The sequence below is a fragment of the Achromobacter sp. ACM02 genome (assembly GCF_014851605.1).
Classification (GTDB): Bacteria; Pseudomonadota; Gammaproteobacteria; order Burkholderiales; family Burkholderiaceae_B; genus Achromobacter; species Achromobacter aegrifaciens.
Genome location: NZ_JACUZY010000012.1, coordinates 1 through 57,671 on the forward strand (window position 1 = coordinate 1; position 57,671 = coordinate 57,671).

50 protein-coding genes and 1 tRNA gene (1 of these 51 running past the window's edge) are annotated in these 57,671 nt (G+C 65.6%); 15 read left to right on the forward strand and 36 right to left on the reverse strand.

Translation table 11 applies throughout. The features are described from left to right. Positions 1–132: 132 nt before the first annotated feature. Positions 133–417, forward strand: a complete 285-nt coding sequence (locus tag IB258_RS30625) for a DUF4224 domain-containing protein (RefSeq protein ID WP_149064051.1) — start codon at positions 133–135, stop codon at positions 415–417. Next, complete coding sequence (locus IB258_RS28165; protein ID WP_192353525.1) at positions 305–1,453, forward strand: hypothetical protein; 1,149 nt, start codon at positions 305–307, stop codon at positions 1,451–1,453. The genes IB258_RS30625 and IB258_RS28165 overlap by 113 nt, the downstream gene beginning before the upstream one ends. Before the next feature lie 86 nt (positions 1,454–1,539). On the opposite strand, the gene IB258_RS28170 is transcribed toward IB258_RS28165, so the two are convergent. From IB258_RS28170 to IB258_RS28200, 7 genes are all read right to left on the reverse strand, one after another. After that, a tRNA-Arg gene (locus tag IB258_RS28170) sits at positions 1,540–1,616 on the reverse strand. A 95-nt stretch (positions 1,617–1,711) separates the two neighbouring features. Then, positions 1,712–2,296 (reverse strand): helix-turn-helix domain-containing protein, encoded by a 585-nt coding sequence (locus IB258_RS28175; RefSeq protein ID WP_054451277.1) that lies wholly within the window; start codon positions 2,294–2,296, stop codon positions 1,712–1,714. A 12-nt stretch (positions 2,297–2,308) separates the two neighbouring features. Beyond that, a complete protein-coding gene (locus IB258_RS28180) occupies positions 2,309–3,601 on the reverse strand; it encodes an FAD-binding oxidoreductase (protein ID WP_192353497.1) in 1,293 nt (430 codons plus the stop codon). Between the two features lie 11 nt (positions 3,602–3,612). Then, positions 3,613–4,302, reverse strand: a complete 690-nt coding sequence (locus IB258_RS28185) for an amino acid ABC transporter permease (protein WP_059371832.1) — start codon at positions 4,300–4,302, stop codon at positions 3,613–3,615. Between the two features lie 2 nt (positions 4,303–4,304). Further along, the gene (locus IB258_RS28190; protein WP_054451275.1) at positions 4,305–4,997 is read right to left on the reverse strand and encodes an amino acid ABC transporter permease; all 693 of its coding nucleotides are present in this window, start codon (positions 4,995–4,997) and stop codon (positions 4,305–4,307) included. A gap of 4 nt (positions 4,998–5,001) precedes the next feature. Beyond that, positions 5,002–5,793, reverse strand: coding sequence for an ABC transporter substrate-binding protein (locus IB258_RS28195; RefSeq protein WP_054451274.1), 792 nt, complete (start codon positions 5,791–5,793; stop codon positions 5,002–5,004). Positions 5,794–5,935: 142 nt separating this feature from the next. Continuing rightward, a complete protein-coding gene (locus IB258_RS28200; protein ID WP_054451273.1) occupies positions 5,936–6,685 on the reverse strand; it encodes an amino acid ABC transporter ATP-binding protein in 750 nt (249 codons plus the stop codon). A 149-nt stretch (positions 6,686–6,834) separates the two neighbouring features. On the opposite strand from IB258_RS28200, the gene IB258_RS28205 reads away from it, so the two are divergent. Both IB258_RS28205 and IB258_RS28210 read left to right on the forward strand, forming a co-directional pair. Further along, positions 6,835–8,337 (forward strand): aldehyde dehydrogenase family protein, encoded by a 1,503-nt coding sequence (locus IB258_RS28205; RefSeq protein WP_054451272.1) that lies wholly within the window; start codon positions 6,835–6,837, stop codon positions 8,335–8,337. A gap of 137 nt (positions 8,338–8,474) precedes the next feature. Next, a complete protein-coding gene (locus IB258_RS28210; RefSeq protein ID WP_119449546.1) occupies positions 8,475–9,767 on the forward strand; it encodes a phospholipase A in 1,293 nt (430 codons plus the stop codon). Positions 9,768–9,795: 28 nt separating this feature from the next. Here IB258_RS28210 and pdxK read toward each other — a convergent pair whose 3' ends face one another. The 12 genes from pdxK to IB258_RS28270 all read right to left on the reverse strand — a co-directional run bounded on the left by pdxK (position 9,796) and on the right by IB258_RS28270 (position 19,691). Further along, the gene (gene pdxK, locus IB258_RS28215; protein WP_054451270.1) at positions 9,796–10,629 is read right to left on the reverse strand and encodes a pyridoxine/pyridoxal/pyridoxamine kinase; all 834 of its coding nucleotides are present in this window, start codon (positions 10,627–10,629) and stop codon (positions 9,796–9,798) included. A 36-nt stretch (positions 10,630–10,665) separates the two neighbouring features. Continuing rightward, a complete protein-coding gene (locus IB258_RS28220; protein ID WP_054451269.1) occupies positions 10,666–11,028 on the reverse strand; it encodes a cupin domain-containing protein in 363 nt (120 codons plus the stop codon). A gap of 42 nt (positions 11,029–11,070) precedes the next feature. Next, complete coding sequence (locus IB258_RS28225) at positions 11,071–11,625, reverse strand: helix-turn-helix domain-containing protein (RefSeq protein ID WP_054451268.1); 555 nt, start codon at positions 11,623–11,625, stop codon at positions 11,071–11,073. 93 nt (positions 11,626–11,718) lie between these two features. Further along, positions 11,719–12,501, reverse strand: coding sequence for an aldolase (locus IB258_RS28230; protein WP_054451267.1), 783 nt, complete (start codon positions 12,499–12,501; stop codon positions 11,719–11,721). A 28-nt stretch (positions 12,502–12,529) separates the two neighbouring features. Continuing rightward, positions 12,530–13,171 (reverse strand): glutathione S-transferase family protein, encoded by a 642-nt coding sequence (locus tag IB258_RS28235; RefSeq protein WP_054451266.1) that lies wholly within the window; start codon positions 13,169–13,171, stop codon positions 12,530–12,532. 2 nt (positions 13,172–13,173) lie between these two features. Then, a complete protein-coding gene (locus IB258_RS28240; RefSeq protein ID WP_054451265.1) occupies positions 13,174–14,139 on the reverse strand; it encodes a tripartite tricarboxylate transporter substrate binding protein in 966 nt (321 codons plus the stop codon). Between the two features lie 250 nt (positions 14,140–14,389). Continuing rightward, positions 14,390–14,776, reverse strand: a complete 387-nt coding sequence (locus IB258_RS28245; protein WP_119449544.1) for a VOC family protein — start codon at positions 14,774–14,776, stop codon at positions 14,390–14,392. A gap of 153 nt (positions 14,777–14,929) precedes the next feature. Continuing rightward, the gene (locus IB258_RS28250; RefSeq protein WP_119449543.1) at positions 14,930–16,039 is read right to left on the reverse strand and encodes an SDR family oxidoreductase; all 1,110 of its coding nucleotides are present in this window, start codon (positions 16,037–16,039) and stop codon (positions 14,930–14,932) included. 7 nt (positions 16,040–16,046) lie between these two features. Continuing rightward, positions 16,047–17,018: a tripartite tricarboxylate transporter substrate binding protein gene (locus tag IB258_RS28255; protein WP_119449600.1), complete on the reverse strand. Its 972-nt coding sequence runs from the start codon at positions 17,016–17,018 to the stop codon at positions 16,047–16,049. Between the two features lie 56 nt (positions 17,019–17,074). Beyond that, positions 17,075–17,992, reverse strand: a complete 918-nt coding sequence (locus IB258_RS28260) for an SMP-30/gluconolactonase/LRE family protein (RefSeq protein WP_192353498.1) — start codon at positions 17,990–17,992, stop codon at positions 17,075–17,077. Between the two features lie 11 nt (positions 17,993–18,003). Next, the gene (locus tag IB258_RS28265) at positions 18,004–18,330 is read right to left on the reverse strand and encodes a hypothetical protein (protein WP_054451251.1); all 327 of its coding nucleotides are present in this window, start codon (positions 18,328–18,330) and stop codon (positions 18,004–18,006) included. 2 nt (positions 18,331–18,332) lie between these two features. Next, a complete protein-coding gene (locus tag IB258_RS28270; RefSeq protein ID WP_192353499.1) occupies positions 18,333–19,691 on the reverse strand; it encodes an acyclic terpene utilization AtuA family protein in 1,359 nt (452 codons plus the stop codon). A gap of 110 nt (positions 19,692–19,801) precedes the next feature. Between IB258_RS28270 and IB258_RS28275 the strand changes: the two genes are divergently transcribed. Then, positions 19,802–20,695, forward strand: coding sequence for a LysR family transcriptional regulator (locus IB258_RS28275; RefSeq protein WP_192353500.1), 894 nt, complete (start codon positions 19,802–19,804; stop codon positions 20,693–20,695). Here IB258_RS28275 and IB258_RS28280 read toward each other — a convergent pair. Then, a complete protein-coding gene (locus tag IB258_RS28280; RefSeq protein ID WP_119449540.1) occupies positions 20,692–21,387 on the reverse strand; it encodes a FadR/GntR family transcriptional regulator in 696 nt (231 codons plus the stop codon). The two genes, IB258_RS28275 and IB258_RS28280, sit on opposite strands and share 4 nt — an antisense overlap. Positions 21,388–21,655: 268 nt before the next feature. Here IB258_RS28280 and IB258_RS28285 point away from each other — a divergent pair, with 268 nt between their 5' ends. Genes IB258_RS28285 through IB258_RS28330 form a run of 10 tightly spaced genes read left to right on the forward strand, consistent with a single transcriptional unit; the run spans position 21,656 to position 31,163 of the window. Continuing rightward, complete coding sequence (locus tag IB258_RS28285) at positions 21,656–22,783, forward strand: cupin domain-containing protein (RefSeq protein ID WP_054451247.1); 1,128 nt, start codon at positions 21,656–21,658, stop codon at positions 22,781–22,783. An 11-nt stretch (positions 22,784–22,794) separates the two neighbouring features. Continuing rightward, positions 22,795–23,931: an LVIVD repeat-containing protein gene (locus tag IB258_RS28290; protein ID WP_054451246.1), complete on the forward strand. Its 1,137-nt coding sequence runs from the start codon at positions 22,795–22,797 to the stop codon at positions 23,929–23,931. Between the two features lies 1 nt (position 23,932). Continuing rightward, a complete protein-coding gene (locus IB258_RS28295) occupies positions 23,933–24,310 on the forward strand; it encodes a RidA family protein (RefSeq protein WP_054451245.1) in 378 nt (125 codons plus the stop codon). Between the two features lie 39 nt (positions 24,311–24,349). Continuing rightward, the gene (locus IB258_RS28300; RefSeq protein ID WP_175161876.1) at positions 24,350–24,952 is read left to right on the forward strand and encodes a glutathione S-transferase family protein; all 603 of its coding nucleotides are present in this window, start codon (positions 24,350–24,352) and stop codon (positions 24,950–24,952) included. 20 nt (positions 24,953–24,972) lie between these two features. Next, on the forward strand, positions 24,973–25,776 hold the full coding sequence (locus IB258_RS28305; RefSeq protein ID WP_225590541.1) for an ABC transporter ATP-binding protein: 804 nt from the start codon (positions 24,973–24,975) through the stop codon (positions 25,774–25,776). 14 nt (positions 25,777–25,790) lie between these two features. Then, positions 25,791–26,597: an ABC transporter permease gene (locus IB258_RS28310; RefSeq protein ID WP_119449599.1), complete on the forward strand. Its 807-nt coding sequence runs from the start codon at positions 25,791–25,793 to the stop codon at positions 26,595–26,597. A 23-nt stretch (positions 26,598–26,620) separates the two neighbouring features. Next, positions 26,621–27,634: an ABC transporter substrate-binding protein gene (locus tag IB258_RS28315; protein ID WP_192353501.1), complete on the forward strand. Its 1,014-nt coding sequence runs from the start codon at positions 26,621–26,623 to the stop codon at positions 27,632–27,634. Between the two features lie 9 nt (positions 27,635–27,643). Beyond that, positions 27,644–29,140 (forward strand): aldehyde dehydrogenase family protein, encoded by a 1,497-nt coding sequence (locus tag IB258_RS28320; protein ID WP_192353502.1) that lies wholly within the window; start codon positions 27,644–27,646, stop codon positions 29,138–29,140. Continuing rightward, positions 29,137–30,750 carry a GMC family oxidoreductase gene (locus tag IB258_RS28325; RefSeq protein ID WP_192353503.1) on the forward strand — a complete coding sequence of 538 codons (1,614 nt, stop codon included), beginning with the start codon at positions 29,137–29,139 and terminating at the stop codon, positions 30,748–30,750. Before IB258_RS28320 ends, IB258_RS28325 begins: the two co-directional genes overlap by 4 nt. Next, entirely contained in the window at positions 30,750–31,163 is a 414-nt protein-coding gene (locus IB258_RS28330) for a hypothetical protein (RefSeq protein ID WP_175182070.1), read from the forward strand. The genes IB258_RS28325 and IB258_RS28330 overlap by 1 nt, the downstream gene beginning before the upstream one ends. 64 nt (positions 31,164–31,227) lie before the next feature. On the opposite strand, the gene IB258_RS28335 is transcribed toward IB258_RS28330, so the two are convergent. The 16 genes from IB258_RS28335 to IB258_RS28410 all read right to left on the reverse strand — a co-directional run. Continuing rightward, positions 31,228–34,020 carry an autotransporter outer membrane beta-barrel domain-containing protein gene (locus tag IB258_RS28335; protein ID WP_192353504.1) on the reverse strand — a complete coding sequence of 931 codons (2,793 nt, stop codon included), beginning with the start codon at positions 34,018–34,020 and terminating at the stop codon, positions 31,228–31,230. Positions 34,021–34,135: 115 nt separating this feature from the next. After that, entirely contained in the window at positions 34,136–41,668 is a 7,533-nt protein-coding gene (locus tag IB258_RS28340) for an autotransporter-associated beta strand repeat-containing protein (RefSeq protein WP_192353505.1), read from the reverse strand. A 221-nt stretch (positions 41,669–41,889) separates the two neighbouring features. Then, on the reverse strand, positions 41,890–42,810 hold the full coding sequence (locus IB258_RS28345; protein ID WP_192353506.1) for a bestrophin family protein: 921 nt from the start codon (positions 42,808–42,810) through the stop codon (positions 41,890–41,892). A gap of 6 nt (positions 42,811–42,816) precedes the next feature. Beyond that, positions 42,817–45,105, reverse strand: coding sequence for an FdhF/YdeP family oxidoreductase (locus IB258_RS28350; RefSeq protein WP_192353507.1), 2,289 nt, complete (start codon positions 45,103–45,105; stop codon positions 42,817–42,819). 96 nt (positions 45,106–45,201) lie between these two features. Then, positions 45,202–46,116: a LysR family transcriptional regulator gene (locus IB258_RS28355; RefSeq protein ID WP_175161863.1), complete on the reverse strand. Its 915-nt coding sequence runs from the start codon at positions 46,114–46,116 to the stop codon at positions 45,202–45,204. An 81-nt stretch (positions 46,117–46,197) separates the two neighbouring features. Beyond that, positions 46,198–47,694, reverse strand: coding sequence for a PepSY domain-containing protein (locus tag IB258_RS28360; RefSeq protein ID WP_192353508.1), 1,497 nt, complete (start codon positions 47,692–47,694; stop codon positions 46,198–46,200). Next, positions 47,691–47,966, reverse strand: coding sequence for an iron transporter (locus tag IB258_RS28365; RefSeq protein WP_192353509.1), 276 nt, complete (start codon positions 47,964–47,966; stop codon positions 47,691–47,693). The genes IB258_RS28360 and IB258_RS28365 overlap by 4 nt, the downstream gene beginning before the upstream one ends. After that, positions 47,960–50,452, reverse strand: coding sequence for a TonB-dependent siderophore receptor (locus IB258_RS28370; RefSeq protein WP_192353510.1), 2,493 nt, complete (start codon positions 50,450–50,452; stop codon positions 47,960–47,962). The genes IB258_RS28365 and IB258_RS28370 overlap by 7 nt, the downstream gene beginning before the upstream one ends. A gap of 86 nt (positions 50,453–50,538) precedes the next feature. Then, entirely contained in the window at positions 50,539–51,495 is a 957-nt protein-coding gene (locus IB258_RS28375; RefSeq protein ID WP_192353511.1) for a FecR domain-containing protein, read from the reverse strand. Then, a complete protein-coding gene (locus IB258_RS28380; RefSeq protein ID WP_192353512.1) occupies positions 51,492–52,007 on the reverse strand; it encodes a sigma-70 family RNA polymerase sigma factor in 516 nt (171 codons plus the stop codon). The genes IB258_RS28375 and IB258_RS28380 overlap by 4 nt, the downstream gene beginning before the upstream one ends. A gap of 361 nt (positions 52,008–52,368) precedes the next feature. Beyond that, a complete protein-coding gene (locus IB258_RS28385) occupies positions 52,369–54,030 on the reverse strand; it encodes a long-chain fatty acid--CoA ligase (RefSeq protein ID WP_175161821.1) in 1,662 nt (553 codons plus the stop codon). A gap of 40 nt (positions 54,031–54,070) precedes the next feature. Continuing rightward, complete coding sequence (locus IB258_RS28390; RefSeq protein WP_119451001.1) at positions 54,071–55,225, reverse strand: acyl-CoA dehydrogenase family protein; 1,155 nt, start codon at positions 55,223–55,225, stop codon at positions 54,071–54,073. A 15-nt stretch (positions 55,226–55,240) separates the two neighbouring features. Next, positions 55,241–56,065 (reverse strand): SDR family NAD(P)-dependent oxidoreductase, encoded by an 825-nt coding sequence (locus IB258_RS28395; protein ID WP_054451226.1) that lies wholly within the window; start codon positions 56,063–56,065, stop codon positions 55,241–55,243. Between the two features lie 19 nt (positions 56,066–56,084). Further along, positions 56,085–56,504, reverse strand: coding sequence for a MaoC family dehydratase (locus tag IB258_RS28400; RefSeq protein WP_054451225.1), 420 nt, complete (start codon positions 56,502–56,504; stop codon positions 56,085–56,087). Positions 56,505–56,513: 9 nt separating this feature from the next. Further along, positions 56,514–56,957: a MaoC family dehydratase N-terminal domain-containing protein gene (locus IB258_RS28405; protein WP_175161815.1), complete on the reverse strand. Its 444-nt coding sequence runs from the start codon at positions 56,955–56,957 to the stop codon at positions 56,514–56,516. Between the two features lie 10 nt (positions 56,958–56,967). Continuing rightward, a protein-coding gene (locus IB258_RS28410; protein ID WP_054451223.1) for a lipid-transfer protein crosses the window boundary here: on the reverse strand, positions 56,968–57,671 show its 3' portion. The gene runs 481 nt beyond the window's last position; 704 of the gene's 1,185 nt are visible here — the last part of the coding sequence; its start codon lies off the right edge, out of view; its stop codon occupies positions 56,968–56,970.

Sequence of the window (57,671 nt, forward strand, 5' to 3'; positions counted from 1 at the left end):
GAGAAGAGCCACGTCGATCACTCCTGTCTCCTGCACGGGTACCGAGCAGGATAGTGTTCACGAGGTGGGTCAGAATTAGATGCAAATCAAACGTAAAAGTGGGTCAACTCTGCCTGCAAATCAACAGTCCAGATGAACGAATATCTGTCGGCGTCTGACCTGGCCGAACTGGTCGGGTGCAAGCCAAACCAGAGGGCAATGATGGCGCGCTGGCTCAATCGCCACGGCTGGCGCTATGTCGTCGACAAAAATGGCGTCCCGCGTGTTCTGCGGGCGTATCGAGATAAGAAACTGGGAGCAGTAGATGGCCAGCAAAAAACCGGTCTCACGTCAGGCCCGAACCGCCAAGCCTTCACCCGCGTGGGAGAAGACCGGCGTGGCGAGGCTGTACAAGCGCGTCGGCAAGCAGCGCATTAGCTGGATATACAAGCACGTGGACAGACGCAGCCAGACCCTGGCTTCGTGTGAACTGGGAGACCGTGGTGCGCGCTATGACGCCGAGCGCCTCGCGACGAAGCTGGCAGTGGAAATCCAACAGGGCGTGGTAGTGGCCGGCGCGGTGTCCGAGATGATCGAACGGTTCGAACTGAAGGAAGACCCGACGTACTATCAAGACCAGTCCAAGGACGGCAAGAAGATCCGCAAGGGCATGTACACCAACCTGACGAAGTTCTTCGGCAGGATGGCGCCGTCAGAACTGACCGCTCAGCATGGCTACCAATACCTCGAAGACCGGGCAGCCGCGGGCGCCCCGATCAAGGCGAACAAGGAACTGAGCCAGTTCTCCGTGATCTGCCACTTTGGCGTGCGGTGGGGCCTGATGCCCGCGAATCCGTTCATCAACATGATGAAGAATCGCTCGGCGACCGTGGCAAAGATCATTGATCGTCAGCAGGTCTTGCGCTTCTACCTCTGGTCCGTGAAGCAGCGCGAGAACTATAGGACGATGGGCTGCGCGGCGATGTTTACCTATCTGACCGGCTTTCGCTCGTCGGAGGCCCGTCCGTTCCTCAAAACGGGCCTGAGGCATGAAGGTGTGACGGTACTGTCCACGAAGCGCAAGAAGGGTCAGATCGAAGTCGTTAAGGTGCGAGAGTGGTCGAAACGACTGCGCGTAGTCGTGGCCCGTGCGCTTGATCGCAAGAACACCAGCAGCCCTTTCCTGTTCGCGCCGACCAAACGCTCGGATTCGTACACCCGGCATGGCTGGGCCTCCAGCTGGAAGGACGCGCAACTGGCCTGGATCCTGTCTTTCGATGATTCCGTGACAGAGAAGAGCCTGACCGAGCACCCGCTGTACTTCAACCTGCAAGATGTGCGCCCTGCGGCGATCACAACCAAGATCCAAAACCGTGACCATGATGCATATGATTTTGCCGCCCATGCGAACCCGGCGACGACGCACAAACACTACGACAGACGGGTGGTGAAGAAGGCCTCGGCGACGGAGTAAAGTTCTAACGCAGGCATTTTTATTCTAATGATTGCCTAGTTAACGAACCTAAACACCACGCAATAGCTTGATTTTCTTGGCTATTCTGGCGCGGCAGGAGGGGCTCGAACCCCCGACCTCAGGCTTAGAAGGCCCGTGCTCTATCCAGCTGAGCTACTGCCGCGCGGTGTGGTGATGGCCCGGAAAAGATCCGGGCGCCGCATTTTACCTTGTTGCGGGCGGCTTGGGCGGCCGGCCCGCAATACCGGGGTTTGAACCCTACTCTTCGCCTATATCCGCATGGGTCGACACCCACAGCACCAGGGCGTCTTCGGGGCTCAGGCTGATCACCCGGTGGCCCATGCGGCTGTCTATATAGAAGCTTTCCCCGGTCTTCAGCCGGGCGGGTTCGTAGAACTCGGTGTAAAGCTCGACCTCGCCTTCCAGGACGTAGACGAATTCCTCGCCGCGGTGGCGGCTCCAGTCGTGGAATTCGTCGAAGGAGCGCGCCTTGACGCGGGTGTGGAAGGGCATCATGCGCTTGTGCGACAGCGCGGTGCAGAGCAGGCGGTGGTCGTAGTACGGGGTTTCGTACTGGCGCCCTTCCCCCTGGCGGCTGAGGCTGCGGCGGCCGGTGCCCATGTGGGCGTCGGACGCGGTGAAGAGTTCGGCCACGTCCAGCTCCAGGCCTGCCGCGATCTTGATCAGGTTGTCATAGGTGGGCGACAGCAGGCTGTTTTCGATCTTGGACAACGTGGACGCGGACACGCCGGTGGCCGCGGCCGCCTGCTTCAAGGTCCACGCCCGCGCCTGGCGCAAGGCTCGCAGCCGCTGTGCCAACACGCTTTGTTTGTTGCCTTCCATCTATGCACCCTGTCATGCCCGCGACCGCCGCTCCCGCCACCAGTCGCGCGCCTGGTAAGACCAATAAGTAAGTTGCACCGCTGCCGTGCCCAGACCGCCGCCGTTCCAGGCCAGCCCGAACGGCGCGTACAGCTTGTAGCGCTGGGTGTCGCCCGCGATCCCTTCGGCGACGACCCGGCCGCCGATCGACGCGGTGTTCATGCCGTGTCCGCCGAACGCCGTGCAGTACCAGACGTCCGGCGTCAGCTGGCCGATCTGCGGCATCAGATGCCGCGCGTAGGCCATGCGTCCCGACCACGCCGTCTCCACGCGCAACCCCTGCAATTGGGGGTAGACGGAAAGGAGCTCGCGGCGCAGCGACTCCGCCAGATCGGGCGGGTCGTCGACACGGGTGGTGATTCTACTGCCCCAGCCGATGCGCCCGCCATCAAGCACGCGGTAATAGTTGCCGGCGCGCCGGTCGTCGCCGATGGCGGCGGTGGTGCGTATGGCTTCCAGCACCCGGTCGCCCAGCGGCTCGGTCAGCATGATGTAGGTGGCGATGGGCAGTATCGCGCGGCGCAGCGCGGGCACCACGTCCTCGGTGTAGCCGCCGGTGGCCAGCACCACGGTGCGGGCATCGATCTCGCCTCGCTCTGTTTTCAGGCGCTTTACGGCTCCGTCCAGCGACGCCTGCACGACAGGCGAGTCCTCGTGGATGCGTACGCCCAGGCGCGCGCATTCCCGGGCCAGCGCGCGGGCGTAGTTCAGCGGGTGGAAGTGGAAGGACGTGGGGTCCTCGACGCCCTGGAAGTAGACGTCGGACAGCAGCCGTTCGCGGACCTGGCTGCGGCTCAAAAGGCGCACGTCGCGGCCGAAGTCGCGTTGCTGGCTGTCGCACCACTGCCGCAGGGCGTCGGTCGCCTCGTAGCGCACCACGCGCAGCCGGCCGTCAACCTTGCCGGCGTCGGTGATGTCCAGGTCGCGGATGTTGTTGCGGATGATCTCCACGCCTTCCATCGACAGGCGGTAGAGCTTGCGGTAGTGGTCTTCGTCGACGTGCTTTCTGATGGCGTCGGCGCCGGCCGAGTATGCCGGCGAGACGGAACCGCCGTTACGCCCGGATGCGCCCCAGGCGATGCGCCGCCCTTCCAGCAAAGTGACGTCGCGGCCGCGCCGGGCCAGTTCCAGCGCGGCGGACAAGCCCGCCATCCCTGCCCCGACCACGCAGACGTCGGTGCTGGCCGCGCCGGACAGCGGCGCATAACGGGTGTCGCCGTCGGCCAGCGTGCGCTTGTAATAGGTGTCGATGTACTCGGAAGCCATGGTGGTCGGCATCAGTTCAGGCCCGCGCCCTGCAAGCCGCCCGTCAGGCGCTTTTCCAGCCAGTTGGCCAGTCGCAGCAGCGGGTAGCAGTAAATGAAGTAGATGGCGGCGATCATGCCGTAGATGAACAGCGACTTGGCCGGGAAGGTGATGATGAAGACCTCGCCCTGCCGCGTCAGCTCGGTGATGCCCACCACCGACAGAATGGCCGTGCTTTTGATCAGCATGACGTAGACGCCGCTCATGGGCTGCACGATCAGGCGCATGGCCTGCGGCAGGATGACCAGGCGCAGGATCTGGAACGGCCGCAGGCCCAACGTCATCGCGCCTTCGGTCTGGCCGCGCGGCACGGCCTGGATCGCGCCCATGACGATTTCCGCGACATAGCAGGACGTGTAGACCGACAACGATACGAAGGCGGCCGTGCCGGAATCCCAATGCAGCATCTCGATGCCCGAGCTGGGCAGCACGAAATAGAAGATGTAGAGCTGCACCAGGAACGGCGTGCCGCGCAGGATGTGGATGTACAGGCCCAGCAGCTGGTGCACGCCGCGGATGCGGTAGCTGCGGATCACGCCGATCACGAAGCCCAGCAGGGATCCCGCGATGATGGCCACGAAGGAGATCTTCAGGGTCTCCCAGAAGCCCTTCAGCAGGAACGGCAGCACCACGCCGGCAGTGGAAATATAGGAATCCAGCATGCTTACCTCGCGTTCCAGGCGGGCCCCGCCAGCCAGATGCTCACGCCGCGCGACAGCAGCAGCATGCAGGCATAGATCAGCAGATAGCCGGCCGCGATGGTCAGGAAGCTTTCGTTGGGCACGATGCGGTCGCTGTTCATCTGCACGCCGGCCGCGACCAGTTCGAACACCGTGATCAGCGACAGCAGCGAGGTGTCCTTGATCAGCACGGCGGTCTGGCCCAGGAGCGGCGGCAGCGTATTGGCGAAAGCCTGCGGCAGCACCACGTAGCGCAGGCGCTGGTGGTAATTCATGCCGCAGGCCTTGGCGCCTTCGATCTGGCCGCGCGGCACGGATTCGATGCCCACGCGGATGATTTCGCTCATGTAGGCCGCATGATGCAGCGTCATGGCGAGGATGCCCAGCAGCATCTCGCTCCAGCCCTTGGCGCCCGGCACCAGCATGGGCACCGCGTAATAGACCAGGTAGATCTGCACCAGCAAGGGGGTTGAACGGATGAATTGCACATACGCCGCCACCGGCCGCCAGATGGCGGCGCGGGGCGACATATGGGCAAGCGCCAGCGGGATGCCGGCCAGCACCGACAGCACCAGGCTTGCGCCCGCCGCGATCAGGGTGTTGGCCAGGCCGGTGGCGAACTGGCCCGTGTACTGGCTGACGATGCGCCAGTTATAGAAGTCGAGCAGCCAGTCCATGGGCTCAGTGGTCTTTCTTCCAGTCCGTGGAGTACCAGTACTTCACCTGTTCTGGCAGCGTGTTGTCGGCCGTCTTCAGCGTCTGCCAGTTGTCCAGCCAGAACTTCAGGCGGAAGGCGTTGGGACCGACGGCGAAGGCCAGCGGCTCGCGCACCATGATGCCGTCCAGCACGCGCAGGTTGCCGAAGTCGACCAGGAACTGGTTGGCGGTGGACAACGACATGATGCCGGCGTCCAGGCGGCCGCTGGACAGGGCTTGCCCCACGGGTGCGCTACCGCCCGAAAACTCCTTCATGGTGGCCTTGGGCAGCATCTTCTTGCCCACTTCCGCATAGGTGCTGGCGCCCAGCACGCCCACGGTCACGCCGTCCTTGTTGAGTTCCTCGTACGATTTGTAGGGCGAATCCTTGGGCACCACGGCCACGGTATCGGCGTAGAACATCGGCGTGGAGAACAGTACCTGGGCCGCGCGCTGCGGGGTCGGCGTCATGTCGGCGGCCACCATGTCGGCCTTGCCGGACAAGAGCGCGGGAATCAGGCCCTTCCACTCGTAGTCCTGCAGCACCAGCTTCACGCCCAGGTCGTCGGCCATGCGCTTGGCCACTTCCACGGCCAGGCCGGTGCGCTTGCCGCTCTTGTCCATGAAGCTCATCAGCGGCCCGGAGGTCTGCACCGCGACGCGCAACTCGCCGCGCTTGAGGATGTCGGCCAGTTCGTCCGCTTGCGCGGGCAAGGCGACAGTGGCGGCCGCCAGGGCGATGCCGGCCATGCCCAGCCATTGTTTGATTTTCAGCATTTCCTACCCCTTGTGGTGAATGGACTCACATCATTCCGGGCAAAGCACAGAGCGCCGGCAGCGCCCGGATCAGCCGGACCGGCCCTGGTTACCGCCGGGCGCCGCGCATGCGGACGACCCGTTGCTTCCTTGCTGCTAGGAACTACAGAATCTTTTCCAGGAAAGCGCGGGTGCGCGCTTCCCTGGGGTGGCCGAACACCTCGTCCGGCGTGCCCATTTCCACGATGCGGCCCGCGTCCATGAAGAGCGCGCGGTCGCCCACGTCGCGGGCGAAGCCCATCTCATGGGTCACCACGGCCATGGTCATGCCGTCGCGCGCCAGCGCGCGCATCAGTTCAAGAATGCCGCCCACGGTTTCGGGGTCGAGCGCCGACGTGGCCTCGTCGAACAACATCAGCTTGGGGTCCATGGCCAGCGCCCGCGCGATCGCCACGCGCTGCTGCTGGCCGCCGGAGAGCTGGCTGGGATAGCGCGCACCGTAGTCGCCCATGCCCACGCGGCCCAGCAGTTCGCGCGCGTAGCGCTCGGCGTCGGCGCGGGCGCGCCCGCGCACCACGCGTTGGGGTAGCGCGACGTTGTCCAGCGCAGTACGGTGTTGGAACAGGTTGAAGTGCTGGAACACCATGCCGACTTCGGTGCGCCAGCGGTTGACGTCGGTGGCCGGGTCGGTGAGCGACACGCCGTCCACGCGGATGGCGCCGCTGTCGATGCTCTCCAGTCCGTTGAGCGTGCGCAGCAAGGTGCTCTTGCCGGATCCGGAGGGGCCGACCACCACCATGACCTCGCCGCGGCCGAGCTGGCAGTCGATGCCGTCCAACGCCAGATGCGGGGCCTGCCCGTCGCGTTGATAGGTCTTGCTGACTGCCTGGACTACCAGCAGAGGTTCCGCCACGGATCCACCTTCGTATGAGTGCTGCCCTGGTTAAAAAGGTTTCGCAATTCACGCTGGAGTTTCGTATAGTAAATTTTTTTCCAGAATCGCCACTTAGGCATAACCCTTAAGCGAAGACAGGCTCTTCGCAGGCAACCCAAGGAACCGGCATGGACACTCCCCAAGACATCCTGCGCGCGCTCGGGCTGAACCCGGAATCGCTCACTGGCGGCACGCTGCGCGCGCGCAGCCCGATAGACGGCGTCGAGCTGGCTCAGGTGCATGAGCACACGGTGGCCCAGGCCCATTCCGCCATCACCCGCGCGCGCCAGGCCAGCCTGGCGTGGCGCGACGTGCCGGCGCCGCGCCGCGGCGAGCTGCTGCGCCTGTTCGGCGAAACGCTGCGTCAGCACAAGCGCGAGCTGGGCCGCCTGGTGAGCCTGGAAGCCGGCAAGATCGTGGCCGAAGGCGAAGGCGAAGTGCAGGAGATGATCGACATCTGCGACTTCGCCGTGGGCCTGTCACGCCAGCTGTACGGTCTGACCATCGCTTCTGAACGCCCCGGCCACCGCATGATGGAAACCTGGCATCCGCTGGGCGTGGTCGGCGTGATCAGCGCGTTCAACTTCCCCGTCGCCGTGTGGTCCTGGAACGCCGCGCTGGCGCTGGTCTGCGGCAACGCCGTGGTCTGGAAGCCGTCGGAAAAAACCCCGCTGACCGCGCTGGCCTGCCAGGCGCTCTTCGCACAGGCCGCGCAACGCTTCGGCGACGCGCCCCCCGGCCTGTCCGAAGTGCTGATCGGCGGACGCGACATCGGCGAAGCGCTGGTGGATTCGCACGCCGTGGCCCTGGTCTCGGCCACCGGTTCGACCCGCATGGGCCGCCAGGTGGGGCCGCGCGTGGCGCAGCGCTTTGGCCGCGTGCTGCTGGAGCTGGGCGGCAACAACGCCATCATCGTCGGCCCCACGGCCGACCTGGACATGGCCGCGCGCGGCATCGTGTTCGGCGCCATCGGCACGGCCGGCCAGCGCTGCACCACCACGCGCCGTCTGATCGTGCACGAGAGCGTGGCCGAAGATCTGGTGCAACGCCTGCACAAGGCCTATGCCAGCGCCACCATCGGCAACCCGCTGGAAAGCGGCACGCTGGTCGGTCCGCTGATCGACCGCGTGTCCTATGACGCCATGCAGGCGGCGCTGACGGCGGCGCGCGAACAAGGCGGCAAGGTCACGGGAGGCGAGCGCGTGCTGGCCGAGCAATATCCCGACGCCTGGTACGTGCGTCCCGCCATCGCTGAAATGCCGGGCCAGACCGACGTGGTCTGCCACGAGACCTTCGCGCCTATCCTCTACGTGATGCGCTACGCCGACTTCAACCAGGCGCTGGCCTTGCAGAATGGCGTGCCGCAGGGCCTGTCGTCGGCCATCTTCACCAATGACCTGCGCGAAGCCGAGACCTTCCTGTCGGCGGCCGGCTCGGACTGCGGCATCGCCAACGTCAATATCGGCACCTCGGGCGCCGAGATCGGCGGCGCGTTCGGCGGCGAAAAGGAAACCGGCGGCGGCCGCGAATCGGGTTCGGACGCCTGGCGCAACTACATGCGCCGCGCCACCAATACGATCAACTATTCGCGCCAGCTGCCGTTGGCCCAGGGCATCAAGTTCGGCGAATAAGCCCGCGCGCAACGCTGTCCCCACAAGCCCCCGCCATGCGCGGGGGCTTACGCTTTCTACATACGATTAGCCTGCCTTACAAACTGTAGCGGGGGTCGATGCTACATTTCCTGGTCACAAAACTACGTTATGACCAGATGACCATCAGCCGTCCTGCACGATCCGCCCTCTCCCTGCGCACCCTGGCCGCCGCCCTGGCCATGGGCCTGGCGGGCGCAGCCACCGCGGGCGTGTCGTACCGGCTGGATCGCCCCTCGGCCGCCCCCGGAGAGACCGTCACCATCGAGGCGGTGTACTTCAACGAAGGCACTTCCCGCTCCACCTGGGAAGCGCCACCGGAACTGGTGCTGCAATGGCGCGGCCAGGACGGCCAGATCGTGCGCAGCCTGGCCAAGCTGCGCGGCGGCACGGCCAGCTTCAGCGTGCCCGTCAACAACTTCGCGCGCATGGCCTGGACCGCCGTCGTGCCCGCCACGGCCCAGGGCCTGCAGGCCGTATCCATCGAAGGCCAGCCCGCGATGATGGCGCTGGACGCCACCGGCCGCGACAGCGGCACCCTGGCCAGCACGCCCGCGCGCGGCCCGGTGGTGGACGCCAGCAGCGGAGAACCCGTACCCGCCGCGGCCGTGGCCGCGGTCGGCGCATCGCCCGAAGGCGGCCCCTCGCCCGACGCGTCCGCCGTGCCGACGGTACAGCAGCAGACCGCGTTCGACCGCTTCCGCAGTTCCATTTCCGAATACAAGCCGGTGTACTTCGACGTCGGCACCCGCGGGCAGACCACCGCGCGCTTTCAGATCAGCGCCAAGTACCGACTCTTCAGCCCCGCGGGCGACCGTCCCGCGACCTGGGACGAGAATTTCTACCTGGCGTACACGCAGACCTCGCTGTGGGACCTGGAAGGCGATTCCATGCCCTTCATCGACACCACCTTCAATCCCAGCGCCTTCTGGCTGTCCGACAACATCTGGCAGTCCGCCAGCCAGAACTGGCGCTTCGGCATGAATACCGGCGTCGAGCACAACTCCAACGGCAAGGACGGCGAGGATTCGCGCTCGCTCAACGACGGCTATATCGAGCCGCGCTTCCACTACCGCTTCGACGGCGGCAGCACGCTCACCTTTGCGCCGCGAGTCAAGGCCTACTTCGGCGTCGCCAGCGAGAACAGCGACTATGCCGACTACGCCGGCCACGTCGACTGGCAATTGCGCTGGGCCCAGGACAATGGCGCGGTCATCTCCGCCATGTACCGCCAGGGCGACCAGAAGCGCCGAACCACCCAGCTCGATTTCGCCTGGCCGCTGCAGCGCACCTGGCTGAACATGAACGGCTACCTTCATCTGCAGTACTTCAACGGCTACGGCGAAACGCTGCTGGGCTACAACCAGCGCAACGAATCGCAGTTCCGCATCGGCCTGTCGCTGGTGCCGTAAGGCGCGCCGCCAGGCTCGCGTAGGCGTCCTAGCCTTCCACCGCCAGCTCTTCCCAGCCCAGTTCGCGGGTGCGCTCCAGCGCCACCGTGACCTGGGCGGCGGCCGAGCGCACCGCCTCGACCAGCACCTGCCCGTTCAGCAGTTGCGCCGTAACGCCGGCCATGAACACGTCGCCAGTGCCGTGCACCGAAGGCGGTATCGCAATCTCCGGATGCGTCACGACCGTGGCCTGATCCCGCGTCACCACCGCCAGCTGCAAGGTGCCGGCCGCGGCGGCCATGGGCGCGGCGCTGGTCACGACTATCCAGTCCGGACCGCGCGCGATCAGTTCGCGCGCCGCCGCCACGACCTCGTCGATCGACGACAGGGCGCGCCCCACCAGCAACTCCAGCTCGAAGTGGTTCGGCGTCATGCCGTCGGCCAGCGGCACCAGCAGGTCCCGGTATTGTTCGACCAGGCCTTCGTTCACGTACAGCCCGTCGTTACGGTCGCCCATGACGGGGTCGATGTGCACCTTCAGATCAGGCCGGGATGCGCGCAGCGCAGGCAGCCAGCCGGCCAGAAGCCCGGCCTGCCCGGGTTGGCCCAGGTATCCGCAGACCACCGCGCGCGCAGTCCGGGTGACGCCGCGCTCGTCCAGGCCCTGCAACAGGCCCTCGAACCAGTCCAACGGCACCGCGCCGCCATGCAGGGTCGGATAGTGCGGCGTGTTGCTCAGGATCACGGTAGGCACCGCGATCGCGTGCAGGCTGGCCTTGCGGAAGACGGGCATGGCGGCGTTGTTGCCGACGCAGCCGTACACGACCTGGGATTGGACGGAAACGATATCCACCTGCGCGGTAACGGCGGGGATTGCGCTCATGGGGCTGGCTCCTGGGCTGCCGCGGTCTACGCGGCGCTACATGCGGGTGATGAAATAGATCTTCTTGACGAACTGGTCCACTTCCCAGCGGCCGGTATAGCCTTCGGGCATGACGAAAGCCTCGCCCACGGTCAGTTCATGCACGGTGCCGTCCGGATCGACCAGGCGCGCCGCGCCTTCGACGATGTAGCCGAACTCGATATAGCCCGTGGTGTTGGACTGGAACACGCCCGCGGTGCTTTCCCAGACGCCGGCTTCAGCCTTGCCGCCGTTGCCTTCGAAGGCAGTCACGGTGCGGAACGCCGCGTCGCCCGAGATCGGGCGGCGGGGCTTTCCAGGCACCGGATTCTTCATGGGGCCGGCATCGATGCGGACGAGCCGCGATTGATCGTTCTTCATGGCACTCCTGTATGCGGATAGATGATGAGTCCGAAGGCCTGCTCAGTGCGAGGCCACCACCAGCACCTCGGCCATGGCCCGGCTGACGGTGCGCATGCGGTGCGGCAGTTCGGAGTCGAAATAGACGGAATCCCCGGTCTCCAGGCGGAACTGGCGTTCGCCCACATGGACCTCGATGGCGCCCTTGAGCACCAGCAGGAATTCCTCGCCGGGGTGCGGAAACACCGCGGTCGCATCGGGAAAATCGCGGGGCGGATGCACCACAAAAGGCTCCATCGCCTTGACCTTGCGGCGGCCGGCCAGCGACTCGTAGTGATACTCGCTGCCCAGCCCCCGGCGCTGCAAGGCTTCGCGGTCCGCCACCCGCACCACGCTGACCACTTCTTCCTGCGCAGCATCGTCCGTGCCCACCAGCTCCGAGACACCCAGGCCATAGGCTTCCGCCAGCCGCAACACGGTGGAAATGGAGGGTTCGCTCAGGCCCCGCTCCAGTTTGGAGAGGTAGCTCTTGGTCAATCCGGTGCGCTGCGCCAGCTGTTCCAGGGACAGGGTTTGCTGGCGACGCAGGGCGCGCAGGCGGTGCGGCAGGTCTATCATGGACGGGGTTGCAAAAATACGGTCGCGGAATACGACCGGTAAGCATGCCCTAATCCGGCCCTGCCGTCGAGCCGGCCCCGCCCGCCGCCGCCATCAGGCCAGCACGTCGGGATGCGCCCGCAGCGCGCGCCGCGCATAGTACGAAAAGCCGACCTGCGAACGCTTGGGCGTCAGGATCCAGTCATGGGCCTCGCGGCCCAGCGCCGGCGGAATGGGCTGGATCTTGCCGGCGGCCATGGCCAGCAACTGCATGCGGGCGGCGCGCTCGAACTGCAGCGCCAGCACGCAGGCCTCTTCCACCGAACCCGCCGCAATCAGCATGCCGTGGTGCGACAGCAGGATGGCGCGTTTCGAACCCAGCGCGGCCGAGATGATCTCGCCTTCCTCGTTGCCCACCGGCACGCCGGGCCAATCCTTCAGGAAGGCCACGTCGTCGTACAGCGGGCAGTTGTCCATATGCGAGATTTCCAGCGGCACCTCCAGCATCGACAACGAAGCCGCGTGCAGCGGATGCGTGTGGATGATGCAGTTCACGTCCGGACGCGCGCGGTAGATCCAGGAGTGAAAACGGTTGGCCGGATTGGGCATGCCGCCGCCTTCCTGCACGCGCAGGTCTTCGTCCACCAGCAGCAGATTGCTGGCGGTGATCTCGTCAAAGCCCAGGCCCAGGCGTTGCGTGAAATAGCGGTTCGGCTCCGGCGCGCGCGCCGTGATCTGTCCGGCCAGGCCGGAGTCATGCCCGCCGTCGAACAGGATGCGGCAGGTCAGCGCCAGGCGCTCGCGCAGGCTCCAGTCGGGCGTCTCGAACTGGCGCTGCATTTCGGCTTTCGCCCGCGCGATCAGTTCGTCCTTGCCCAGGTGCATCGTATCGGCCATCGTCGTCACTCCTAAGATAGTGTCTCTGTCATGCCGCTTCGATCAGCGGCGTAAACCCTGGCAAGGCGCGCATGCGCGCCAGCCAGGCATCGATATGGGTAAAGCCGGACAGGTCGTAACCGCCCTCGGCCGCCATGCTCGTATAGGGATACAGCGCAACATCGGCAATGGTCGGCGCGGTACCCACCAGATAATCGCGGCCGGCCAGATGCGCGTCCATCAACGCGGCCGCCTTCATGCCGATCTCGCGCCACGCCCGCATCGCCGGGTCATCCACCTGCGCGGTGTTGCGCAGATGGATCAGCAGGCGCGGCTGCGCAAAGGCGTGCATGTGCTGGGTCTGCTCGAAACTGAGCCAGCTGCTGACCTGCGACTGCTCCAGGCGGCCGGCGGGCAGCCAGGGCGTGCCCATCGCCAGATACCAGAGTATCGCCTGCGACTCGGCCAGCCACTCGCCCTCCGGCGTCAGCAAGGCCGGCACCTGGCGCCACGGATTGATGCGCGCGAACGCCTCCGTTTCCAGGTCGCCCTGCACGATGTCGAAGGTGCGCCGCTTGATCGGCAGCCCCATGTAGCCGCAGGCCAGCCGGATCTTCCAGGCATTGCCCGAACGCAGCGTATCGGCCAGTTCCAGCGGCTTGCCCGCCAAGGGATGCGGTATCTGGTTCATCGTCAGTCCATCTTGATGTTGGCGCGCTTCACGATCTCGGTCCACTTGGCCTTCTCGCCGGCGATGAAGCGCTGATACTCATCCGGCTTGCCCGTGTACAGCTGCGTCCCCTGCGACGCCAGCCGGTCCTTCAGTTCCGGCGACGCCAGCGTCTTCTGCAGCGCCGCGTTCAGCTTTTCCATCACGTCGGGCGGCGTGCCTGCGGGCGCGAAGAACGCGTTCCACGAGCTGATCTGCAGCGCCGCGTCGCCCACCTCGCTGCTGGCGGGCACGTCCGGCGCGGACGGCAGGCGCTTGTCGGCGGCCACCGCCAGCGCGCGCAGCTTGCCAGACGCTGCATGTGGCATGATCACCGGGCTGGCGTCCATCACCACGTCGACCTGCTCGCCGATGGCGGCATTGACGGCTTCGCTACCGCTCTTGAACGGCACGTGCACGATGTCCAGCCCGGCCGTCAGCTTCAGCAGCTCCAGGCCCAGGTGCGGCGAACTCGCATTGCCCGCCGAACCGAAGTTCAGCTTGGCCGGATTGGCCTTGGCATAGGCCACGAACTCGCCGAAAGTCTTGGCCGGCACGCCCGCACGCACGGCCAGCAAATACGGCGATCCCGACACCATGCCCACCGGCGCGAACTTGTCCGCGTCATAGCTGAGCTTGCTGTAGATCAGCGGGTTGACCACCTGCGTACCCACCGTACCCATGAAGATCGTATAGCCATCGGCCGGCGCGGTGGCGGCCACCTGCGCCGCGATCACTCCGCCCGCGCCCGGCCGGTTCTCGATCACGATGCTCTGCCCCAGCGCGTCGCCCATGCCCTTGCCGACCTGACGCGCCACGATGTCCGTGATCCCGCCCGCGCCGAAAGGCACCACCAGCCGGATCGGCCGGTCCGGATAGGCCGCCTGGGCCCCATTGCCCGCCATTGCCGCAACCAACGCCAGCGCGCCGGCGATTCCCGAAATCTTCATGTCATCCCCCTACGGGCGCCGCCTATCGGCACCATCATGACACGAAGTGTCCTATAGGAGATTGATTTTCCGCAAGGAAAATGAGTTTAGGGAAAACCCTGGGCCGCAGGAATATAGTTCGCCTTTGAAGTTCGCCTTTTGGCTTTGGCGCGCGAGGCCCGGCATTGCGCACGCATCTTGCGCTCGTCTCTGCGCATGGAGACGCAGCGTCATGCTGACGCTGCGGTGCCAATACTGGGAAGTACGCGGATCAGACCGGGCGGTGACACACCGCTTCTATGTTGTAGCCATCCGGGTCCAGGATGAACGCGCCGTAATAATGCGGGTGGTATTGCGGACGCAAGCCAGGCCCGCCGTTATCGCGCCCTCCAGCCGCCAGCGCCGCCTGGTGAAAGGAATCGACCTCGGCACGGCTGCGGGCGCGAAAAGCCAGATGCACGCGCGGGGTGCTGGGCGTGCCCTGATGGATCCAGAATTCGCCGCCCGGGTCTTCCGACTCGTGAGGCTGGCCTACTCCGAAGCCCATCCCGGTCTCGAGCACTTTGCGCGGTATGTAGCCTAGCGCCGCGAGCGCGCTGCGGTAGAACATCCGGCTGCGCTCGAAGTCGCTCACGTGAATTTCGACATGATCCAGCATGCGCCGACCCTTCGGAAAGCGGCCCCAGCGGGCCAGAAAGATCAGGATAGGTCAGTTGGCAAGCCAGGGACGCTTCGATTTGCAACGCGGGCCTCGCGATTCTTCCGCAATTCGCGCACCGCAAGCGCAACTCCGGCTCGCCGCGATCAACGCTCAAACGCGGCCTGCGACACTCGTTTGGGAGAACGGAATGATCTTGCGCTCCATCAGCACCCTCAGCCAGTGCTTCACGCACGCCTCGGTGTCGTAGGTTTGCGTGAAGCCCGCCTGCTTGATCTTGACCGTGCTGACAAATGCGGGCGCGGGCGGGGTCTTCAGGCCATAGCCGAAACGGGCGTCGGCGGAGTAATGGGATTCGCCAAGGATCTGCGCCATACTCAGCGGCCGCAAGCCATGCTGCTTGACGATCTCGTTCCACAGGTCCGCCCGGCCGGGCAGGTACTCGGCCAGGCGCAGGGGCTGGTCCGGACCCGCTTCGACGTCCAGGAACTCCGCCAGGGACGGCCATAGGTCATGCCAGCTGAACACTTCGCCGTTGGTAAGGTTGTAGTGCTCGTTCCAGGACGCCGGATTCTCCGCCGCCCAGACGCCTGCATCGCCGATCAGGCGCGCGTCCACGGCTTCACGCGGATAGGAAATGTGGCCGGGATAGCAGAACGGCTTGCCTTCGGCGCGGCACACTGCCGCGTAGACGCCTATGACCGGCACCGTGTTCATGGCCACGCCCACATTGGGGCCCAGCACGATGGTGGGACGGAATATCGTCCAGCCAAAGCCGGACTGCGCGGCCTTTTCCCGGATGTAGTCTTCCTGGAACCAGTACGAGTTCGGATGATCGTCCCGCGGCTGGCATTCGCGCGCCGGCGTGCGGATGGGATGCAGGTGTACGCCATAGGCCTTGGTACCCTGCAGCACGCTGACATGCTGCAGCCTGCCGCTGGCGGCCAACGGCTCGATGACGTTCCTGATCATGCCCAGGTTGGTGGCCATCTGCTCAGGGTCCTGCCAGCCGGCGATGAGCCCTGGCTTCTCATAGACGGCCGCATAGAAAACGTGCGTGGCTTCAGGCATATCCCCGAAGGCGCGGCGGCAAGCCTCCGCGTCCTGCAGATCGACCGGCAGATGGGTGTACGGCCGTTGGCTGATGATCTCCGGACGCCGGCGGGAAACCGCGATGACTTCCCAGCCCGCGTTGAGGAATGAATCGACGGCAGCGGAGCCGACCAGCCCGCTGGCGCCAGTAACGATTACGGTGCGTGACATGATTCCGTCAATCCATGACCAGGTTGATCTGCTTGAACAATTCCTTGAAACGGACGTACTCGTCCGCCATGCGCTTGCCGAAGTCCGCCCGGCTGTCCGCTGAAGGAACGATACCGAGGCCGGCGAATTTCTCCTGGGTTTCCGGGTTGTTCACGGCCTTGACGATTTCGTCGTGGAGACGGTCCAGGATCGCCTGCGGCGTGCCGGCAGGCGCGACGATGCCATACCAGGCGACGCTCTCCGCACCGGGCAGTCCGGCTTCGGCAACAGTGGGGACGTCCGGCAGCAAGGGCGAACGCTTGGTATCGGCCACGGCCAGGGCGCGCAGCTGGCCGGACTTCACGAACGACAGGATGGGCGGGACGCCGCTGATGACCATCTGGGTGCGCCCGCCCAGGGTGTCCGTAATCGCATCGCTGTTGCCCTTGTAGGGCACGTGCAGGATTTCGGTCTTGGACAAGTGCTGGAACAGCTCGCCGGCGATATGACCGCTGGTGCCGACGCCAGCCGAGGCGTAGTTGACCTTGTTCGGATTGGCCTTGATGTAGGCAATCAGCTCCTTCAGGTTGGTCACCGGAATCGACGGGTTGACCAGGATGACGTTCGGTCCCGTCGCCACCAGGGCAACCGGCGCCAGATCCTTGAGCGGGTCATAGGGCATCTTGCTGCGGGCATTGGGATTGACCGTGATCGGCCCGGCCGAGGCGAAGCCGATGGTGTAGCCGTCCTTGCCGGACTTGGCGACGATGTCGGTGGCCAGGTCGCCGCCGGCGCCGGGCTTGTTCTCTACGATCACCGGCTGGCCGAGTTGCTCGGCCAGGGGCTTGGCCACCAGGCGCGCAATGATGTCGATGGAACTGCCGGGGCCGAAGGTGGCGATCAGGCGTATGGGGCGCGCAGGGTACGCATCGGCGGCCTGCGCGCCTGTGACGGCGGCCAGGCTCAGGGCCAGGCCGGCGATCAATCGAAAAGCAATCATGATGTTGTCTCCCATGGATAGTGGTTTTTTTGCGGATCGTGTTCGCGGCGCGCGGCTCAGTCCCGGTGCGAGTACATCCGCTTGCCGGGATGCGGCAGCCGGGCGCGCAGGATGACGCCCTGCTCCGCTTCGGTGATGAACAAGGAGCGCCCGTCCTCGCCGCCGAAAGCGACGTTGGTGGTGCGCAGGCCCGCGCAGGAACGGATGCGGTAGAGGGGTTCGCCCAGCGGGCTGAACAGCCATACGGTGCCCGCCTGCGCGTGGACGATGGCCAGGTTGCCGGCCTCATCCAGGGCCATGCCGTCCGGCCCGGCCGTGCTGCCCGATAGCTGGATGAAACGGCTGGCCTTCTTCATCTCGCCATCCGGCTCCAGCCGCAGGGCGTAGATGGCGTTGTCGTGCGTGATGGCCACGTAGAGCACGTTCTCGGCCCTGTTCATGACCAGGCCGTTGGGGCCCGCCAGGCCATCCATGATGAGGTCCACCGTCTTGCCGTCGGCGCGCAGGCGGAACACGCGGCCGGTGGGGTTTTCCAAGGCGCTTTCACCCTGATCGGTGAAGTACAGGTCGCCGTTGGAAGCGAAGAACAGATCGTTCAGTCCCTTCAAGCCTTCCCGCCGCACGTGCTGCAGGTAGGGCCGGATGCTGCGGGTCTCGGGATCCAGAAGCATCAGGCCGTGCAGATGGTCGGCAACGAAGATGCGGCCGTCGCGATGGATCTTCAGGCCGTTGGGTTCGCCTTCGTAGCTGACGATGACCTCGAAATTGCCTGCCGGATCCACGCGCAGGATGCGTCCATGCGCCAGGTCGACGCACCAGAGATTGCCCAAGCGATCGAAGGCGGGCCCCTCCAGAAAGGAGTGCATCTTCACGTGACGCGCGGCGAGCCAGGTCGAGGCCTGATCGGTCAGGTGCAGGGATTCGGGCAGCCGGGCGTAGACCTCGGTGCCCATGGGTTCAGCGGGAGGGTACATTGCTGTTCCTTTCAGGATTGCGATGGGCTGGCCGGAAGCTCGATTCCCAGCATCAACGAACTGAGCGACTTGCCATGGGGATCCAGGCGCAGCGAGCGCGTGACGCCGCCGGACAGTACGTCCGGGATGACAAAGTTCAGCGCCCTCAGGCTTTCGACCTCGTAGCGCCTCACCTTTCCTGCTCCCAGATGGGCAAAAGCCTGCTCGACCCGCTCGGCGGTAAGCGCCTGGCGCAGCAGGCGCCAGGCGTCCTCGTCGTAGGCAATGACGGCGATGCTCGAGGTATTGCCCTTGTCGCCAGCGCGCGCATGCGCAAGGTCATGAACCAGAATGCTCATGGTCAGGCTCCCACCGTAATGACTTCGGGCGTGACCCAGTCGCGCGGAATCAACAGGGCGTCCACGGCTATGACTTCCTTGGCGCCCAGGTTGACGGGACCGCCTGCGCCATAAGGTCCCTGCATGTTCAGTTGCCGCACGTGATCCCCCAACAAGTGCGCGCTCTTTTTGTCGGGACAGCGGGCCGACACGCGCAACCGGACTTCGTAGGGTTGGCCGGCGACGGCCTGCGGATGATCGCCATGCAGGCTGCTCACGCCGATCAGATCGACCTGGATCTCGCTGGCCGCGCCGCCGTCGAGCCGGAACCGCTCTTTCACCGTGTCGGCCGCCAGCCGCGCCCGCGCGATCGCGTTCACGCCTGCATAGGCGACCTCGCCAGTGCCTATCCAGCCATCGAAGTAGCCGACCACCACCTTGTAGCTATCGGTGCGCGGCGCGGCGCGTATGCCGCGCACGGCCACGCGGTCCGCGTGCTGCTCTTCAAAATGCAGGCCTTCCAGGCTCAACACGCAATCTGGCGTGATGTAGGCCGAGGGATCATGGATTTCGTATAGCGCCTGCTCGGTACAGGTCATGCGGTCGAGGCGGCCGCCCGAGCCGGCGGGCTTGCCTATGTACAGTTCGCCGTCGCTGTAAAGATCGGCATAGGGATAAGCCAGTTCGGCCAGGCGGGGCACGTCTTTCTTTCCCGGGTCGGCGAAATAGCCGCCGGTGATCTGCGCGGAACACTCCAGCAGGTGGCCCATGATGGTGCCCGCCGCCAGCTTGGGCAGGTCCTCGTAGCTCCAGCCGTGATGATGCAGGGCCACGCCCAGAAACAGCGAGGGATCGGCGACCCGGCCCGTCAGCACCACGTGCGCGCCGGTGGCCAGCGCATCGCGGACCACATCGGCGCCCAGGTAGGCATTTGCCGAGGCCAGCTGGGGCAGGATCGCCTCCAGCGGCAGCTCGCGATCCAGCAGGCGCAGTTCAGGATGCAGGCGCACGCGCTCGGCCACGTCGTCGCCGACTACGGCGGCGCACTTGAGCTCCTGCCATCCCAAGGCGTGCCCTATGTCCAGCGCGGCCTGCGCGGCGCCGGCCGGATTGGCCGCGCCCATGTTGGACACCAGCCGTACGCCTTTCTCCCGGCACGCCGGCAGGAAGGCACGCATGCGCTCCTCCAGCATCGGGTTGTAGCCGTGAGCGCCGTCATGCTTGCGTGACAGCGTTTCGCGCGCAATGGTCCGTTCGGCCAGGCATTCGCACACCAGGTAGTCGATATCGCAGTCTTCCAGCAGCGGCATGGCCGGACCGATGCGGTCGTCCGCCATGCCGGCCCCTACGCCGATGCGCAGCCGCTTGCGCGGTTCATTCATGTCTGTCTCCGTCCGTATTGCTACTTTGCGGCCTAGTATGCGGCGACCAGCCTGATCTGAAAATTGATATATTTATATCTTCGTAATAACTCAAACGCATCACGCAGGCCATGACCCTGACCATTTCCGAATTGGAGGCGGTGCTGTTGGTGGCGGAAACGCTCAACTTCCGCATGGCCGCCGAACGCGTGCCGATTTCGCAGCCGGCGCTCAGCCGGCGCGTACAGGCGGCGGAACAGAAGCTCGGCGCCAGGCTGTTCGACCGCGACAAGCATGGCGTTGCGCTGACCTCCGCTGGCGCGGAACTGGTGCCGATTGCGATGCGGATGCTGTCGGAGTTCCGCGACTCGCTTAGCGATCTGTCCGAATTCATCGCGGGCCGTCGCGGCAGCATCAACATCTGGGCCCTTCCCTCCGTCGCCTCCGCACTGCTGCCCGCGGCGACGCGCACTTTCCAGAAGTCGCACCCGCAGGTGCGCCTGAACATCCACGCGGTTTCCGCGCGCCAGATCACGCAGGCCGTATCGGAAGGCAATGCCGACATCGGCATCTCCATCGAGGTCCCCGACCAGCCGGCCAGCGTGCAATTCACGCAACTGCTGAAAGAGAACTTCGTGCTGATCTGCCCTATCGGCGACCCGCTGGCGCAACGCAAGCGCGTGGATTGGAGCGTTTTTGCCGACCGGCCTTACGTTGCGAGCGGGCCCGCCAGCAGCATCCGCCAGGTCACCGACCAGATCCTGGCAGCCTCCGGCCGGCTGCCGGAAATGAACTACGTGTCCGACAATATTTCGGTAGTAGGCGCAATGGTGGCTGCCGGCGTGGGCATAGCGGCAGTGCCGCAACTGGCCCTGCGCCTGATGGATACCACGCGCCTGTGCAGCGTGGCGCTGCACTCGCCCGCCGCGTCACGGAACATCGGCATCTTGCTCAAGCGCCAACGATCCCTGTCGGCGGCGGCGCAACGCTTCCTGGACACCTTGCGGCAGACGGATCCGGGTTAGGAGCGCGACGCCAGCGGGCTCTGCCCCCCGGTTCCGACCGGGTTCAAACGATCCGCGATCTCGCGCTGCACACGCCACAGATGGACGCGCATGCTTTGCTCGGCCGCATCCGGCGATCGACTCGCAATGGCTTCCGCGATTGCGCGGTGTTCCTGGTCACGCATCTGTATGCGCTCTCGCGTGGTTTGCGTCGTGGCGGGAATATGCAGGCGCTGGTCCGCGCCGACGTGGCGCAAGAACGCATAGAGACTTGCAGCCAGTTGGTTCCCGGAGCTGTCCGCCAGCAATTTGTGGAATGCGATATCCCCGGTCGAGCGCGCTACCCCTGACGGCGTTGTGGCGGCTTCCAGGATTTTGGCGATCTGCACCGGCGAGGCCCGGATTGCGGCCAATCGCGCGATTGCCGGCTCCAGCACCATACGCAGTTCGATCACCTCGAGCGCATTCGTCTCCTGGACCACGACATCGCCTTTGAGAATGGGCGGATCGTTGCGGCGGATGACGGGCCGCGGCAACTCCGATGCCTCACGCATCTTGTCCAGGGCAAGGCGCAAACGATGACGGTTGACATCCAGTTGCCCGGCGAGAACCCGCTCGGAAGGTAGTTCTTCTCCTTTGCCCAACAGCGCTCGGATCTGCGTAATCAGCCTGCGTATGTCATTGGAAACCTCGGGTTGGCGGGTGCGTGCCATTGTTCCCTCGCGTCATGTTTTCGCAACCATCTTAGATTTGAAAATGGTTGATTCGCAATAAAAATAAACAACCGGTTGAGAATTTTGATAAACGGATTATTTTCCATAATCCATTGTTTTGTATGTGTTTTTTATTATTCAAAAGCCCAACAATCCGAGCGCTTAGGGGTTTTCCATATCGAACCACAAATACCGTTTACACAACCATTGGTTGTTATTAGATTTGTTCCGCCATGTGGTTAATCAATAACTTTCAAGGGGAACATGTATGCACGGAACCCGTCCCGTCAGCGGCACTCGCGAAGCGGATTTGTTGGCCATGTATGAGCAGATCGAGCGGAGATCCATGTTTCCGTTCTGGGCCCGCGAGAACGAGGCGCACGACGACATCAAACAGCTCGTCAGCGGCCCCAAGGCCGTGCCCTTCCGCTGGTCGTACAAAGAGGACATCCAGCCCCTGCTTGCCGAATCGGCGCGGCTGATCTCGACCGAAAACACCGACCGGCGCTCGTTGATCCTGGTCAATCCGGGCCTGGCCCCTCGCCGCGCGACGGTGTCGACCCTCTACACCGCGTACCGTCAGAACGATCCGAACGAGATCATGCCTCCGCACTCGCACACCGCGAGCGCCATCCGCTTTGGCCTGACGGGCCAGCAGAACTTTACCGGCGTGGAGGGTGAAGACATCACTTTCCTGCCTGGCGACATGGTGCTCACGCCGCGCGACACCTGGCACAACCATGGCAATCTCGGCAACGAGCCCGCCATCAACCTATCAGTGCTTGACTACCCGCTGGTCGAAAACCTCAACGCGCTGAGCTTCAAACACGACTACCAGGAGAACGGCGAAATCGTGCGCAAGCAGAGCGCCCGCTTCCAAACCGAGTATTCGCGCACAGTCTATGGCGTGGGAGGCCTGACACCCCGCTTTGTCGACCATCGGCGCGGCGGCGGCGACTCATCGCCCATGTTCGTGTATCGCTACGACGCCATGCGAGAGCTGCTCTACCGCTTCCGGGACTGGGACGAATCTCCGCACGAAGGCTTGCTCGTTGAATATACGCATCCGTTGCGGGGCGGCCCGGTGTACCGCACGATGACCTTTTTCATGCAGATGGTCCGCCCCGGAGAGCGGACTCTGCCGCTGAAGCAGACGGCCAATCTCCTGGTCGCTCCGTTTTCCGGACAAGGCGCGATGACGATCGGCGAAGAGAGCTTCCCGCTCGAGCCCTTCGATACCGTGGCCGTGCCCAGCGACACCTGGGTCCAATACCGCAATGACCACACCGAACCATTGATCCTCTTCATCGCCAGCGACGAGCCGGCACTGCGCGCAATGGGGCTTTTCCATCAGTGGGGCCGCACCGCGCAGGGCGATCTCATTGAGTTGGTCTGAGGAGACCGGTCTTGGCTAAAGCTTGGAATACCTCGTTGGTGGCTCATGTGGACTGCGAGGGCGGCGGGCAGGTCTGGGTGGAAGGGAACACGATGTTCGTGTCCCATATGCGGCCGCCCTATGGCACCTCCATCTATGACGTGGCGGATCCCCGGCGGCCTCGGTTGCTGGCCTCGCTCGAGGTGCCGATGGGATGGCATTCGCACAAGGTGCGCGCGAAGGACGGCCTGATGATCGTCAACTACGAGAAGTTCCGTGTTGGCGCGGACGACTTCGGCGGCGGACTGGGCATCTACGATGTGAGCCGTCCGGACCGGCCCCGCCTCATCAAGCACTGGAAGACGGGGACGGAGGGCGGAGGCGTGCATCGCTACGACTTCGATGGCCGCTATGCCTACATTTCGCCCACGGCCCCCGGCTTCGTCGGCAACATCGTGAAGATCCTGGACCTGCAGGAACCGTCGCGTCCCGAAGAGGTGGGAAGCTGGTGGATTCCAGGCCAGAACATGCAGGCCGGCGAACACTATCCGTGGGACAACTATGTTCCGCCTCGCTGCCATCACCCGCTACGCATGGGAAATCGGCTGTACGTGTCCTACTGGCACCACGGCATGTTCATCCTGGACATCGAGGACCTGTCTCGCCCCAAGCTGGTATCGCAATTCAACACGGGGCCGGCGCATCCCCATCCGACACACACGGCCCTGCCGATACCCATGCTGCTGAAAGGCCGGCAGATCCTGGTCGTCGCCGATGAAGACGTCGCCAAGCTGCGTCCTTCCCCACCGGCCTTTACCTGGCTGTTCGACATCACCGATGAACGCCAGCCCATTCCCGTCTCGACGTTCCAGGTCGATGGCGTCGACCCGGACGGCACTCCCAAAGAGCCTATGTCAGGCTGTCACCAGCCCGCAGAGCGCTTCACGGGCAGCGTCCTGCCCTTTGCCTGGTTCGCGCGCGGCTTGCGCCTGGTCGACATCAGCGACCCTTTCAGGCCCAGAGAAGTCGGCTACTACGAGCCCGACACGCCGGCCGGGTTCGAGCGGGTCTCATCGAACGACGTCACGACCGACTCGCGCGGCCTGCTCTATCTGCTGGACAGGCAGCGCGGGCTGGACATCATCGAAAGCTCTGTCTACGGAAACTGAAATGGCATATCTACAACAAGCCTTCGGCAAGAAGAATCCCAACCTTCCCTTCCATCCGGCCGTGCGTGCGGGCGACTTCGTCTTCGTGTCCGGGCAGGTCGCCAAGGACGAGAACGGCGTCATGCAGGAAGGGACCATCGAACAGCTGACACGCAGCACTATCGAAGCCATGCGCCGCGCCTTGCAAAGCGCGGGCTGCGACCTGGCGGACGTCGTCAAGGTCACGACTTACCTGGAAGATGCGCGCGACTTCGGCCGCTACAACGGCGTCTTCAAGGAGTACTTCCCGGACGGCATGCTGGCACGCACCACGGTGGAGGCGCGCGCCGTCATCGACACCAAGATCGAGATCGAATGCATGGCCTACAAGCCGCTTTGACCACAAACACACGACAAACACACTCAAGGGAGTTGCATCATGTTGGAAGTTCTTGGCCGCGCCACGTCCGGCAATGTTCAGAAAGTGCTGTTCCTGCTCGAGGAGCTGAAGGTCCCTTACCTGCGCAAGGACTACGGCAAGACGTTCGAAGGAACGACGCTCACCGGGGAATACAAGGCCATCAACCCCACGCAGAAGGTGCCGACGCTGCGCGACGGCGACCTCCATATCTGGGAATCGCACACGATCCTGCGTTACATCGCCAACACGCACGAAGCCGAAACCCTGTATCCCGCCAATCCGGCGGCCCGCAGCCAGGTCGAGCGCTGGATGGACTGGACTTTGGCATCGCTGAACGTCGCATACCTGGCGGGTTTCAAGGAAGCCAAGCTGCCTCCCGAAGAGCTGACCGAGACTGCGACGAAACTGCTGGGCGCGGAGCTATCCCTGCTCGATGGCCACCTCGCAGGCAAGACCTGGGTGGCGGGCGACAAGATTTCCCTGGCCGATATCTGCCTGGCGCCGCTGGTCCGGCGCTGCCTGAAGTTCCCGCACGCCAAACCCGAATTGCCCAACCTGAAGGCATGGATGAAACGGGTCGAGGACAGGCCGGCCTTTGCCACGGCCGTCGCGGCCGGTTGAGGTCGGCCATGGAGACCGGCATGCACAAACCGCCAGACGACTCCCAGATTCGCGCTCGCGGACTGACTGTCGACTTCGACACCCGCGCCGGACGCGTGCGGGTGCTCAACGACATTGACGTGGACATCGCGAAGGGATCCTTCACCTCCATCATCGGCCCGTCCGGCTGCGGCAAGAGCACCCTGTTGAAAGTCTTTGCCGGATTGGTGCCGCCCACCGGCGGCGACGTCCGCGTGGCCGGCGTGCCCCCCACGGAAGCTGTGCGCCAGCGCCGCGTGGGCATGGTCTTCCAGGAAGCCGCGCTCATGCCCTGGCGCACGGCGCTCGAGAATGTCTGCTCGCTGATGCACCTGGTGCATGCCCGGCCCAGGCAGGAAATTCTCCAGCGCGGCCGCGAAATGCTGCGGCTGGTCGGGCTGGAGTATGCGGCCGACCGCTATCCCAAGCAGCTGTCCGGCGGCATGCGCCAACGGGTTTCCATCGCGCGGGCCTTGGCCCTGGATCCCGAGGTACTGATGATGGACGAACCGTTCGGCGCGCTGGACGCCATCACTCGCGAAACCATGAGCGACTTCCTGCTGGACATCTGGGAGCGCACCGGCAAGACCATTGTCTTCGTCACCCATTCCATCGACGAAGCCGTTTACCTCTCGGACCGGGTCTATGTCATGGCCACCAACCCCGCTCGCATCGTCGACTGCCTGCCGGTCGCGCTGCCGGGCCCGCGCAGCGAGGCCACGTTCGCCAAGCCCGAATTTCACGAGAAGTCGTATCAGCTTCGCCAACTGCTCAAGACCGGCCACGCCCAGGGGAGCACATCATGACGGCGGGTAGCACCATGAAAGCCAAAGCGCAGTCGCAAGTCCCTGTCGTTCCCCGGTTGCCGGGAAAGATCCGTCACGCGCTCGGTTCGGCCACGCCCAGCATCGTGCTCGTGCTGATCATCCTGGCCGCCTGGGAGGCCTGTGTCCGCATTCTGCAAGTGCCCGCGTTTGTCGTACCCGCGCCGACGGACATCGCGGCCGTTCTGGCGGAACGGCAGGCGGAACTCTTCCAGGCCTCGCTCGTCACGGGCGCAGAGATCCTGTACGGCTTCCTGTATTCGTGCGTCGTGGGCATCGCGATTGCGCTCCTGGTCGACCGCTATGCCTGGTTCGGCCGCGCGAGCTATCCGCTGATCGTGCTGTTCCAGAACGTGCCGAAGATCGCCCTGGCGCCGCTGCTGATTCTCTGGTTCGGGTACGACCTGCTCCCGAAGATCGCCCTGATCGTGATCATGGCCTTCTTCCCGGTCACGCTCAACATGTTGGTCGGCCTGCGGTCGGCGGATGCCAACCTGGTCGCGCTGCTCAGGTCCATCGGCGCGACGCCCAACCAGATACTGCGCCAGGTGAAGATCCCGGCTTCGCTACCCGCTCTGATGGCGGGGATGAAGGTGGCCATCACGCTGAGCGTCATCGGGGCGATCGTAGGGGAATTCGTGGGCGCTTCGGCCGGTCTGGGCTACATGATCCAGTTCGCATCCAGCCAGATGGAAACAGCGTTGGTATTCGCCGCCCTGGTCCAGATTTCGGTGCTCGGCGTCTTTTTCTACTACGTCATCGAATTGATCGAACACAGGTTTTTGGGTTGGGCCACTCACTAAATCGAATCAACAAGGGGAAAAACATGAGATCGAGTTGGAGATTCAGCGCGCTCTTCGGAGTGCTGGCACTGTTCAGCGGCGCCGTCCACGCCAAGGACGCAGTCACCGTGCAACTGGACTGGGTCGTGCGCGGCAATCATGCGCCCTTCTTCGTCGCCAAGGAGAAAGGCTACTTCGCAGACCAGGGCATCGATGTGACGGCGATCCGCAAGGGAACCGGCTCCACCGACGCGCTGCGGCTGGTGGCCAACGGGAACGCCGACTTCGGCTTCTCCGACCTGCCTACCCTGATGGTCGGGAGAGCGCAGGGCGTGGCCAACTCGGCGCTGCTGGCCGTCAACCAGAAGACGCCGCTGGCAATCATATCGCTGAAGAAAAACTTCGACCTGCAGAACGCCAAGCAACTGAAGGACGCCAACATTGGCGTGCATCCCAGCGGTTCGACCTACATCTTCCTGAAGGCCGCGCTGGCCAAGAACGGCCTGGCGCTCGCCGACATCAAGCAGTCGACGGTGTCGCCGCCGTACGAAAACCTGTTGCTGCTGAACCGCGTGAACGTGGTACCGGGCTATATCGACGCCGAGGTTCCCGAACTGGAACACAAGGCAGGAGGGCCGGGCTCCCTGTCCATCCTGCACGGCGAGGATCTGGGCATCCAGAGCTACGGCTCGGGCGTCTTCACGTCGGACAAGAATATTGCTCAGCGCCCGGATCTCGTGCAGAGGTTCGTGACGGCCTACGCCAAGGCCTTTGCCGACGTGATCCAGAACCCGGAAGCGGCCGCCGACACGCTGATCAAGAACAACCCCGAGTACAAGGGCAAGAAAGACATGCTGGTGGCACAGTTGCGCGCAGATCTGGACTTTACGTTCTTCAGCGACCACACCCGGACGCACGGCATCGGCTGGATCGATCCGGCCCTGTGGCGTTCATCCGCGACGCTCTTCAAGGAGCAAGGCGCGCTGTCGCCTTCCTTCGACGACACCCAGGGCTTCGACACGCGCTTCCTTGAAAAAGCGCAAGCTCTGAAGCAGTGAGGCGACAACATGGCAGGAAAAACTCATAAGACCGCCTCGGGCGATGTCCAGCTGCCCGCCAACAACGGCGTCTACTATGGCGGCGGCTGGCACGCCCCCCTCAGCGAACGCTGGATCGACATCGCGGCGCCCGGAACGGGCGAACGGCTGATGGCCGTGGCTGATGCTGGCGCCGAAGACGTGGCGCGCGCGGCCGGCGCGGCCCGCGCCGGAGCCCTTGCATGGCGCCGTACGGCCCCGCTGGCCCGGGCCGCCATCTTGCGCAAGATGGCCCAGCGCCTGCGGGACAACGCAAGGGAGCTGGCGCTCCTTGATGCGCTGGACTGCGGCAATCCGGTATCCGAGATGGGTTCCGATGTCATGGTTGCCGCGGCGCTGCTGGATTTCTTCGCAGGCCTCGTGACGGAACTCAAGGGCGACACCATCCCGATGGGACACGACGCGCTGGACTACACCGAGCGGGAGCCCGTCGGCGTCGTGGCGCGCATCGTTGCGTACAACCATCCGCTGCTGTTCGCCATGGGCAAGCTGGCCGCCCCGCTGGCTGCGGGAAATGCAGTGATCATCAAGCCGCCGGTGCAGGCGCCCTTGTCTGCCTTGCGTTGTGCGGAGCTGATCGGAGATCTCTTGCCTCCGGGCGTCTTTTCGCTGATCCCGGGCGGCGCCGACGCCGGGGCCGCGCTGGCCGCCAGCCCCGACGTCGACATGATCGGCCTGGTGGGCAGCATTCCCACCGGGCGCAGGGTGATGCAGGCCGCGGCGTCGCGGCTCAAGCCCGTGGCGCTGGAACTGGGCGGCAAGAACCCGTTTATCGCCTGCCCGGACGTCGACCCCGCGCTGGCGGCGCGCGCGATCGTCGATGGCATGAACTTCACGTGGTGCGGGCAATCTTGCGGGTCCACCAGCCGGGCCTTCGTGCACCGTTCCATCTATGACGAAGTCTGCGCCAAAGTGACGCTGGCTTGCGCCGCGTTCGTGCCGGGAGACCCGACCGACCCCGCCACCACCATGGGCGCAATGATCAGCCGCGAACACCGCGACCGCGTCAAGCAGGCGATCGACGCCGCCGTGGCGCAAGGCGCCCGCCTGATCGCGGGCGGCGGCATTCCGCGCGCCGGCGTCCCCGCAGGCGGCTTCTATCTGGAACCGACCGTCTTTGCGGACGTGGCCGCCACCTCGCCATTGGCCACCGAGGAGTTCTTCGGCCCCGTGCTGGCGCTCATTCCGTGGGACGACGAGCAAGAGATGCTGGCAGCAGTGCACAGCCTGGACGTCGGCTTGACCGCCGCTATCTGGACGGCGGACCTTGCGCGCGCCCACAGGCTCGCCCGCGAAATCGATGCGGGATTCATCTGGATCAACGAAGTCGGCAAGCACTTTCTTGGCGCACCGTATGGCGGGGTCAAGCAATCAGGCATCGGCCGCGATGAGTGCATCGGCGAGATGATCTCGTTTACCCGGGAAAAGAATGTCCACATCAACTTCAGGCCAGTGAGCCCGACATGAAGGCGGAATACGACTACATCATCGTTGGCGCAGGCTCCGCAGGCTGCGTGCTGGCCAATCGTTTGAGCAAGGACCCGGCAGTCTCGGTGCTGGTCATCGAAGCGGGCCCCTGGGACCGAGACCCGCTCATCCACATCCCGCTGGGATGGGGCAAGATCCTGCAGCAACGCCTGCATGACTGGGGTTACGACGCCGAGCCTGCCCCGCACGCCGATGGCCGGGCTATCGAATGCGCGCGCGGCAAGGTTGTAGGCGGAAGTTCGTCGACCAATGCGATGGCGTTCGTGCGCGGCCATCCCAAGGATTACGCGCGCTGGGCGCGGCATTACGATCTGCCCGAGTGGCGCTTCGAGGAAGTCCTGCCCTACTTCCGCCGCCTGGAGGACTGGGAGGACGGACACACCGGCGACCGTGGCGCGGGCGGCCCCTTGCGGGTGCAGCGCTGCCGCTACCAGGACCCGCTGCTCGACGCCTTCTCCACGGCCGCCCGCCAGGCCGGGCACCCCTGGCTCGACGACTACAACGCCTCGCCGGCAGGCGGCTTCTCGCGCCTGCAGATGTCGATCCGGCGCGGACGCCGATGCAGCGCCGCGACGGCCTACTTGCGCCCCGCGCTGCGGCGTCCCAACCTGACCGTGGTCACGTCGGCGCATGTTCTTGGCCTGGACTTCGACGGCAGCCGCGCAGTCGGCTTGCGTTTTACCAGACAGGGCCGCACCACGGCCGTCAGGGCGCGCCATGAGGTGATTCTTGCCGCAGGCGCCATCAACACGCCCGCGATCCTGATGCATTCAGGGATCGGCCCCGCTCAGACATTGCGCGATGCCGGCATACGCATCAGGCAGGAACGCGCCGGGGTAGGTGAAAACCTGCAGGACCATATCTCCGTCATCGTCACCGCACGCCGCCGCGAGCCGGGTCCATTTGTGCACGGCATGCGCCTGGACCGCATCGGCATCTCCATGGCGCGCGCCTATCTGGGCGGCGAGGGCTTTGCCGGCGACGTTCCAGGCGGCATAGTGGGATTTGTGCAGCCAGACGGCGGGGATACGCCGGACCTGCAGTTTCTCCTGACTGCCGCGCCGTTCAACGCTCATCCCTGGTTCAATCCGGTGCGCAAGCCTTTCGCCGACGGCTTTGCCGTCCGAACGGTGTTGCTGCACCCCCATAGCCGCGGCAAGATCACCGTCGCCAGTGCGGACCCGTTGGCGCCACCCCGGATCAACCAGAACTTTCTGGCGAGCGACGCAGACCGGGTCAGGGTACGCGAGTCGGTGCGTATCGCGCGGACCTTGCTGGACCAGCCCGCGCTTGGCGATTACGTCGCCACCGAGCTTGCGCCGGGCGGCGGCGTAATCGATGACGCCGCTATCGACGCATTCGTCCGCAAGACTGCCATCACGGTTCACCACCCCGGCGGCACGTGCAGGATGGGAGCCGAAAGCGACCCGATGGCAGTCGTCGACAGCCGTATGCGCTGCATCGGCGTTCCAGGCCTGCGCATCGTCGATGCCTCGGTCATGCCGGACCTGACCTCGGGCAACATCAACGCGCCCGTACTCATGCTGGCGGAGCGCGCCTCGGACTGGATACTGGAGGAGGCGCGCTGATGCGGCTTTCATTGCAACGTCATCGCTGTGTCAGCCTGCTGCCGCTAGCGCACACCGCCCACCAGCGGCTGGACGATTTCTTTTCCGTCGAGTACTGCAGCCGCGCCGATGAGCTTCCCGCCGACACGGCCGCGCTGATCGTCGGCGGTGCAAGCCTCTCATCGCTGCAAACAGGGCTGCCGGAGCGGATTCAGTCCGTGACCGTGGTGGGCAGCGATGCAGTGCCACCGCAGTTCGTGGAACAGATGAAGGCCAAGCGCGTACTGGTAACCTGGCCACGGGTCGCCGGCGCCGAAGACGAGCAAGAAGCGATGGAGATCTGTCACGACGTGATGGCGGCCTTTGGATTCGGCCGCATGGGGTCGCGGCCGCGCAACGTAGTCAACGATGTTTTGCTTTGCGATTGCTGTTGACTGCGTATTCTCGTGAAAGACCTGGCGCCGGCAGAAGGGGGTTCTGCCGGCGCCATCATCCACCTTAGAAAGTCATCCTGAAACCCGCGGTCGCGGTGACGACATGGCTGCCGGAGAAATCCGAGTCCGCGTCAATCTGGCCGTAGATCGCATAGCGTTCCCCCCAGCCGTAATTCACGCCCGCCCCCACGCTGCCCCAGGTTCGAGCCATGCGACTGGCGACCTGCGTGTCGGCCACGCGTACACGCGTTCCGTCCAGGAATTCATGTTTCACGTTGACGACGCCATAGACGCTGGACTCGCGCTTTACACCGGCCGTTTGCCAATTGCTCTTGTAATCCAGCGCAATGCCAAGGCGGCCCAGCAGGCTGTCGCCCTTGTCGCTTTCGACGCGCGCGCCGAATCTGTCGTTGAAGCGGTCGAAGCGGGTCGATACGTATGTCAGCTGCGCCTGCGGAATCAGGGCGAACCCCTCGCTCAGACCGAACGCCTTGCCTGCCTCGATACCCAGCCCATAGCTCTGGGCCTTCTGGCCGCCTTTCAGTTTTCCTGCCAGCCGTGAATTGAGGTCGCTGTCGAACCAGGTCGCCTGAGCCTGGGCATCGATATAGACACCATTCTTGCCATACCAGGTCAAAGTTGGCGTCAGGCCATAGGCAGTGGTGTCGATGGTGCCGTCGCCATACACCGACGACACACGCGTGTCGGCCTTGCCGTAGTAAAAGGCCAGGCTGCCCATCAGACGGGAGCCCTCTTCCTGGCCCGCCAGGATACGGTCAACGCCGAATTGCGCTTTCCAGCTATCGATGTCCTGGCGCGCGCCCGTAGTCGACGCCGCGGGATCGAGCCGGCCCGTCGAGCCCTCCACGCGGCTCCATACGCCGTTGCGGCCGGCGTCCGCCGGATCATAGAGGCGATTGCCGACCCGCTGGCGCAGGGTAGGCAGCTGGCTCAGGTGTAGCAGCGTATTGGCATAGGCCTCATAGACCGGCACGCCGGGCTGATAGAGCAAGGGCGGCTCGGCGCCCGGCGTACCGCCGCCGGGCGAGGGTGTGCCAGGATCGGTCGGCGTAGTGCCCGGGTCCGTCGGGGTAGTGCCTGGATCCGTCGGGGTAGTGCCGGGATCCGTGGGAGTGGTGCCGGGATTGGTCAGGGACGACCGCAAGTACCAGCCGCCGTCGGCCGAATCCTGTTGCAGCACATAGCCATAGGCGCCGGCCACCAAGGCCGGACGCCCCCCGATGACGTAATCGCCATTGGCCAGATCGAATCTTCCCGCCGACAGGCCATGGACCTGTACCACCTGGATGCCCCGTTGGGTCTGCGCGCCGGCGCCTCCCATGTTCTTCACCGTGACCGGTGTCGTGCCAGCGCTGTCGCCCGTGATCACCAGCTTGTCCGTCGGCGAATCATCGGCGCCAAGCTGCGTGCGAATTTCCAGATTGCCGCCCTGCGCCGCATAGTCGCCCGCGATCGTGAGGGTGCCGAAGCCACTGCGCGGACCCGGTGCGATCGTGCCGCGGTTGACTGTCGCGCCCACGCGTCCCGTGCCGGTCAATCGCGCGCCCGAAAGCACATCCACCGGGCCGCCGAAGGTGCCATCCATCTGCAGCGTTCCGGCCTGAATCTCGGTGTTTCCCGTGAACGCCGCGCTGTTGCCGGACAAGGTCAGCGTGCCCGCGCCCTGCTTGTTGAAGCTTGACGTCCCCGAGAACGCGGTAGACACGCCCACATCATGACCGTTCGTGTCGAACCAGGCGCCACCGCTACCCACGGCCTGCGTGGCGAAACCGTTCAGGAAATTATCCTCGTCACGATTGGCCCGCAGGATGCCGCCGTCCAGGTTGAAGGTGCCGTCGCCCGCGCCCTTGATGACGGAGCCGGTCTCCAACACGCCGCGGCCGCTGGCATCGCCGGTCAGGTTGAGCGTGCCGGTGGAAGTGCCGGCAGGGGCAAGCCACGTGTTGCGGGCGGCGACCGCAACCCCGCCCTTGGTTATGGTCAGCGTGCCCGTGCCTTCCGAACCGATTTCGATGCGGTCGCTGGCGGTGAGCGTGGAGATATCGGCCGTCGCGCTCGATACGGTCACCGTGCCGACGCTGCCCGCGCTCTTGCCGATGTAAACCGCTGCCGCGGCGCCTGGCCCGCCCGAGCCGACGGTGCTGACGCTGGCGCCATCCAGGACGCGCAAGTCGCCAGTTCCTTCGAAACCCACGTATATATTGTTCAGCGGGTCCCAGACCGCCTTCGGGCCCGATACCGTGACGCCCCCCTCGCCGCCGGCGTTCCAGCCGATGATCGCCTGACCGCTGTGCACGACGCCGTTGTCGATCTGTAGCGTGCCCTTGCCGCCCGTGCCGATCTCGAACGCGCCGATGGTGTTGAGATTCCAGGTGGACCCCGCCCCGGAAACAAGAACGTTCCCGACGCTGCCATTGTCGACGCCGATTCTGGCCGAGTCGCTATGCGCCACGCCGCCGTCCAGGATACTCAGCGTGCCGATGCTGCCGGCCTCGCCCCCGATCAGCACCGGGCTGGCGCTGGTCCAGGAGGACGCCGTGCCATTGCCGTCGCGGCCCTTCACCGTCACGGCGCCTGGAGCGCCATTAAAAATTCCAACGTTGGCCCAGTCATTTTCTACGGAACCGCCCGCATCGATGACCAACTCCCCGGCCAGGGTATCTCCGACCGTCAGATCGCCCCCGACATTCCAATGCGGCGTCTGGACGGGCCCCGGCAAGACCTGGCCAGTGACGGAGACCGATTGGGCATTTGCGGGACTGGCGAAGTTCGCCGCGTAGACAACGAGGGCAGCCGACTTCAGCCATCCCGTGCGCGAGCAATTCCTGGCGACCATGAACAATCCTTTCTGAGTAGACGCGATCTCCTGTCGGTACGGCACGCAACCTGGCTTTCTTAATAGGTATTTTCACCAAAAGCGCGGGATTGCATACGCGGGTTGGAGCTCGCCCTCAGAACGCCCAGCGCACACGCACCTGCGCCGATTGGTCGCGGTTGCCTCCTCCGAATTCGCCGTTGTAGCCCAGCGCCAGGGCGGCGCGATTGCTCAGGTCCACCTCGGCGTCCAGGCCGACTACCGCAGCGTTGCGCGCCAGCGGCACGCCAGCCACAGTGAAGTCCTGCCCGCCTTCGAAAGCCATGGTGGACTGGGTGGCCAAGTCGCCAAACGCATGACGCCAGCCCAGCGTGGCGCGCAGACGCCCGTCCCTGCCGCCTGCCGCGAAGTCGCTATGGGCGCGCACGCCCAGCGTCGTGCTGGCCAGGTCGTCGCTGCTATTGTTGCCGCGCAGGGCCGCAAAGCCGCCGCTTTCCTGGAAACCGCGCGTACGTTGCTGGCCCAGGCTGACGCCGGCGAAGGGCTCGATGCCTGCCTTGTCGTCCTGGCCCATGGCGTAGCCCACTTCGGCAAACACCTGCGTGGTGCTGGCGTGATAGTCGGCCTTGAGGGTCTGGCTCAAGGACGTCACCTGGCGTTGCGACGCGATGTCGTGCCAGGTGTAGGCAACGCCGCCCATGACGTTCAGGCGGCCCGTCCCCAGGCCGAAGGACTTGCCGCCATAGATGGCGGCGCTGTAGCTGTCCACCGTGGCCTTGGAGCTGCGGTCGGACACCTGGCCATCGGCGCGCGTGTAGCCCAACGATCCGCCCAACCGCCAGCCGCTGGCAGCCACTTCGGCGTCGCCCCCCAAGAACAGGCCGCCGGTGTTTTGTTTCCAGCTGGCGGCATTGCCGTCGCCCGCGTAGTTTTGCCAGTGGCCCACGACCTCGGCCCACATGGGCAAGGCGCTGGACGCGGGCCAGGCGGAGGCCGCAATCGGGCCGCCCGACTGCGCGGTCGGCGCGCCAGGGCGCAGCGTGGCAGTGAGATTGCCGTGCAGGTGATTGAGCGCACTGGCGCCGAACATGGCGGCGCCGGCGCGCATGCTGCCTTTGGCCGTGGCGTGGCTTTCACCGGACAGGCTGTCGAACACGGCCTGGGGCGTTCCCGCAGGCAACGTTTCAACGTAGCGGTACAGGGCGCTTGCAGGCGCCAGGCTCTCCACCCCGTTGGCCACGGCGGCCTGATTGCGGGTCTCGGCCAGATCGGCAAAGGTCATGCTGCCCGAGCTGCCGTTGGATTTGCGCCGCAACTGCAGCGTCACGTCGGTGCTGGTGTAGTTCAGCGTCGGGGCCAGGTAGGCGTAGTCCGAAGCCACGGTATCGAATCGGCCGATCAGGCTGTTCGCCGACAGGATGGAGTAGGTTTTGGCGACCTCGAAACTGCCCGGCGCACCCATATGAACCACGCCTCCGGCCAGCGTAGCCGTGCCTGCCACCTGGGTCAGCGTGCTGGCGCTGCTGTCGGGGTCGGCCCGCACCTCGTAGGTAGAGCCCGCCTGCAGTTCCAGATCGCCCTGTACGCGCAACGTCCCATAGGGCGTTGCCGCATCGGGGCTCAAGCCCGCTGCCAAGGCTCCGCCGCTCTGGATGATGGTCTTCGCGCCAGAGGATCCTACCGAGCCCGTGCCCGCCAGCTTGCCGCCGCCGGCTACGGTGAGCGCGCCGCCCAGGTTGCCGTCCACGACCAGATAGCTCTGCTGCACAGTCGTGCTGCCGGCAAAGCCGCTGCTGTCGCCTGTCAACGTCAGCGTGCCCGCGCCGGTCTTGGTCAAGCTGCCGTTGCCAAGCAGGGTTTGGCCCATGCTGGCATCCAGCGTCTGGCGCAGCTCCAGGGCGGCATTGTTGGTGATGACGCCGCTGCCCAGGTTGGCCGCCGATGCCACCAGGCGGCCGGCGCTGATGAACGTGGCGCCCGTGGAGGTGTTGGCGCCCGTCAGGGTCAGAGTGCCTGCGCCCGTCTTGCTCAGGCTGCCGCTGCCGCTGAAGGCTTGCGCCATGCTGGCATCCACGGCCTGGTTCAGTTCCAGCGCCGCATTGTTGATGATGGCGCCGCTGCCCAGGCTGGCCGCCGATGCCACCAGGCGGCCGGCGTTGATGAGCGTGGCGCCGGTGTATGTGTTGGCCCCCGTCAAAGTCAGCGTGCCGGCGCCGGTCTTGCCCAGGCTGCCGCCGCCGCTGATGGCCTGGGCCAGCGCGCCGTCCGCGGCCTGGTTCAGTTCCAGCGCCGCATTGTTGATGATGGCGCCGCTGCCCAGGCTGTGCGAAGACGCAATGAGGCGTCCTGCATTGATGAGGGTGACGCCGCTGGAGGTGTTGGCGCCGGTCAGGCTCAGTGTGCCCGCTCCGGTTTTGGTCAGGCTGCCGCCGCCGCTGATGGCTTGGCTCAGCGTGGCGTCCACGGCCTGGTTCAACTCCAGCGCGGCATTGTTGGCGATGGCGCCGCTGCCCAAGCTGGCGGCGGAGGCCACCAGCCGGCCTGCGTTGATGATGGTGCCGCCGGTCGACGCGTTCGCGCCCGTAAGAATCAACGTGGCATCGCCCGTCTTGATCAGGCTGCCGCTGCCGCTGATGGTTTGGGCCAGGATGGCATCGCTGGCCTGGTTCAGCTCCAGCGCCGCATTGTTGATGATGGCGCCGCTGCCGATGCTGGTCGCCGACGCCACCAGACGCCCGGCGTTGATGGTTGTGCCGCCGGTGGCGCTGTTCGGCCCCGTCAAGGTCAGCGTCGCGTTTCCTTGCTTGATGAGGTCGCCAGTGCCCCTGATTGCGCCGCTCAGGAGCAGATCGTGGCTGCCGTCCACCGTCAACGCCTGATCGAGCTGTATGCGATTGCTCACCGTCATGCTGCTGGCGGTATCCAGATGGGCCGCGCCGGTGACGTGGAGCGCACCGCTCCCCATGGCCGCTTGTTGTCCCAGTTTCAAGGTGCCGGCATTGAGCACCGTGTTCCCCGCATACTGGTTGTTGCTGTTGAGTTCGAGCGTGCCGCTGCCCAGTTTGACCAGTCCCCCTGAACCGGCAATATCGCCGTTAAGCGCAAGGTTGTTGCTTCCCGCCAGGGTCAGATCCGCATTCAGCGTGATAGCGTTGGACAGCGCGATAGCAGCGCTGCTATCCAACGCAGCCGCCCCTACGACTTGCAGGCTGCCGCTGCCCAGCGCGCCGCCATTGCCCAGCAACAGTTGGCCTCCCGCCAGGCGGGTGCCGCCGGTGTAGCTGTTGTTGCCATTGAGCGCCAAGGTGCCAGCGTCCAGCTTGGCCAGCGTGGCGTTGCCGCCCAGGTCGACATTCAGCGTGGCCGTCTTGCCGGCGTCTACGCGGATGGCGGCATAACCGGCGGATCCGTCCACCAGTTCCAGCTTCCCGGCCGCTCCCGCCGTCAGCAGATAGCCGTCGCTGGCGAACTGCATCCCGGTGGTGCGCTGGGTACCTTCCACGGTAACCGTGCCGGGGCTGCCCATGAACACCGCAAAGCTGTCATTCCATCCCGCATTGAACCCGCCGCTGGTGATGGTCCAGTTGGTGTTGCTGCTATTCCATACACCGCTGCCGCCCTCGACGTTACCGTTGCCGGCAGGCCCGCTGCCGTCCCAGAAGCGGACGTTGGACGTTCCCCCCACCACCAGATTGACCTGACTGGCAACGCTGGTCTGTACTTCCAGGTCGTTGGCGCGTACGCCTGAGGGCAGTGTCCCGAACGCCAGTCCGCGATCGGTCAGCGTGCCGACGTAGTCGAACAGGCGATACACGCCGATCCCGAAGCCACCGGTGTCGATGATGTTGAGCTTGCCATCCAGACGCAGGTTGCCGGCAACTTGGGCCAAGGCTGGCGCATTGGGCGAGGCGACGCCCAAGGCCGCGTCGATCTGGGAGTCGCCATTGAGCGCCAGCGCCCCCAGACTCAATGTGGCGCCGCTGACCAGCCCCAGGCGGCCGCCATCGGCAATGCTGACGGCTCCGGTCAGCGTGCCCGAGCCCGTCAGCGTGGCGCCGCTGGCCACGGCAACACTGCCAGATCCCAGCGTACCGTCCACGCGCAGCGTACCCGCATCCACCGTCGTGGCGCCGGCCAGGATGCTATTGCCGCTGAGCACCAAGGAGCCGTTGCCGGTCTTGGTCAGGCCGCCATTGCCGTTCAGCGCGCCGCTGAAGCTGCCTGCCTGCACATTGAAGGATCCGGCCCGGAGGTCTACGCTGCCCGCGCCATTGAGTTGCCCCGCGCTGCCGCCCTGGTTCAACTGCAGGGTGGCGCCGGACGCGACGTTGACCTGGCTTGGGCTGCCCAGGCCACTGGCGGCGCTCCCGATCAAGCGGCCGGCATCGATGTTGTAGACGCCGCCAAAGGTGTTCACGCCGCTCAGGGTCAGCGTGCTGGCCCCGGACTTGATCAGGCCGCCGTTGCCGCTGAGCGTGCCCGTCAGCGCCAGGTCCTGGGTGCCGGCGAAGGTCAGCGAACCGCTGATGTCTACCGCGTTGGCCAGCGTCACGAAAGCGGTGCTGTCCAGCCTCGCAGTGCCAGCCACGTCCAGACGGCCGCTGCCCAGCGCCTTGTCATGGCCCAGAGCCAGGGTGCCGGCGTTGAGCGTGGTGACGCCGCTGCGGCTCAGGTTGCTGCCGCCAAGGATCAGCGTGCCGTTGCCGTTCTTGATCAGATCGCCGCCGCTCCTCATCTCGCCCGTCAGGGCCAGGCTATTGGCGCCATCCACGGTCAATGCCGCGCCCAGGTGCACCTCGTTGGCCACGGTGATGCTGTTGGCAGCCTGCAAGGTAGAGGCCGAACTCACGTTCAGAAGCGTGTTTCCCAGCGATGTGTCCTGCCCCAGGCGCAGGCCGCCGCCGTTCAGGGTAGTCTGGCCGTCCAGCGCATTGGCGCCTGTCAGGCTTAGCGTACTGTTGCCCTGCTTGACCAGGTCGCCAGTGCCAGACAACGTGCCAGAGAGGGTCAAGTCTCGATCGCCGACGAGGGCCACGGTCCCGCTGACCCACACATTGGTGCCGACATTCATGCCCGCCACGCCCGCCTCGATCGACGTGCCATTGATGGCGTTGAGGATCCCCGTACCGAGCGCCAACGGATTGCCGATGACCAGCCTCCCGCCGGTCAGATTGAGGTTGCCGAGCATGTTGTTGACGCCGTTGAGCGTCAGGGTGCCGCTGCCCGCTTTGATCAGGCCGCCGACACCACTGACGTTTCCGTTCAGGGTCAGGTTGGTTCCCGAACCCGTCTGCACCGTGGACACGCCATTGAGCACCTGGCTGTTGGCCAGTGCGACATCGATGATATCGGTCGCCAAGGTCGTGCCGCTCCCCAGCGCCACGCTGCCTGTGCCCAATGCCCGGTCGTGGCGCACGACCACGGTGCCGGCGCTGAGCGCAGTGCCTCCGGTCCAGCTGTTGTTTCCGCTCAAGATCAAGGAACCGGCGCCTGTCTTGGTGAGCTTGCCGGCGCCCTGGATTGGCGCGCCGATCAGCGCGCTGACGTCGGTATCTGTGATTACCTGCGCGATGCCGTTTGAGCCGTTTATAAGGTTCAGCGCACCGGACGCGTCAAGCTGGCCGACGATGTAGCCGTCGGTTTTGAACTGCATGGCGCGGACATCCTGGGCGCCGTTCACCATTACCAGGCCGTTCTGCCCCAGGAACACCGCGTTGGTGCCTTTCCAGACGCCGTTGTCATTGCCGGAAGACTTGGTCCAGTTGCTGTTGACGCTATTCCATATCCCGCTGCCGCCCTCCACGACGCCGTTGGCGACAGTATTGCCGCCATCCCAATACTGCGTGCCGAGGGTAGGCGAATTGATGACGAGGGTCAGCGTCTTGCCTGCGATGTCGAAGACCCGCCCCACATCGACGGTGCTCAGATCGCTGGGCGTACTGGCGGCAACGAGGTTGGTGCCGGTCAGGCTACCGGTGTAATTGAACAGACGGTAGTTGCCATTGGCCAGGTTGCCCGCGTCGATGATGTTGAAGGTGCTGCTGGTGATCGACAAGTTGCCCTGGATGTTGACCATCGGCGTAAGGCTCGGCGCGCCCAAGGCGAGATCGAGTGTGGCGCCGTTGCTCAGAGTCAAGGAACCCGTGGTCAGGGTATTGCCGCTGCTCAGGGCGAGGCGGCCGCCGCCGGCGACGGTCACGGCGCCGCTCAGGGCGCCGCTGCCGCCAAGCGTGCCGCCGCTACGGACGTTGACCATGCCGCTGGCCAGGCTTGCGCCGGCAGCGAGGTCCAGGCGTCCGCCGTCTATCGTGGTGAAACCGCTGAAGGTGTTGATGCCGCCCAGGGTCAGCTTGCCGCTGCCCGTCTTGGTGAGGGTGGCGCCCGCAGAGCCGGAGATCGCGCCATTGAGGGTGATGGCGTTGGAACCCGTCACGGTCAGGCCATTGGTCCCCGCAGGCACGTTCAATGCCAGGGAGATGGGATTGTTCACGGTCAGCTGGCTGGCCGAGCTGCGCAGGGTCCCCCCCGCGGCCGTAATTACGCCGCTGCCAGCGAAACCGCCGTTGTCCACCACCAACTCGCCGCCCGTCAGGCTGGTGCTGGTGGCCGCGCCGCTCAACAGCGCGCCGTTGACGGCCCAGGTCCCGCCTTCGACTTGCAGGTTGCTGAAGTTGGTGTACACCGACGAGAAAATCGCACCGCTCCCGGTGGCGCTCGAATCAAACCCGTTGCGCAGGGTCAGCGTGTTGTTGCCATTGGCGCCGCCATCGACGATGCCGACCGGCGCGAATGCCAGGTTGACGCCCAGATTGTTGCCCAGGACGCCGCTGGAGCCGCTGCCCGAGACGCTGCTGCCGGTGACCGCGATGAACTGGTTGGTACTGCCCGCCCCCAGCGACACGCTGCCATATATCGTGCCGCTATTGGTGACGACATTGCCCTGGCCTGACGTTTCGAACGCAACCCGGCCATGGATGGTGGCGCGATTATTCAGGTGGACCCGGCCGCCGCCATAGACGGCGATCACCGGCCTGGCATCGGCAGCCTCGATGGCGCCGCTTAGCGCCCTGGAGCCGATGGTGCCATTGTTGTCGATGGCGGTCAGCCCGCCGCCGGCATTTTTCACCTCGATCGCCATGCCGTCGAACGTGGACAGGCTCGGCGGCAAATTGCCTGACGCGCCGTATATGGCGGCGCCGCTGCTGTTGGTGATGGTCAGGTTGGATGCGACGCCTCCCTCCATTTTCAGCGCCGTGGTGGACTGGTTGAAAGTGCCCCCGCCCGTCGGGTCGAAGACGCCGCTGTTGTTCACCGTAATCCCGCGGCCGAGCAGGTGCATCGAGGGCAGGCCGATGACGCTGGAACTGACCGTAGCACCGTTCTGAATATCAAAGAGGAGGTCGTTGCCGGTGACGAAGTAGTCCTGGACCGTGCCGCTACAGGTGAGCGTAGTGCCGTCCGCAGGCGCCACAGGCGTACAGGCGGCGTAGGCCGCGCTGTTGCCAAGCGCGGCGGCCAGCAGCGTGGTCGCGGCGGTCAGCGTGGGCAAGCCGGCCCGGCGCGCGCGCCGCGGGCGTTGGCGGCCTTTGCCCGGGCCTCCAGCGATTTCGCTGACAGCCTGCCACACGCCTACGGCTGCGTTGAACACCACGCGGTAAATTCGGTTCATGGCACCTCCCAGGGGTGCATGGCCCTGGCCTACGAGTGAGATTGCAAGGATTGGAAGGGCCGTTCCGCCCGTCGTGACGCCGCATTGGACGCGGCTGGAGCCAACGTCGCTTTTGTATGCAAATTTTTACAGATCCGCACAATAAGCGATAAGCGGTAACACTGCAACGCTGGATTCTTGCGTGGCCATCGCGCGCCGTACCCGATCGGAAAAGATGCCAGCTAGAACAGCACGCCGTCCTGCGGCGACAACGGCGGCGGCAAATTCTTGTCGCCCAGCAATTCCCCGACGTTGATCTCGATGCCGCGGCACAAGGCATCCAGGGGCAGGTTGTTGGGCAGGCGGTCGAAGGGTTCCTCGATCTGTTCGCCCAAGGCGTCCAGCCCGAAGAACGTGTAGGACAGCACGCCTACCATGAACGGCGTCACCCAGCCTATGCTGCCAACCAGACAGAACGGCAGCAGCAGGCAATAGATGTAGACGGTCCGGTGCAGCAGCAGGATGTAGGCAAAGGGAATCGGCGTGCTGCGTATCCGCTCGCAGCCGCCGCCTATGTATGACAGCCGCGTGATCTGGGCATCGATGTCCGCGAGCAGGATGCTGTCCAGCCGCCCTTCCCGCCGCAACTGGGCATAGGCTTGGCTCAAGTCGCCCAGAAGCACACTGGGCGGATTCTCCGCCTGCATGATGCGGGTCGCAGTAGCGGCGGGCAGCCAGGGCTGCAGGTCTTCCTTGGGATCGCTCTGCCTCAGCATGTGCCGCAAGGCATGGGCATAGGCGATGAGGCCGTGCGCCAGTTCACGCTGGCGCGCGGCGGGCAGGCCGTCGGGAAGGCTCAGCGTCTGCCGCGTCAGGTTGCGGATGACGATGAGCAGCTCGCCCCAGAGCTTGCGCGCCTCCCACCAGCGTTCGTAGGCCACGCTGTTGCGGAACCCCAGGAAGATGGCCAGGGTCAGTCCGACCAGCGTCAACGGCACCGCGCCCAGCCCCACCCCGCTCAAGGGCAGCCGATGCTCCGCCAGCACCACGGCGGTGGCCAGCAGCATCATGGCGACGACGCGCTTCCAGATGATGGAAACAATCGATCCCTTCAACGTGAACAGCAGCAGCCAGGGAGAGCGGGATGCGGGGCGGACGATCATGACGGCTTACGCTTGGGCGCCTCCCTGCGCGGCTTTGCGGATGCGCACCGGTATCGACTTGTAGGAAGGCGTGCCGCATTCCTTATCGATATAGTCCAGCGGAACCAGGACATTGGCCTCGGGATAGTAGGCCGCGACCGAGCCCCGCGCGATGCTGTATTCAATCGCGGTGATGCCTGCCAGCCGCAGCGTCCGATTCCGCGACACGGTTTCTATGTCCACCAGATCACCGTGTTCCAGGCCCTGCGCGGCCAGGTCTTCCGGATTCATGAAAAGCACGTCGCGGCGGCCGAAGACGCCGCGGTAGCGGTCGTCCAATCCGTAGATCGTGGTGTTGTACTGGTCGTGGCTGCGTATGGTCACCAGCCGCAGCACCTCGTCCGGCCAGGGTTCATAACGCTCGCGCACGCCGGGGAATACCGAGAACATGGCCTTGCCGGTGGGCGTGTTCCACTTGCGCTCGGTCGGCGGCAAGGGCATGCGAAAGCCGCCGGGCACGCGGATGCGCGCGTTGTAGTCGTCGAAACCCGGAACCGTGCGCTCGATCAGGTCGCGGATGCGATCGTAGTTTTGCACCAGCCCCAGCCAGTCGACCTTGCTGTAGGGCAAGGTCGACCGGGCCATGGCGGCGACGATGGCCGGTTCCGAGCGCAGCTCGGCGGACGCCGGCTTGAGCTTGCCCGCCGAGGCGTGGACCATGGACATCGAGTCCTCCACCGTCACCGATTGTGGGCCGTCGGCCTGGACGTCGAGTTCGGTGCGTCCCAGCACCGGCAGCAGGAAGGTCTCGCGCCCCACCAGCAGATGCGAGCGGTTGAGCTTGGTACCCAGATGCACGCTGAGCGTCAGTTCCTTCATGGCCGCGAAACAGAGTTCGGGATCGGGCAGGGCCACGGCGAAGTTCCCGCCCAGGCAGATGAGCGCTCGGGCGGTGCCGTCGACCATCGCTTCCATGGCCTGCACCGCGTCATGGCCATGGCCCTGCGGCGGCGTGAAGCCGAACTCCGCTTGCAGCTTTGCCAGGAACTCCGGGCTGGGCTTTTCCGTGATGCCGACAGTGCGGTTGCCCTGCACGTTGGAATGGCCGCGCAGGGGGCAGATGCCGGCGCCGGGCTTGCCGAAGTTGCCGCGCATGAGCAGCAGGTCGGCGATCAGCTTGACATTGGCCGTGCCCGTGTTGTGCTGGGTGATCCCCATGCCGTAGGTGACGATGGTGGCGTTGGACTTGGCGTAGGCCTCGGCCACATGCTCCAGGTCAGCGCGCTGCAGGCCGCTTTCGGTTTCGATGTCGGCCCAGGAGGTTGCGTGCAGGTCCGCGGCCAGCGCGTCAAAGCCCAGCGTGTGTTCCGCGATGAACGGGCGATCCAGGACGTTGCCGCGCTGCGCTTCGAGCGCCAGCAGCGCCTTCATGATGCCCTTGAGCGCGGCTGCGTCGCCACCCGCCCGGACCTGATAGTAGGTCGAGGCGATATTGGTCGAGCTGAAGGTCGCCATTTCCACGATGCTCTGCGGATCGGCGAAGCGTTCCAGGGCGCGTTCGCGCAAGGGGTTGAAGACGATGATGGGAACCTTGCGGCGCGCCAATTCGTGCAGCGTGCCCATCATGCGCGGATGATTGGTGCCAGGGTTATGGCCAATGGAAAGGATGAGCTCCGCATGGTCGAAGTCCTCCAGCGAGACCGTGCCCTTGCCTATGCCGATGGACTGCGGCAAGCCCACGCTGGTCGCCTCATGGCACATGTTCGAACAGTCGGGGAAATTATTGGTGCCGAATTCCCGCGCGAACAGCTGAAACAGATAGGCCGCCTCGTTGGAGGCCCGCCCCGAGGTATAGAACTCGGCCTGGTCAGGCGCGTCCAGGCTGCGCAGCGCCTCGCCGATGCGTTCGAACGCGGCATCCCACGATACGGGAACGAATTTGTCCGTGGCCGCGTCGTAGGCCATCGGGTGAGTCAGGCGGCCGAAGTCCTCCAGCTCGTAGTCCGACAGCGCCAGCAATGAAGACACCGTGTGCTGGGCGAAGAAATCCGGCGTCACGCGCTTGCTCGTCGCTTCCCAGGTAACCGCCTTGGCGCCGTTCTCGCAAAACTGGAACGTGGAGCGGTGCTCCTTGTCCGGCCACGCACAGCCTGGACAATCGAAACCCGCCGGCTGGTTGGTACGCAGCAGGACGACGGGGGCCTCCACCACTTCCATCTGTTGCCGCACGGCCTGGGCCGTGGCCTTCAATGCCCCCCAGCCGCCCGCCGGACCGTCATAGGGGCGGATGCCGGGTACTTCACGTCGTTGTTTCATGGCTGGTCTCCTTCAAGCGCCCAATTCCCGCCAGCATGCGGCAACGACAAGAAATGATCTAATTTTTCCTGTGAACCTTTTGATAATCCATGGTTATCAAGGTTTGGCCGCCAGCGAGTGGTTGAGGACGGCCTCCAGGTCCATTTGGCCGGCGATCTGCCAGGCGGCGTCCGATAAGGCAGGCGGCTTGTCGCGCCGCAGCCTGACCAGGCAGACGTCCTCGGCGTGTTCGGGAATGATGGGATGCGCCAGCAGCCCGGCCCCTTCATACTGGGCGGGCAAGGCGCTCAGGGGCATGATGGAGAAAGCCCGCCCGCTCTGGCATTCCGTCAGCAGCACACGGATGTCGTTGCTTTGCAGCACCACTCGCGGCTTGGCTTCCACGCTCTCGAAACATTTGTTCAAGGTCTGGCGGTTTTGCATGTCCGGGCTGAGCAGGCAGAGCGGAAGTTCGCCCACTTCCGACCAATCCAATTGGCGCGGCAAGGAGGCCTGCTCGTTCGCCACCAGCACGTAGCGCTCGGCGTACAGCGGCATCACGTCAAAGTCGGCGCTGTCGAGCACGGACCGCTCATAGAGGATGCCCAACTGGATTTCCTGGGCCTTCAGCCGGCGCAGGATTTCCGGAGTGCTGAGCGAGGTGACTTCCAGCGTCAGCTGGGGAAGGATCTCCCGATACTGGGCGCTGAGCAGCGTCGCCGCATGGTTGGCAGTGGGAATGGCGCCTATCGCCAGGTGGCCTTGCGGCACGCTGCGCACGAGATCGGCCTCCTGCCGCAGTCCCTCCAGCGAAGCCATCACCTGCCGCACCCATTGGATCACCCGCTCGCCTTCGGGCGTAATGCCTTCGAAGGTCCGGTTGCGCTTGACGATCGTGATTCCGAGTTCGCGCTCCAGTTCGCGGATGCCGTTGGACAGCGCGGGTTGCGAGACATGACAGCTTTCCGCCGCCCGTCCGAAATGCCGGTATTTGTCCAGGGCCAGGAGATAGGAGAGCTGACGGATAAACATGGACATCCCCGGATTTCATCGTCGACTTCACGGCTTATAGCGCAAGCGGTTCAGGTCCGCTTGCAAGCCATGCGGCCGATCTTACTCCCGGCGCTTGCTGGCGCGATGCGCCATGTAGCCGAAGACGCAGGCGGCGGCGATGCTTGCCCCCCAGACCGCAAGATGCAGCGGCCGTGCCCAAGCCGACCTCAGGCTCGCGTCGAACGCCATCGCCAGCATATCGGCAGAAGCCGCGGCCAGCCATAGCAGCGCCGCCGCCCGCCATTGCTCCGTCCACAAGCGGCGCTCGCCTCGCACCAAGGCATGCACGCCGCAAACCATCCATGCCAGAAAGAAAGCCGTCACCTCGCGTTCATGCAACCCCGCCGCATGTGGCCACGCCAGGCGATTGGCCAGCAGGTACGCGGCGCAGGCGCACGTCGGGCCGCAGATCATCGCCACATTCAACCGGTGCGCAGCGCGGCCGAAGCGGGAGGCGGCCGCCGCCGGCCGCGCCGTGTACAGGACCAGTCCCGTCGCGATCATGGCGGCGCCTGACAGGGCCAGCAGGAAGTACAGCGCGCGCAGCAGCGGCGCGGCGTAGTAGCCATAGTGCAGCCCTCCGAGCGTCCGGATCAGTTGCAAGGATCCAGGATAGGCGGTTTGCGCATCGACGACCCGGCCCGTCGCCGCATCCAGGCTGACGCGGTCGGGAAAGGCCAGCAGGCGGTCATCGTACCGGCGCCAGACATCCGCAAGCGCGCCTTGAGTGCCAGGCTGCCTGACCGTGATCGCGGCGATCTTGCCCGCGCCCAGTTCCGCCTCGGCGCGCTGCGCCAGGGCGGCCAGCGGCAGCATTGCGCTCGCACCGCTGCGCGGCGAACTGGCCGGCGGCTGCGGAAACACGTCCGCCACCATCGCCGCCACGTCGCCGCCATAGCGGCTTTGCACGCCTGCGGGCAGATAGCCCAGCAACAGCGTGCTCAAGGCGGTGAGCAGGATCATGCAATGAAACGGCAGCGGCAGCACCGACAGGACGTTGTGCGCATCGAGCCACGCGCGGCCGGGCGAAGCACGCGGCCTGAACAGGAAGAAATCCGCGAAGAAGCGCCGGTGCACAATGACGCCCGAAACCAGCGCCGCCAGCAGCGCCAAGGTAGAGGCGCCGACCACCCAGATGCCGGCCTGGCCAGCATGCAGGCTGTAGTGGAACTCGACCAGGAAGTCGCCGCCCTCGGTGTCACGCGGCACGATCTCGCGCCCCCTGGCCGGATCGAGCAGCACGGCGCCGCCGCCCTTTTCATCCTCCCATGACAGCCCCAGCAGGGAACGGCGCGCATCCGGCAGCTCGATGCGCCAGGAAGCCGCCGCCGCGGCATTGCGCGCCAGCCAGTCTTGCGCGCGCTCCAGGGTTGACGGCTGGTCCGCTCGACCAGCCGCGGAACTCTCCGGCTTCATCCAGAGGCTGATTTCAGGCGCGTAGACACTGAGCGCGCCCGTCAGGAACACTGCAAACGCCAGCCAGCCGAACAACAGGCCGACCCAGGTATGCAGCCAGGCCATGCGCTGGCGCAGGCTTCCTTCCGGATAGGCGTTCATGCCGCCGCTCCCCACGCCATGGCCCAGCAGCCCGCGCAGCCTGCGGCAATGATCAGCCACACGCGGCCCACGCTGCGGGCCGCGAAAGCCCATATCGCGAGGCCCACGTGCGCGGGAATGGCGGCCAAGGCCGGATAGAGGATGGCGTCGGCAGGCGCCAGCGGCAGTCGCGCCGCCGCTGCCACAGCGGCCCAAACCAGCGCATAGGCGCCCAGCGTGGCCGCGCCCGCACGCGCCGTCACGCCGCGCCAATTGCCGTGCGGCCTCACCATGCGTACCGCAGCGTGGCCAACACCAGCCGCCCGGCGCCGTAGGTGCACGACGTGGTGGTCACGCAAGTGCCCACATACGTGCGGTCGAACAGGTTGCTGGCGTTCAGCGACAGCGTCATGCCCCGCATCGCGGGCTGCATCCGGCCCAGGTCGTAGGACAGGGCGGCATCGACCAGCGTCACCGCCGGAATGCGCAAGGTGTTGGCCGCATCGCCCCAGTCGGCGCCGATGTAGCGCACGCCCGCTCCCAGTCCCAGACCCTGCAGCGGCCCCTCCTGCACCTTGTATGCCAGCCATGCCGCGGCCTGGTGCGCCGGCGCGTAGTACTGCTTCTTGCCCTGCCGCGACTGCGGCGCGTCATCGACGATGTCGACGTTGGAACTCTTGGTCACCACGGCGTCGACGTAGGAGTACGAGGCGATCACGTCCCAGCCGCGCGCGAGGCTGGCCTTGCCTTCCAGTTCGATCCCGCGCGAGCGGACCTCGCCCGCCTGCAGCTGGAAGCCCGGAGGACGGCCCGGCGTGGTATCGCTGGTCAGCACGTTGGTTTGCGTCAATTGATAGGCCGACAGCGTCACCATGCTGTCGCTGCCCGGCGGCTGGTACTTCAATCCCGCCTCGATCTGCCGGCCCTTGGTCGGCTGGAATGGGTTGCTCTCGTAGTCGGTGCCTCCCGTGGGCGCGAAGGACGTCGAGTACGCCACATAAGGCGCCAGGCCGCTTTCCAGCATGTAGGTCAGGCCCGCCCTGCCGGTAAAGGCCGAATCGTTCTGCGCGACCTTGCCGGACGTCAGCAGATTGCGGGTCGTGCCGCGCGCCATGTCGTAGCGGCCGCCCAGCGTCAGCAGCCAGTTGCCGTACGAGATCTGGTCCTGCGCGTAGACGCCGGACTGTTCGGTGCGCTGGCGCGAATCGATGCGGGGAATCAGGTCCGAGATGCCCGGCCGGGGCCGCCCATACACCGGATCGTAGAGGTCCAGCGGCGGCACGCCGGCGATGACGTTGGCGAACTGGTAGGTGTCGCGCATGTCCAGATAGTCGAAGCCAGCCAGGAACTCGTGCCCGACCTGGCCGGTGTTGAAGCGCGCGACGGCCTGGGTATCCACGTTCAGCGTCGCCCCGGTGCCCTTGCCCTGCGACATCGAACGCGACCAGGTGCGCATGTCCACCGGATTGAGCATATAGCCCACGGTGGTGCGCGCCTCGCCCCGCATGTGGCTGTAGCGCAGTTGCTGCCTGACGGTCCAGGTGTCGTTGAACTGGTGCGAAAACAGATAGCCCGCCGAGTACTGCTCCCGGTCATAGGTATCCCAGCCGGGTTCGCCGGTATAGCGGTCGCGGGGAATGCGGCCGTTGGGATTGGAGTAAAGCGTGCCTGCCGCCGGCAGATTGCCGTACATGGGCACCTGGTGGTCCTTTTGATAGAAGCCCAGCAAGGTCAGCGAGGTGGCCGCCGACGGCCGCCACGTCAATGCCGGAGCGACGAAGGTCCGGTCCTCTTCCGAGTAATGGGCGGACTGGGCCGCATCGCGCTGCAATGCGACCAGGCGATAGCTCCACTGTCCGTCCTGGTCCATCGGGCCGCTCAAATCGGCGGCAGCCTGGATCCGGCCATAGCTCCCGGTCTGCAACTCGATCTCGCGCTGGGGCGCCGGCGTCGGCAGCTTGCTGACCATATTGATGAGGCCGCCGGGCGTATTCTGGCCGTACAGCACCGAGGACGGCCCTTTCAGCACCTCCACCCGCTCCAGCCCGTAGGGCTCGATCTGCAGCATGCCGAAGCTGTATGCGCCAAATGGCAGCCGGGCGCCGTCCAGGTTGTTGCGCGCGGCGTGGCCGCCGCGCAGGTAGATGTTGTCGTAGCGCAGATCGGCGCTGCCGCCCGGCGAATAGGCGCCCGGCGTGTAGGCCAGCGCCTCGACGATGCTGCGCGCGCCTCGCATCGTTATCTCGTCGCGCGTGACCACGTTCACCGTCTGCGGGATCTCCAGGATGGGCGTGTCGGTCTTGGTGCCGCTGGCGCTGCGCTGCGCCACGATGCCGGCTACGGGTCCGTAGGCCGACTCGTCCGTGCCCTCCACCCGCACCGCCGGCAGCACTGCCGCCGGCTCGTTGGGCACGCGCCTCAGCGTGTAGACATTGGCGCCATCGCGCCGCGCCGCCAACGGCGTGCCCGCCAGCAATTTGGCCAGCCCGGCCTCGACCGTCCATGCGCCTTGCAGCCCGGCCGTGCGCAAGCCTTCGGCCAGCGCCGGGTCGAACGAAAGATTGATGCGAGCCACCCCGGCGAAGGCCGACAGCGCCGGTCCCAGCGGGCCCGCCGGAATGTCGAACCGTGCCTGGACGGCTGCGCCGGACGTATTCGCAGCCGGCTGCGCGTGGATGGCCGGCGCCACTGCCACCAGTGCCGCGCAGAGCGCGCCAGCGGCGGCGCGGCGGTTCGTGCGGCAAGCTGGCCTGGCCACGTTGTTCTTGCTTGAAAGCATGCTGATCCCGACGAAGTACGAGCGAAGGTGCTATATGGACTTGTCGGACGAAGCGAAAAAAGGGGCCAAAAATCCGCGCGCCACGGTCAGGCCGGCGCCACGCTGACCCAGTAGCGGCTGCGCGAAACCACCCGCACCGGCAGGCTGCGCGACACCGCCAGCAGCACCGCATCGGTGTCATCCACCTGGAACCCGCCCGAGATGCGCAGATCGGCCACCGCCGGATCGCAGCGCAACAGGCCCGGGCGATAGCGCGCCAGCTCCTTCAGGAAGTCGGCCAGCCTCATGTCGTCCGCATAAAGCACGCCATCCAGCCAGGCTTGCGGCGGATGGACATAGGCGCGAGGCGCCAGGACTTCACGGTCCGAAAACTCGGCGCATTGCCCTGCCGCCAGCACGACGCCCGCCGCCGCCGCACGCGGCTGCAGCCGAACCTGCCCTTCGATCACCGCGACCCGGCTGCGCGCATCCAGTTGCCGCACGCCGAAGTACGTGCCCAAGGCCTGCACGCTGCCTTCGGCGGTGCGCACCCGCAGCGGCCGAGGGTCCGGCGGCGCCGCATGGGCCGAACGCAGCAGGATTTCGCCCTCCCGCAGCAGCACCAGACGTTGTTCCGCCGAATAGTCCAGGTCCACCGCCGAGGCGGTATTGAGCGCCAGCACGCTGCCGTCCGGCAGCTGGAACTGCCGGCGTTCGCCACTGCTGGTGGCGTAGTCCGCCGTCCAGCTTTGCCAGGGCGCCGTGCGCCATGCCAGCCAGCCCGCCGGCACCCCCACGATCAGCCCCGCCAGCACCCGCAGACCCGCGCGCCGCGTCGCGTCCGCGTTCATGGCGGCCCGCCCCAGCCCCGGCGGCAAGCCGCCGAACTTGGCCAGGACAGCCTGCGCCCGGGTCCAGGCGCGGTCGTGCTCGGGGCTGCGTTGGCGCCAACGCTCACAGGCCAGCTTGTCCGCATCGGAGAAGCGCCCCGAATGCAACCGCACCAGCCAATCCGCGGCTTCGCCCGCGATCTTCGGATCGATGGCGTCCGTCGCTGCCGTCATGACGCCGCCAGGATGCAATGCTTGAAGGCCTCGGCCATGTAGCGCTTGACCGTGCGCACGCTCACCCCCATCTCGACGCCGATCTGCTCGTACGTCAGGCCGTCGAGTTGCGACAGCAGGAATGCGATCCGGGCCTTGTCCGGCAGGGCCGCCAGCAAGGCGTCCACCTCGCGCAGCGTCTGTAGCACCATCAGGCGCTGCTCTTCCGACGGCGCATGCCGCGCCGGCATGGCCGCGAGGGCGTCGAGGTAGGCCTGCTCCAGCGCATGGCGCCGGTACAGGTCCACCATCAAGCGCTTGGCGATGGTGGTCAGGTAGGCGCGCGGCTCCTGCAACTCCGGCATGGCGCGCCGGCGATAGCTGCTCAGCAACCCGACAAACGTGTCCTGGGCCAGGTCGGCGGCGTCGGCGCTGTTGCCCAGCCGCCGGCGCAGCCAGCCGAACAGCCAGCCGTGATGCGCGTCGTAGATGCGCTGCACGGCGACGGCGGAAGTCGGGTCGGGGGGAGGCATGGCGAGGACGTGGTCGGATTACTTCGATAATGGGAATTAATCGCAATTATCACCACAAACCGACTCACCCGCAATCTCCTGCCCGCGCAGGTTTCTGAATACGGCATCGTTGGCCCCGCTACGGCGGACTACGTCACCCGCGGCCTGGCCACAGCGCATGAACAGGGTGCGGGGGCGGTCGTGCTGCGCAACAACCGGAAACGGTACAGCTGCGCTGTCTGAGCACGCTGGCCATGGCAGGCGCGCAGAACAGCTCGACCATCGTCTTCCCCTTCCCGTGGAGATTGGCCGCCAGCTCAAAGGGCTGGCGGAGCAAGGCTGGGAGTCCACCGCCGGCCCCTGAGCTGCCGGACACGCCGAGCTAGGCCGCCGTCTTGCCCTCCTCCTGCAGCTGCCGCCACAGGATCTTGCCCGTGCTGGACTTAGGTAAAACCTCCACGAACTCCACGATGCGCGGCGCCTTGTAGGCAGCCATGCGCGTCCGCGCCCAGGCAATCACATCTTCTTCGCGCACGCTGCCGCGCGCCTCGTCGCGCAACACCAGCAGAGCCTTCACCGTTTCGCCGCGGCAGGCATCCGGCACTCCGATCACGCAGGCCTCGTGGACTGCCGGATGCTCGTACAGCGCGTTCTCGACCTCCGCCGGCCAGACCTTGTAGCCAGATGCGTTGATCATGCGCTTCAGGCGATCGGTCACGTAGAAATAGCCATCTTCGTCCACGCGGCCCAAATCGCCGGTTCGGAAATAGCGCTGCCCGTCCAGCATGAAAAAGGCTTCCTCATCGGCCTGCGGATTGTTCCAGTACCCCAGCATGACCTGCGCGCCGCGCGTGACGAGTTCGCCGGTGTCGCCCTGGGGCAGTTCAACCAGCGTGGCCGGATCCACGATCCGCGTGTCCACGCCGAAGGTGGGGACGCCTATGCATTGGCGCTTGTTGCGGTCCAGCGGATTGCAGTGCAGGAACGAGGCGGTTTCCGTCAGCCCATAGGCCTCGTTGTAGGTGATGCCGTAGCGGCTGGCCAACATGGCAGCGACAGCCTCGGGCATGGGGGCTCCGCCGCCGCATAGCTGCGCCAGGCTGGACAGGTCCAGCTTTTCGATGCCGGGTTGCGCGAAGAAATCCACGACCATCGCGGGCGGCGCGGCCCAGACGCTGACGCGATGACGCGCCATCAGCCGCCCGGCCACTTCGCGGTCCCAGCGCGGCAGTACCACCACCGTGGCGCCCAGCAGGATGGGCGTATTCATGCAGCTCTGCATGCCCAGCAGATGGAACATCGGCGCCACGCCCATGATGACCGCTTCGGAGGTCAGGCCGCGCCATAGCTGCGAACCGGCCAGGGATGCATTCATGGTGCCGTGGGTATGGCGGCAGCCCTTGGGCCGGCCAGTGGTGCCCGAGGTATAAGGCAGCAGGCAGAGGTCCTTCGCCCCGGCCCGGTGCGGCAACGGCTGTACGTTGACCGCCAGCGCGCCGTACCAGGGCACGCCGCCGCGCACATCGGGTGCGCGCCTGGGCGCGGCGACCCATTCGGGCGCATCAGGAGCCGGTCCCTGCAAATAATCCGAATAGGTGTGGACGATGACACGCTCCAGGCGTCCGTCAGCGGCGAAACCGTCCAGCCGCGCGCACAGTTCCTGGGCCGCGAAGGCCACGCGGGCACCGCTGTCCGCCAGGTAATGCGCCAACTCGTCCGGCGTGCTCATGGCATTGACCGGCACCACCACCGCCTCGGCGCGCAGGATCGCGTAGTACGCGATGACAAACTGCGGACAGTTCTGGCTCAGCAACAGGACGCGGTCGCCTGCCTTCACGCCCGCGCTGTGCTGCAGGTAGCCGGCCATGGCGTCGACCTCGCGCTTGAGCCGCGCGTAGTCCAGCACGGTGTCGTAGAACACGATGGCGGCCTTGCCCGGATAGCGCGTGGCGGACGCCTCCAGGTTGAAGTACAGGCTGGACTGCGGCGGGCTGATCTCCTTCGGCAGCCCCTTGGGCCAGTACCGATAATGCGCTTGGTGCATCTTGTCTCCTCATCGTTGTTCTGACTGTCCGCCATGCGCCTCAGGCGGTCATGGCGCGCGCGATGATTTCCTTCATGATCTCGTTGGAGCCGCCGTAGATCTTGCCGACCCGCGCATCCGCGTACAGCCTGGCTATCGGGTATTCAAGCATGTAGCCGTAGCCGCCGTGCAATTGCAGGCATTCGTCGATCACCTGGCAGTTCATCTGCGTGGTCCACCACTTGGCCATGGCCGCCGTGGACAGGTCCAGCGTGCCCGCCAGCTGGCGCTCGATGCAATCGTCGACGAAACGCGCCGCAATGGTGGCGACTGTCTCGCACTCGGCCAGCTTGAAGCGCGTGTTCTGGAGTTCGATGAGCGCCTGGCCGAAGACCTGCCGGGAGCTCGCGTAGGCCAGGGTTTCCTCGATGGCGCGACGCATGGTGGCCACGGCGCCCACCGCGATCAGCAGCCGTTCGCGCGGCAGCTGCTGCATGAGCTGGGCGAAGCCGCGGCCCTCGACGCCACCCAGCAGGCAGTCCTCGCCCACGCGCGCGCCATCGAAGAACAGCTCCGCCGTGTCCAGGCTTTTCTGACCCAGCTTCTCCAGCAACCGCCCGCGCCTGAAGCCCGGCAGGTCCTGCGTTTCCACCATGATCAGCGACACGCCCCTGGCCCCCGCCTGGGGATCGGTCTTGGCGACCACGCAGACCAGGTCCGCGTGCAAGCCGTTGGTGATGAAGGTCTTGGAGCCATTGAGGACATACTGCTCGCCCTGCTTGACGGCGGTGGTGCGCACGCTCTTCAGGTCGGACCCGGCTCCCGGCTCACTCATGGCGATGGCGCCCACCAGTTCGCCCGTGGCCATGCGTGGCAGCCACCGCCGCTTCTGCTCTTCCGTGCCGTAGTTCAGTATGTAATGCGCCAGGATGGCGCTGTGCACGTTGTTGCTGAAGCCGTGCACCATGGCGCGCGCCTGCTCCGCCGCCACGATGGCCTCGTGCGCGAAGTTGCCTCCGCCCCCGCCATAGGCCTCGGGCATGCTCACGCACAGCAGGCCCAGCCGGCCCGCCTTGTTCCAGACCTCGCGGTCCGCGTGCTGCTGCTTGCGCCAGCGCTCTTCGTCGGGCACGAACTCCTTTTCGAAGAGGCGGCGCGTCGAATCCTGGAACAGCGTCAGGTCCGCATCCATCCAGCCTTGCCGTGGCGTGTCCATAGCGCTCCCCCCTTTTCAAGGACGGCCGCCGCCGACGACCAGGACCTGGCCGCTGACGTAGTTGGACTCGGGCAGGCAGAAAAGGTACACCGCACCTGCGGCTTCCGCCGGCGTGCCGGCGCGGCCGATGGGAATCAGGCTTTCGGCGTTCTTCAGCACTTGCGGATTGACGCCCACCTTGATCTGCCGGCCTTCGATATCCAGCGTGGCATCACCGTCGGCCGGCGCTTCGGTCAGGCGCGTCTTGATCAGCCCGAAGGCCACGCTGTTGACGTTTACCTTGTAGCGACCCCATTCCTTGGCCAATGCGCGCGTCAGCCCGTTGATGCCGGCCTTGGCGGCCGAGTAGTTGGCCTGGCCGGCATTGCCCATGACTCCGGAAGTCGACGAGATGTTCACGACCTTGCGGAACACTTCCCTGCCCTGTTCCGCTTCGGCCTTGGCCGCGACCCGGATGAAGCTGGAGGCCGCCCGCAGAATGCGGAACGGTGCGGACAGGTGCACCGCCAGGATTGCGTCCCATTGTTCGTCCGTCATCTTCTGGATCACGTTGTCCCAGGTGTAGCCGGCATTGTTGACGATGATGTCCAGGCCGCCATAGGTGTCCACGGCGGTGCCGACGAAACGTTCGGCAAAGCCCGCTTCGATCACGCTGCCCGCGCAGGCCTGCGCCTGGCCGCCCGCCTTGCGGATCAGCGCCACGGTTTCTTCCGCAGGCCCCGCGTCCAGATCGTTCACCACCACGTTGGCGCCTTCGCGCGCCAGCTTCAGCGCAATCTCCTGCCCGATGCCGCGTCCCGCGCCCGAAACCAGCGCGACCTTGCCTTCCAATGTACCCATCGTTCTCTCCTTTCCTGGGCTACTGAATTGCCAGCACTGCCACGCCGCTCAGGCGCAGTTCGCCGGTCTGGCTGCGCGCATGCAGCTCCACCCGCAAGCGGGTTTCTCCCTGCGCTTCAAAGCGTTCCACCACGCTGCCGGAACAGCGGACCTCGTCACCCACGTGCGTGATCGCCACGAAGCGCACGGCGTACTCGCGCAACGCCGATTGCGGCGCCCAGTTCGTCAGCAGCCGGGCCAGATAGGCAGCCGACAACATGCCGTGGGCGAAGACGTCGTCCATGCCGGCGGCTCGCGCGAAATCCAGGTCCACGTGTATCGGGTTGTGGTCGCCCGAGGCACCGCAATACAGCGCCAGCCCCAATCGGCTGATCGGCCCCGCGGTAAAACCGGGCAGCTCGTCGCCGGCCCTGGCGTCATGATTCATGGCCGCAGTCATTCCTGTCTCCTAGGCGTTACGCACGACGGTCGTCGCGCGCAGTTCGGCGACCAGGCGCCCCGCGGCGTCGGTCACCCGGGTTTCGCGCACGACGAACTCCAGCGCGCCGCCCTTCTTGGCGTAGATGTCGGCGATGCGCGGTTCAAAGCGCAATTCGTCGCCGGCATGCGCCATGGCGTGGTAGACGAATCCCTGTTCGCCGTGCAGCACCCGCGCTATGTCTATGCCCAGCAATTCACGCATGGCTGCGGGCCGGGGGCTGTCCATTTCCAGGCAGAAGAAGAAGGTCGGCGGCACCGGCAGTCCCCGGTAGCCGGCCGCTCGCGCGGCGGCTTCGTCGGTGTAGACCGGGTCGTCCTGGCCGGTGGCCTTCGCAAAGAAGCGCAGGCGGCCTGCCTCCACGGTCGCGTTGAACGCCGGCAAGGCGGCGCCGATATGGCTGGTATCGAGCATTGCGTTCTCCTCAGGCCGCCTGGTACAGCGTCACCACGCAGGCGCCGCCCAGTCCCAGGTTGTGCTGCAGCGCCAGCCTGGCGCCTTCGACCTGGCGCAAGTCCGCCTGGCCTCGCAGTTGCCACACCAGCTCGGTGCACTGCGCCAAGCCGGTTGCGCCCAGCGGATGGCCCTTGGACAGCAAGCCGCCGGATGGATTGGTCACGACCTTGCCGCCGTAGGTGTTGTCGCCTTCCAGGATGAACTTCTCGGCGCTGCCCTCGGGCGTCAGGCGCAGGCCTTCGTAGGTGATCAGCTCGTTGGCGGTGAAGCAGTCGTGCAGCTCGACCACGTCCACGTCGTCAGGGCCGATACCGGCGGCCTCATAAACTTGGTCGGCTGCGGCCCGCGTCATGTCAAAGCCCACCACTTTGCGCATGTCGCCGGCGCCGAAGGTGGACGGCGTGTCCGTCGTCATGGCCTGCGCGGCAATGCTGACGGCGGGCGCCAGGCCGTGGCGGCGCGCGAACTCGTCCGAACACAGGATGGCGGCCGCCGCGCCGCAGGTCGGCGGGCAGCATTGCAGGCGCGTCAGCGGATCGAAGATCATGGGCGCGGACAGCACCTCGTCCAGCGTGACCGGCTGGCGGAACACGGCGTAAGGATTGCGCGCGGCATGCTGGCGCGCCTTGACCGCGATGCGGGCGAAGACGTCGGCGCCGATGCCGTGCTCCT

Bases quoted from the DNA above. Each gene is read 5' to 3' on its own strand.
- IB258_RS30625 (WP_149064051.1), top strand. From the start codon at position 133: ATGAACGAATATCTGTCGGCGTCTGACCTGGCCGAACTGGTCGGGTGC.
- IB258_RS28165 (WP_192353525.1), top strand. From the start codon at position 305: ATGGCCAGCAAAAAACCGGTCTCACGTCAGGCCCGAACCGCCAAGCCT.
- IB258_RS28175 (WP_054451277.1), bottom strand. From the start codon at position 2,296: ATGGAAGGCAACAAACAAAGCGTGTTGGCACAGCGGCTGCGAGCCTTG.
- IB258_RS28180 (WP_192353497.1), bottom strand. From the start codon at position 3,601: ATGGCTTCCGAGTACATCGACACCTATTACAAGCGCACGCTGGCCGAC.
- IB258_RS28185 (WP_059371832.1), bottom strand. From the start codon at position 4,302: ATGCTGGATTCCTATATTTCCACTGCCGGCGTGGTGCTGCCGTTCCTG.
- IB258_RS28190 (WP_054451275.1), bottom strand. From the start codon at position 4,997: ATGGACTGGCTGCTCGACTTCTATAACTGGCGCATCGTCAGCCAGTAC.
- IB258_RS28195 (WP_054451274.1), bottom strand. From the start codon at position 5,793: ATGCTGAAAATCAAACAATGGCTGGGCATGGCCGGCATCGCCCTGGCG.
- IB258_RS28205 (WP_054451272.1), top strand. From the start codon at position 6,835: ATGGACACTCCCCAAGACATCCTGCGCGCGCTCGGGCTGAACCCGGAA.
- IB258_RS28210 (WP_119449546.1), top strand. From the start codon at position 8,475: ATGACCATCAGCCGTCCTGCACGATCCGCCCTCTCCCTGCGCACCCTG.
- pdxK (WP_054451270.1), bottom strand. From the start codon at position 10,629: ATGAGCGCAATCCCCGCCGTTACCGCGCAGGTGGATATCGTTTCCGTC.
- IB258_RS28220 (WP_054451269.1), bottom strand. From the start codon at position 11,028: ATGAAGAACGATCAATCGCGGCTCGTCCGCATCGATGCCGGCCCCATG.
- IB258_RS28225 (WP_054451268.1), bottom strand. From the start codon at position 11,625: ATGATAGACCTGCCGCACCGCCTGCGCGCCCTGCGTCGCCAGCAAACC.
- IB258_RS28230 (WP_054451267.1), bottom strand. From the start codon at position 12,501: ATGGCCGATACGATGCACCTGGGCAAGGACGAACTGATCGCGCGGGCG.
- IB258_RS28235 (WP_054451266.1), bottom strand. From the start codon at position 13,171: ATGAACCAGATACCGCATCCCTTGGCGGGCAAGCCGCTGGAACTGGCC.
- IB258_RS28240 (WP_054451265.1), bottom strand. From the start codon at position 14,139: ATGAAGATTTCGGGAATCGCCGGCGCGCTGGCGTTGGTTGCGGCAATG.
- IB258_RS28245 (WP_119449544.1), bottom strand. From the start codon at position 14,776: ATGCTGGATCATGTCGAAATTCACGTGAGCGACTTCGAGCGCAGCCGG.
- IB258_RS28250 (WP_119449543.1), bottom strand. From the start codon at position 16,039: ATGTCACGCACCGTAATCGTTACTGGCGCCAGCGGGCTGGTCGGCTCC.
- IB258_RS28255 (WP_119449600.1), bottom strand. From the start codon at position 17,018: ATGATTGCTTTTCGATTGATCGCCGGCCTGGCCCTGAGCCTGGCCGCC.
- IB258_RS28260 (WP_192353498.1), bottom strand. From the start codon at position 17,992: ATGTACCCTCCCGCTGAACCCATGGGCACCGAGGTCTACGCCCGGCTG.
- IB258_RS28265 (WP_054451251.1), bottom strand. From the start codon at position 18,330: ATGAGCATTCTGGTTCATGACCTTGCGCATGCGCGCGCTGGCGACAAG.
- IB258_RS28270 (WP_192353499.1), bottom strand. From the start codon at position 19,691: ATGAATGAACCGCGCAAGCGGCTGCGCATCGGCGTAGGGGCCGGCATG.
- IB258_RS28275 (WP_192353500.1), top strand. From the start codon at position 19,802: ATGACCCTGACCATTTCCGAATTGGAGGCGGTGCTGTTGGTGGCGGAA.
- IB258_RS28280 (WP_119449540.1), bottom strand. From the start codon at position 21,387: ATGGCACGCACCCGCCAACCCGAGGTTTCCAATGACATACGCAGGCTG.
- IB258_RS28285 (WP_054451247.1), top strand. From the start codon at position 21,656: ATGCACGGAACCCGTCCCGTCAGCGGCACTCGCGAAGCGGATTTGTTG.
- IB258_RS28295 (WP_054451245.1), top strand. From the start codon at position 23,933: ATGGCATATCTACAACAAGCCTTCGGCAAGAAGAATCCCAACCTTCCC.
- IB258_RS28300 (WP_175161876.1), top strand. From the start codon at position 24,350: ATGTTGGAAGTTCTTGGCCGCGCCACGTCCGGCAATGTTCAGAAAGTG.
- IB258_RS28305 (WP_225590541.1), top strand. From the start codon at position 24,973: ATGCACAAACCGCCAGACGACTCCCAGATTCGCGCTCGCGGACTGACT.
- IB258_RS28310 (WP_119449599.1), top strand. From the start codon at position 25,791: ATGAAAGCCAAAGCGCAGTCGCAAGTCCCTGTCGTTCCCCGGTTGCCG.
- IB258_RS28315 (WP_192353501.1), top strand. From the start codon at position 26,621: ATGAGATCGAGTTGGAGATTCAGCGCGCTCTTCGGAGTGCTGGCACTG.
- IB258_RS28320 (WP_192353502.1), top strand. From the start codon at position 27,644: ATGGCAGGAAAAACTCATAAGACCGCCTCGGGCGATGTCCAGCTGCCC.
- IB258_RS28325 (WP_192353503.1), top strand. From the start codon at position 29,137: ATGAAGGCGGAATACGACTACATCATCGTTGGCGCAGGCTCCGCAGGC.
- IB258_RS28330 (WP_175182070.1), top strand. From the start codon at position 30,750: ATGCGGCTTTCATTGCAACGTCATCGCTGTGTCAGCCTGCTGCCGCTA.
- IB258_RS28335 (WP_192353504.1), bottom strand. From the start codon at position 34,020: ATGGTCGCCAGGAATTGCTCGCGCACGGGATGGCTGAAGTCGGCTGCC.
- IB258_RS28340 (WP_192353505.1), bottom strand. From the start codon at position 41,668: ATGAACCGAATTTACCGCGTGGTGTTCAACGCAGCCGTAGGCGTGTGG.
- IB258_RS28345 (WP_192353506.1), bottom strand. From the start codon at position 42,810: ATGATCGTCCGCCCCGCATCCCGCTCTCCCTGGCTGCTGCTGTTCACG.
- IB258_RS28350 (WP_192353507.1), bottom strand. From the start codon at position 45,105: ATGAAACAACGACGTGAAGTACCCGGCATCCGCCCCTATGACGGTCCG.
- IB258_RS28355 (WP_175161863.1), bottom strand. From the start codon at position 46,116: ATGTTTATCCGTCAGCTCTCCTATCTCCTGGCCCTGGACAAATACCGG.
- IB258_RS28360 (WP_192353508.1), bottom strand. From the start codon at position 47,694: ATGAACGCCTATCCGGAAGGAAGCCTGCGCCAGCGCATGGCCTGGCTG.
- IB258_RS28365 (WP_192353509.1), bottom strand. From the start codon at position 47,966: ATGGTGAGGCCGCACGGCAATTGGCGCGGCGTGACGGCGCGTGCGGGC.
- IB258_RS28370 (WP_192353510.1), bottom strand. From the start codon at position 50,452: ATGCTTTCAAGCAAGAACAACGTGGCCAGGCCAGCTTGCCGCACGAAC.
- IB258_RS28375 (WP_192353511.1), bottom strand. From the start codon at position 51,495: ATGACGGCAGCGACGGACGCCATCGATCCGAAGATCGCGGGCGAAGCC.
- IB258_RS28380 (WP_192353512.1), bottom strand. From the start codon at position 52,007: ATGCCTCCCCCCGACCCGACTTCCGCCGTCGCCGTGCAGCGCATCTAC.
- IB258_RS28385 (WP_175161821.1), bottom strand. From the start codon at position 54,030: ATGCACCAAGCGCATTATCGGTACTGGCCCAAGGGGCTGCCGAAGGAG.
- IB258_RS28390 (WP_119451001.1), bottom strand. From the start codon at position 55,225: ATGGACACGCCACGGCAAGGCTGGATGGATGCGGACCTGACGCTGTTC.
- IB258_RS28395 (WP_054451226.1), bottom strand. From the start codon at position 56,065: ATGGGTACATTGGAAGGCAAGGTCGCGCTGGTTTCGGGCGCGGGACGC.
- IB258_RS28400 (WP_054451225.1), bottom strand. From the start codon at position 56,504: ATGACTGCGGCCATGAATCATGACGCCAGGGCCGGCGACGAGCTGCCC.
- IB258_RS28405 (WP_175161815.1), bottom strand. From the start codon at position 56,957: ATGCTCGATACCAGCCATATCGGCGCCGCCTTGCCGGCGTTCAACGCG.